The following is a 56,284-nucleotide window of genomic DNA, read 5'->3' as shown; positions in this document are numbered from 1 at the left end:
GCTGCACGGGTCCGGACCACCATAGCCTCGGGTCGAACCGGTAACGGAATCGGCCCGGGTCCCGCCGACCGTTGCGACTACTGTCCTTGATGATCCCGATAATACTGGATCAGCGCCCGCGTGGAAGCGTCGTGGGCCCCTACCGGCGCGCCCGGCGCCAGTTCCGGCAGGATCGCCTTGGCCAGTTGCTTGCCCAACTCCACGCCCCATTGATCGAACGAGTTGATCCCCCAGATCACGCCCTGCACGAAGATCTTGTGCTCGTAGAGGGCGATCAGGGTGCCGAGGCTGCGCGGCGTGAGTTTGCGGAACAGGATAGAGTTGGTGGGCCGGTTGCCGGGAAAGACCTTGTGGGGCAGCAGGCGCGTCAGGGCGCGGCCGGACAGCCCCTGCTCTTCCAGCTCGGCGCGCGCCTCCGCCTCGGTCTTGCCGCGCATCAACGCCTCGGTCTGGGCGAAGAAGTTCGACAGCAGGATGCGATGATGCTCGCCCATGGGGTTGTGTGTCTCCATCGGGGCGATGAAGTCCGCGGTCACCAGTTCGGTGCCTTGGTGGATGAGCTGGTAGAAGGCGTGCTGGCCATTGGTGCCGGGCTCGCCCCACAGGATCGGGCCGGTCTGATAAGCCACCGGGCGTCCCTCGCGGGTGACGCGTTTGCCGTTGCTCTCCATGTCGCCTTGCTGGAAGTAGGCCGGGAAGCGGTGCAGGTATTGATCATAGGGCAACAGGGCGTGGGTCTGGGCCCCGAAGAAATCGCCGTACCAGACGCCCAGCACCCCGAGTATCACCGGCAGATTGCGTTCCAGCGGCGTGGCGCGGAAGTGTTCATCCATCCGGTGCGCGCCGTCCAGCAGCTCTTCGAACCGGTCCATGCCGACGTAGAGCGCGATGGAAAGCCCGATGGCGGACCACAGGGAGTAGCGTCCCCCGACCCAATCCCAGAATTCGAACATGTTCTCGGGGTCGATGCCGAACGCGCTCACCGCCTCCCGGTTGGTCGACACCGCCACGAAATGGCGCGCGATGCCGGCCTCGTCCCCGGTGTGCTCCAGAAACCAGCGCCGCGCGCTATGGGCGTTGATCAAGGTCTCCTGGGTGGTGAAGGTCTTGGAGGCCACCACGAACAGCGTGGTCTCCGCGCGCAGCCCCTTCAGGGTCTCCGCCAAATGGGTGCCGTCCACGTTGGAGACGAAGTGCGCGGTAATGGGCCCCCCATAGGGCCGCAGCGCCTCGGTCACCATCAACGGGCCGAGGTCGGAGCCGCCGATACCGATGTTGACCACGTCGGTGATGGCCGCGCCGGTACAGCCGCGCCACTGGGCCGCGCGCACCGCCTCGGTGAAACGGCGCATGTGGGCGAGCACCGCGTTGACCTCGGGCATGACGTCGGCACCGTCCACGCGGATCGGTCGGTTGGAACGGTTGCGCAGCGCCACGTGCAGCACCGCGCGGCCCTCGGTGGTGTTGATCTTCTCGCCGGTGAACATCCGTTCGATCCAGCGCGGCAGCTCCCGCTCGCGGGCCAGGGCCAGCAGCAGCTCCACGGTCTCGCCAGTGATGCGATTCTTGGAGTAATCGAGCAAGAAATCCTCGAAGCGCACGGAGAAACGCTCGAAACGGCGCGGGTCTTCGTGGAACAAATCGCGCATGTGGACCTTCGCGATCTCCCGGAAATGGGTCTTGAGGGCCTTCCAAGCATCACAACGCGTCAGTGAGGTCATGAGTCGTCCTGATAGCTGTATGTAACCAGCGCCGCCACGCCAGATGGCGCGCGGCCCCGCATCGGTCCGCGGCAACCCATCGGGTCCGTGATCCGCGTGCCGGTACCCTACGGTGCCTCTTCTTCATCCAGCAGGTTCCGCCACTGCTGGTCGTCCCGCTCGAACAGCCGGTTCGCCTCCTGGGCGCCCCAACTACCCGCTGGATAGGGGTGAATGAAATCGCGCTCTACCGACCACACCTTGAGGATCGGATCCACCACCCGCCACGCCCACGCCACTTCATCGTAGCGCAGAAACAGCGAGTGGTCGCCGTCGATGACATCCAGCAGCAGGGCTTCGTAGGCGTCCAGGTCGGTCAGATTGATCCCGCAGGAGGAGGCATCCATACGGGTAGTCTGCGCGCGCATTTCCAGGCCAGGTTCCTTGACCTGAAGTTCCAGGCGCAGACACTCGCTGGGCTGAATATTCATCAGCAGCCAGTTGGGCCGGATCTGGTCGATCTGGGTCTCCCGGAACAACTGCTGGGGTGGATGCTTGAACCGAATGGAGATCAGCGAGTTGTCCTTCGCCAAGCGCTTGCCGGTACGCAAATAGAACGGGACGTTGCGCCAGCGCCAGTTATCAATGTAAAGCCGCAGCGCCGCAAAGGTCTCAGTGGTGCTCTGCGCCGCGACCCCCGGCTCCTCCAGATAGCCGGGGACCTTCTTGCCCCCCATCTGCCCACGGGCGTACTGGGCACGGAACGCATGCGCGTGGACCGCGCTCTTGGGGATGGGACGGATCGAGCGCAATACCTTGACCTTCTCGTCGCGCAGCGACTCCGCGTCCAGGCTTGCAGGCGGCTCCATCGCGACCAAGGTCAGCATCTGGAGCAAATGACTCTGTATCATGTCGCGCAGCGCGCCGGCGCCCTCATAGTACTCGGCGCGTCCCTCCACACCACGCGCCTCGGAATGGGTGATCTGAACGTGGTCGATGTAGTTGCGGTTCCAGAGCGGTTCCAACATGAGGTTGGCGAAGCGGAACACGAGCACGTTCTGTATCGTTCCCTTGCCCAGGTAGTGGTCGATGCGATAGATCTGTTCCTCCTGGAAACCCCGGTGCAGGCGCGCGTCGAGCCGCTCCGCGCTCTCCAGGTCATAGCCGAAGGGCTTTTCCACCACCAGGCGCCGCCAACCCGCATCTTCGCCGTTGAGCCCGGCCTGCGCCAAGTTGTCGGCAACCACGCTGAACTCCGCGGGGCGGATCGCCATGTAGAAGACCAGATTCTCGGAGAACTGGGCGGTGTCGTGCAGGGTCTGCTTGAGACCCAGATAGGCCTCCGCGTCCGTGAGGTCGAGCTGAAAATAGTGCAGGCGCTGCTGAAAACGCTCGAACACCGCGCTATCGAGACCGCCCCGGGCCTTACCGGTGAGGGCCTCGCGCACCTCGGCGCGCCATTGTTCCGCGTCCCAGGGGCGACGTCCGATCCCCAGCACCGTCTGGCCCTCGGGAAGCCGGCCCGCCACCTCCAGGTGATAGAGTGCAGGTAACAGCTTAGTGCGGGCCAGATTACCGGTGGCACCGAAGATCACAAACGTGCAAGCGTCGACCATCGACAAATATCCTCCGTGCAGATGCGGCGCGCAGCGCATAATGATGGCCATCGGCCGCACCGGCGCGGTGCCCACGTCCCGGTGCCCGGCGCCCGGAAGCCGCGATCCGCGCCGACCGGCCATGACGTGTCCCGGCGATTGTAGTATAAACATCGGGCGGTGTTCTTCCGAAGTTTATGGGCCGGCGGGCACCGCACCGGTTCCCCCAATGGATTGATGCCACGCCGTGATGAAGATCCTGTTCGCCGCCAGTGAGGCACATCCCCTGATCAAGACCGGCGGATTGGCCGACGTGGCGGGCAGCCTGCCCGGTGCCCTGCGGCGGCTGCATCAGGACGTGCGGCTGATCCTCCCGGCCTACCGTGCGGTCCTGGAACGGCTGCCGGACGCCGCGGTGATCTCCGAATTCACGGTCCCGGGCGCACCGGAACCGGTGCGCCTGCGCCAGGCTACGCTGGCCGAGGACGGGGTGCCGGTCTACCTGGTGGACGTCCCCGCGCTGTTCGACCGTAGCGGTGGCCCGTACCTCGATCCGCAAGGGCGTGAGTGGTACGACAACGCGCTGCGCTTCGCCACGTTCTGCCACGCAGTGGTGGAGGTGGCCCGCAACCAAGCGGGGCTCAGCTGGGCACCCGATGTGGTGCACTGCCACGATTGGCAGACCGGCCTGATCCCACCGCTGCTGATCCGCGCGCCGCGCCGCCCGGCAACGGTGTTCACCATCCACAACCTGGCCTACCAGGGCGTCTTCACTTTGGACGCATTTCAGTATTTGGGATTGCCGCCGGAGTGGTGGTCGATCCACGCCCTGGAGTTCTACGGCGGCTTTTCCTTCATCAAAGGCGGGCTGGTCTACTCCGACCGCCTGACCACCGTGAGCCCGTCCTACGCGCGGGAGATATGCACACCGCAGTTCGGCTGCGGCCTGGAAGGCGTGTTGCAAGGCCGCGCCGAGCACCTGACCGGGATCCTGAACGGCGTGGACTACCGGACCTGGGATCCGTCCCGGGACGGCCTCATCCCACACCGCTACAGCAGCCGCGCGATGCAGGGCAAGCAGCAGAACAAGGTGGCGCTGCAAAAGCAGCTCGGACTCACCGCCGCGCCACGCACCCCACTGCTCGGACACATCGGGCGCATGGTGGAGCAAAAGGGGATTGATCTGATTCTGGACACCCTGCCCGCCCTGATGGCGGAAGACCTCCAACTCGTGATCCTGGGCAACGGCGATCCGCGCTTCGAGAAGGCGTTTCGCACCGCCGCCGCCCACTACCCCGGGCAACTGGCCGTTCACAACGGATACGACGAGGCCCTCGCCCATGGAATCGAGGCCGGCTGCGATCTGTTCCTGATGCCCTCGCGATTCGAGCCCTGCGGACTGAACCAGTTGTACAGTCTGCGCTACGGGACCGTCCCGGTGGTACGCCGCACCGGCGGGCTCGCCGACACCGTGGTGGATGCGGATGACAAGGCCATGAAGACCCGGCGCGCCACTGGATTCGTGTTCGAGGAGTCCAGCGCCGACGCCTTGTACGCCGCCGTCGGACGCGCCCTCGACCACTACCGCAAGGGGACCCAGTGGCCGGAGCTGGTGCGCACCGGCATGCAGCAAGACTTCAGCTGGAAACGCAGCGCGCAACAGTACCTGACCCTGTACCGGGGGATCTGATCCGCCGCACCCCGGCACTCCCTGCACCTTCCCGGTGCGCCGGCGGGTAGACCCCCGCGCCCGGCCCGAATCCCGGCCGGGCGTGAAACTCGCACCGCGGCCGGGAGCGGGTATAATGGGGCCCGCCCATCCGGCACCCAAGACCGGCTCCGGATGCAACTCCCGACCACCCCAACCTAAATACGGTACTCATGGATCGTCCGTCACGGGACAAAGAGTTGCGCTCGCAGGTAAAGTTGTTCGGCAACCTGCTGGGCAATGTCCTGCATACCCACGCGGGCGGCAATGTCCTCGCCGCCGTGGAGGCCCTGCGCAAGGGCTTCATCAGCCTGCGCCAGGAGGCCAACCCGCGCCGGCACACGCGCCTGATGCGTCTGGTCCAACGCCTGAGCCCGGAAATCACCACCCACGTGGTGCGCGCATTCAGCACCTATTTCAGCTTAGTAAACATCGCCGAGGAGGCCTTCCAGCACCGCCAACGCCGCCGTCAGATGCGCGCCGGCGGCCCGCTGTGGACCGGTTCCTTCGACGAGGCCATGCGCTGGTTCCATGCGCAGGGAATCGAACCGGCCCAGCTCCAGCACCTGCTGGACCGGCTCGCCTATATCCCCGTGTTCACCGCGCACCCCACCGAGGCGAAGCGGCGCACCATCCTGGAAGCGCTGCGGCGCATCTTCGTCACCAGCGAGCAGCTCTACACCGCCGATATCGGCAAGGAGGATCGCCAGGAGATCATCCAGCACCTGGAGAGCCAGATTCAGGTGCTCTGGAAGACCGACGAGGTCCGGGTACAACGGCCCCAGGTGCGCGATGAGATCCGCAATGGGCTCTATTATTTCAAGGAGTCCCTGTTCTCGGCAGTACCCATCACCTACCGCTACCTGGAGAAAGGTATCCGCCGGGTCTACGGTGACGAGGCCGCCCAGAAGATCCGCGTCCCGAGCTTTCTGCGTTTCGGATCCTGGATCGGCGGGGACCGCGACGGCAACCCGAACGTCGTCCCGGAGACCACAGAACTCGCGGTCTACCTGCAGGCCCGGGAGGCACTCACTGAGTATCTGCGCCGGGTGAGCGCCCTCAGCCTGCTGCTCACCCACTCGATCCGCATGTGCACGCCCAGTGCGGCGCTGCTCGCCAGCCTGGAGCAGGACGCGACCACCTACACGGAGGCCCTGAAGGACAACCCCACCCGCTTCAGCCACGAACCCTATCGACGCAAGCTGTTTTTCATGCGCTACCGGCTGGAGATCAATCTACGAGCGGTACGTCGCCACTTGGCGGAACGGCCGCTGGAGCAGCCCGAGGTCGGCTACCGATCGGAGCGTGAACTGCTGGAGGACCTCTATCTCCTTCGCGACTCGCTGATCAGCCACGGCGACCGCAATATCGCCGAACAGGAGCTGAAGGACCTGATCCGGCTGGTGGAGACCTTCGGCTTCTCTCTCACCCAGCTCGACCTGCGGGAGGAGTCCTCGCGCCACACCCGCGCCGTGGCGGATATCTGCCGCCAATTCCCGGGCGGCCCCGACTACGAGGGCCAGGACGAGGACGGTCGGCTCGCGGTGCTCGAGGATCTGATCGGGCGGCCCGGAACGCTGACCGTGGACCGCGGCGCGTTGCGCCCGGAGACACGCACCGCGCTGGAGGTGTGCGACGTGGTAGCGCGCGTGCGCGCGGCCCTCAGCGCCGATGCGTTCGGCACCTACATCGTCTCCATGACCCACCACGCCAGCCACGTGCTGGAGGTCATGCTGCTGGCACGGATCGCGGGGCTCGTCGGCCTGAACGAACAGGGTTGGTACTGCCACCTGCGGGTCACGCCCCTGTTCGAGACCATCGAGGACCTGACCCACATCGAGGAGGTGCTCTCGACCCTCCTGGATCACCCCACTTACGCCGCCCTGCTGCACGCCTCCGGCAACCTGCAGGAGGTGATGCTGGGCTACTCGGATTCGTGCAAGGACGGCGGCATCCTGGCTTCCGGGTGGAGCCTGTACGAGGCGCAAAAGAAGATTCTCGCGCTCACCGAGAGCCGCGGCGTGCGCTGCCGGCTGTTCCACGGCCGCGGGGGCACCATCGGCCGCGGCGGCGGCCCAACCCATGAATCGATCCTCGCCCAGCCTCCGGGTACCGTGCACGGGGGGATCAAGTTCACCGAACAGGGCGAGGTGTTGTCCTACAAATACAGCAACGTGGAGACCGCGGTCTACGAACTCACCATGGGGTGCAGCGGCCTCATGAAGGCCAGCTACTGCCTGATCCAGACCCCGCGCGCGGACAACGAAGCCCACAGCACCCATATGACGGAGCTGGCACGCCTCGGGGAAGAGGCATACCGAGGGCTTACCGACGCGACCCCGGGATTCATGGACTACTTCTACGAAGCGACGCCAGTCAGCGAGATCGGGCTGCTCAACATCGGCTCCCGTCCCAGCCATCGGGCCCATGCCGTGCGCTCCAAGGAGTCCATCCGCGCCATCCCCTGGGTGTTCGGCTGGGCCCAGTCGCGGCATACGCTGCCGGCTTGGTATGGGATCGGCAGCGCGCTCGCGCGCTGGCGCGGCGACGACCCGCAGCGCTTGGCGACCCTGCGCGCCATGTACCAGGAATGGCCGTTCTTCCGCGCCTTGCTGAGCAACACCCAGATGTCCCTTTTCAAGGCGGAGATGACCATCGCCGGCGAGTACACACGCTTGAGCGCCGATCCGGCGCGTGCCGGGGAAATTTATCAGAAGATCCGCGCCGAATTTCAGCGCACCGTGCTGGAGGTGCTGGAGGTGACCCAGCTCAATGGGCTACTGGAGGAGAACCCACCGCTGGCCGTGTCCCTCACGCGCCGCAATCCCTACCTCGACCCCCTCAACCACATTCAGCTCACGGTACTGGAGCGGTATCGCGACGAATCCCTCACGGATGCCGAACGGGACATGTGGCGCGACCCCCTGCTGCGCACCATCAACGCCATTGCCGCGGGTATGCGCAATACCGGCTGACCTCGGCGCGTGGCATACCACCGCTGCGGCCTGGACAAGCCGCCACCCACGGCGCTACCGTAACGCTCGACCGCTCTCGGCGGATCAGACGGGTGCCCGGCGTGGCCCACCTCAGCCTTTCCCGGATCGCGGCACGGAGCCGGTACAACGTGAGGGAACGACGATGAAGATGCAGGAGTTGCGGGCCATAGCCCAGGTGTGGGGACTTTCCGCGCCCGGCGCGGACCGGATCACCCTGGTACGGGCAATCCAGCGCGCGGAAGGAAATTTCGACTGCTTCGCCACCGCCCACGACGGAGTCTGCGACCAGTTGCAGTGCCTGTGGCGGGCGGACTGCTTCCGCCAAGCGGCGCGGGATTCTGCGGCCGCCTGACCGCGGCGTGGTGCGGGGGACGCCGGCGCGAAACCCTGGCTAGGCCACCTGGACGGGAACGGTGTTGCCCACCCGCGTGATGCGATTTTCGTGGTCCAGGTACACCAGCACCGGGCGGTGGACGGTAGCCTCCTGCTGGGACAGGGACACATAGGCGCAGATGATTACCCGGTGTCCGGGACGCGCCTTATGGGCGGCGGCGCCGTTCACGGAGATGATCCCCGAGCCGTCCTCAGCCCGAATGGCGTAGGTAGTGAACCGCTCGCCGTTGTCCATATTGTAGATATGGATCTGTTCGTACTCGCGGATCCCGGCCACCTCCAGCAACCGCCCATCGACGGCACAGGACCCCTCATACTCCAATTCCGCGTGGGTCACCCGCGCGTGGTGCAGCTTGGCCTTGAGCATGGTGAGATTCATGGTCGGGGCTCCTGGGCGGGATTCTGGTTGGGGCGAAGCTCCGGGACTCCGGAGTCTGGGGCCTTTCCACCGCACCGGTAGCGGGCTAGCGTCCTATTATCCGGGATCAGCCAGCCGGGTTCAATGCAAGGCGCAAGCGGAGATTGTCGATCAGGCGAGTCCGGCCCAGCCATGCGGCCGCCAAAATTACCAATTCGGAATCTGCGGCTTGCGGTACCGCCAGATCCCCGGCCCGGCGCACGCTGAGATATTCGGGACGCAGCCCCGCGGTCCTCAACGCCTCCAGGCCCGCCTGTTCCACGGCCCGGAAATCCCGGCTACCCCGCCTCAGGACCTCGGCCTGGCGCCGGAGGATCTGGTACAGGACCGGGGCCCGCTGCCGTTGCGCCGGGTCGAGATAGCGGTTCCGGGAGCTGCGGGCGAGGCCGTCGGGTTCCCGGACCGTCGCTACCCCCACCACCTCCACCGGAAGGCACAGGTCCTGGGTCAGGCGGCGCACCACCACCCACTGCTGGTAATCCTTCTCCCCGAATACCGCTACGTCCGGTTGTACCAAGTTGAATAACTTGGTCACTACCGTGGCCACGCCGGTGAAATGACCGGGGCGGAATGCCCCGCAGAGGATTTCCGACAGCCCTGGAACCGACACCTGAGCATGATGCTCCCAGCCATCGGGATAGACTTCAGTGGGTGCGGGGTGGAACAGGACATCCACGGGATATTGCGTTAATTGACGGGTATCTTCGTCAAATGTGCGGGGATAAGCTTGAAAATCCTCCTCCGGACCGAACTGCGCCGGGTTCACGAAAATGCTCACCACCACCCGGGAGGCGCGCCGGCAAGCCTCCGCCACCAGGGCCAAATGTCCCGCGTGGAGGTTGCCCATGGTAGGAACCAGGGCCACCGGCGCCCCCGCTTGGCGCCACCCGTCCCGCAGGTGCCGCAGCTCGGATACCCCCGTGACGATCTCCATGGGCGGGTGTTTAGCGCCGGGTGTTCATTGGAAGGTATGCGCGGGATCCGGGAACCGGCGGCTCTTCACCGCCTCGACGTAGGCGGCCACCGCACCCTCGATCCCGGGCGCCTCAGCGAGAAAATCTTGGGCGAACCGGGGCCGCTTGCCGGGGGTGAGGCCCAGCAGGTCGTAGAGCACCAGGACCTGCCCGTCGCAGTCCACCCCAGCGCCGATCCCGATCACCGGAATCTGCAGGGCATGGCTGACCTCCGCCGCCAGGGCGGCGGGGATGCACTCCAGCACCAGCATCCCGGCCCCCGCCTCTTCCAAGGCGCGCGCGTCTTCCCGCAGGCGTTGGGCAGCGGCGGGATCCCGCGCCTGGACCCGGTATCCCCCCAGTTTATGCACCGACTGGGGCAACAGGCCCAGGTGGGCACACACCGGCACCCCGCGTTCGGTGAGGTGGCGGACCACCTCCACCTGCGCGCGCCCCCCTTCCAGCTTCACCACCTGCGCGCCGCCCTCCTTCATGAGCCGCGCCGCGCTATCCAGGGCCCGCGCCGGGGTGCCGTAGCTCATGAACGGAAAATCCACTACCCGCAGGGCCCGGGAACTGCCCCGGGCCACCGCCGCGGCGTGGTGGACCATCGCGTCCAGGGTGACCGGCAGGGTGGAGTCGTAACCCTGCACCACCATCCCCAGGGAATCCCCCACCAGCAACACCTCGACCCCGGCGGACTCCAGCGCCGCGGCGAAGCTGGCATCGTAGGCAGTGAGGCAGGCGATCTTCTCCCCGGCGCGTTTCATCTCCGCGAGGGTTCGCAGGGTCACGGGGCCCGGCGCGTGCTTTGCTGTATCGATTTCGCTCATGATGTTGCGATCTCGCCCGGGCCGTGGCGCAAGCGTGGCGCCCCGCTCAGCGGCGCTGAGTCCGTGGGCCGCGTCCCATTACGGTGTGACGGGTACCGGGTTGAAATAATGCCGGCCGCTGCCGAGGGTGCGCACCCGTTCCAGGAGCGTCCGGTAGTCCTCGTCGTTATGCGCGAAGTCGATCTCGGCGGCATTCACGATCAACAGGGGCGTTTGGTCATAGTAGTAGAAGAACCGGGTGTACGCCTCCACAAGCCGGTCCAGGTAACCGCGCTCGATGCCCGCCTCATAGGCGACGCCGCGGCGCGCGATGCGCTCGCGCAGCACCGCCACCGGCGCCTGGAGATAGATCACCAGGTCCGGCGTAGGGACATCCAGGGTCAAATGGGTGTAGAGCTGTTCGTAGAGCCGCAGCTCCTGGGCATCCAGGGTCAACTCCGCGAACAGGCGATCCTTCTGCATCATGAAGTCCGCCACCTGCACCGGCTGGAACATGTCACCCTGGCGCAGGGCCTGGATCTGGCGCGTGCGCTGCAGGAGAAAATGGAGCTGGGTGGGCAAGGCCGCCCGGCGCGGGTCCTGATAGAAACGTTCCAGGAACGGATTGTCCGCCGGGTCCTCCAGCAACAGTTCACAGCCGAGGCTCTCCGCCAGGCGCCGCGCCAGGGTGGTTTTACCCACGCCGATCGGTCCCTCGACCACCACGAAACGGGGAATGGGTTGCGTCATTGCGGTTCCATCACGCGTTCCAAGGTCGAGTAGACGCTCTGCCGGGCCAGCTCCCTCAGCAGCCCATACCCGGGGATCACCAGATCCGGGGCGATCTCCTGAAGAGGATACAGGACGAAGGCACGCTGGTGCAGGCCCGGGTGAGGCAGGGTCAGGCGCACATCCCGGCGGGACTGCGCGCCGAACAACAGCAGGTCGAGGTCCAGGGTACGGGGACCCCAATGTTCAGCGCCGCGCACCCGCCCGTGGGTCTGCTCGATCGCCTGCAGGGCGTCGAGGAGCGCATCGGGGGAAAGACCGGTCTCAACGGCGGCCACCGCGTTGATATAGTCGGGCTGACCGGCCGGCCCCATGGGGGCACTGCGATACAGGCTGGAACGGGTCACACAGCGGGTCCGCGCGATGGCGTCCAATTCCGCGAAGGCACGGCACACCTGGCGCACCGGGTCTTCCAGGTTGCTCCCCAGGCCGATGTAGGCCTGCACCGGCGCGTCAGTCGGCATTGCGGCTACCCGTTCCACGACCGGCTATTCGCCGCCGGGGCCCGCGCCCGCGGGATCCCCGCCGGTCCGGCCTCCGCGACGGCGGGACCGGCGCCGGCGCCGACGGCCCGGCTCTGCCGCCGGCGCCGGTTCCGAGGCGGGAAGTTCCTGAATCTGGGTCCACCACTCCGCCGACTCCCGGATGCCTTCCTCCTCCTCAGCCCGGAGCAACAGGAAGTCGTAGGCCGCGCGGAACCGGGGATGCTGCAACAGCCGCTGGCTGCGTTTGCCGCGGCGCTGCGCGAGACGGGATTGGAGCTGCCAGATCTCGCGCATGGGCAGCGTGATACGCCGGGGCAGGGAGACCTGGGACAACTGCCGCGCCACCACCGCGTCCCCCGCCCGTTGCAGGGCCTCGCCCTCGGAGCCGTCTTCGGTACGCAACGCCACGGCCTGCCGGCGCACCGGCTCCCATAACAGCGCCGCGCACAGGAACACAGGGGTCACCGGTTTGCCCGCCGCGATCCGGGCGTCAGTGTTGGCCAAGGCGCGGGACACGAAGGTCAACGGGAAGCCGCTCTCCTCCCGAGCCAGGCACGCATCGGTCTCCGGGAACAGGTGGGCAAACAGGCCGTAGTGGCGCAACAACTCGAAGGTCTGCAGGGCATAGCCCGCCAGGAACAGCTTCAGCACCTCCTCAAACAGGCGCGCCGGCGGAATATCATCGAGCAGGGCCGCAAGACCGGGAATCGGGTCCGCCGTTCCCGGGTCGATCCGGAATCCCAGCTTGGCAGCGAAGCGCACCGCGCGCAGCATGCGCACCGGATCCTCACGATAGCGCTGCTCCGGGTCACCGATCAGGCGCAATACCCCGGCCCGCAGGTCTTCCATCCCACCCGCGTAGTCCGCCACCGAGAAGCCGTCGATATTGTAATAAAGGGCGTTGACCGTGAAATCGCGGCGCCAGACGTCCTCCTCCAGGGTGCCGTAGACGTTGTCACGCAGGAGACGGCCGTCCTCCTCCACCGCCCGCGGCCCGTCGTCGTCGGGCAACTGTGGGGCGGCCTCAGGGGAACCGCCCCGGAAGGTAGCAACCTCGATGATTTCGCGACCGAAATGCACATGGGCGAGGCGGAAGCGACGACCGATGAGACGGCAGTTCCGGAACAGCTCCCGGACCTGATCGGGACGGGCATCCGTGGCCACGTCGAAGTCTTTGGGTTCGCGACCCAGCAGCAAATCCCGCACGCCGCCGCCCACCAAGTACGCCTGGTAGCCGGCCTGGCTCAGCCGATACAGGACCTTGACGGCGTTGGGACTGATATTGGCCCGCGAAATCACGTGTCCGGCACGCGGGATAATCACGGGGCGAACGTCATTTCCTCCCGCCTTTCCGGGCGTTATCGCAAAATCGCTTGAGCCATCCATATGGCTGCGTATAATACCACCACTTCCCGGGGGCGGGGCAGGTAGACGCCCCCTGGTCGCCCCTGCTCCCATCGTCTAGCGGTCCAGGACGTTGCCCTCTCACGGCAAAAACCGGGGTTCGAGTCCCCGTGGGAGCGCCAGCCTTTCGGACCACACCGAGGGTCCGCCTCGGCGCCGTGGCGCGATTCGTCATGCTGGCGATCGAACACCACCCCCACCCGCCCAAGGCGTACCCGGCCGTGGGGCAAACCCCTTGACTCACATCAACGCCGCCGCGTCGTATCCTATGATGTGATGCCCCACGACGGCCGGAGAACCGCGATCCCCACCCCGGATTAAGCCATGCCGAATTCCACCTCCCGATGGGCATTCTCCGCGGCACCGCACCGCATGATGATGTTCGCGGGCGCCACCCAGATGGTGGTGGCGCTGTTGTTCTGGGGCGCCGAACTGGTGGGCCGCTACACCGCGCTGTGGCACGCCCCGCCCACCGTCATCCCCGCCACCTACGCCCATTTGTTCCTGATGGTGTACGGGCTGTTCCCGTTCTTCTTTCTCGGGTTTCTGATGACCACGTATCCGCGCTGGATGGACGGCGCGACCATCCCGCGGCGCCGCTACGTCCGCAGCTTCGCGCTGCTGGCCAGCGGCATGCTGATGGTGTACGTGGGTTTGTTCGCGTCGCGCGCGCTGCTCGCCGCGGGCGTCGGGGTCTATCTGGCGGGCTGGCTCACGGGAATCTACGCCCTGCTGCGGGTCTATCAGGCGACCCGCGCGCCCGATAAGTTCTACGAGACGCTGATCAATACCGCGCTGGCCGCCGGCGCCCTGGGCATGCTGGCCTACCTGCTGTGGGTCATCAGCGGGAACGGTGCCTACCTGACCTTCGCGCGCTACGCGGGCTTGTGGTGGTTCCTGGTTCCGGTGCTGCTGAGCGTGGCGCACCGCATGATCCCCTTTTTCAGCAATTCCGTGCTGAAACCCTATACCGTATACCAACCGCGCGGCGCCCTGCTGCTCATGCTGGGATGCTGCGTCCTGCACGGCGTCCTGGCCATGGCCGGCCAGGCCCGGTGGCTGTGGTTCGTGGATCTGCCATTGCTGCGCGTCGCCGCCTACCACACTTGGCGCTGGGGGCTGATCCGCAGTTTCCAGGTGCGGCTGCTCGCGCTCCTGCACGTGGCCTTCGCCTGGGCCTCCGTGGCCTTCGCCCTATACACGATCCAGAGCCTGACCCTGTTTCTGAGCGGGAGATCGATCCTCGGCCTCGCGCCGCTGCACGCGCTCGGCATCGGCTTCCTGACGTCCATGATCGTCGCCATGGTGTCCCGGGTGACCCTCGGCCACTCCGGCCGCGCCCTGGCGGCCGATTCGTTCACCTGGGCGTGCTTCTGGGGGGTGGGCATCACCGCGCTGCTGCGTATCGCCGCGGAGATCCCAGCGGTATCGCAGATCGGCGGCGTATCCCTCAACGTGTTCGCCGCGGCCGCCTGGCTGGCCTGCCTCGGCCCGTGGGTCGCGCGCTACGCGCCGATGTACCTGCGCCGGCGGATCGACGGCAAACCCGGCTGATCCGCGGTCGCGGGCAACCGAACGAGGAGGCGGGAGATGGGATCGTTCATCCTGGCGCGCGTGATCCACGTACTGGGCGTGGTGTTCTGGATCGGCGGCGTGGCCATGGTTACAACCGTGTTGCTACCGGCGGTGCGCCGGTTCAAGGACCCGGAGGAGCGGGTTGCGTTCTTCGAGCGGGTCGAGGCGCGTTTCGCACGCCAGGCGCGATGGACTACGCTGATCACCGGCGCAAGCGGCCTGTATATGTTGAACTACCTGCACGGCTGGGCGTGGATCCACCAATGGTCACACTGGTGGGTCGGTGCCATGATCCTGGTCTGGGCGATCTTCACACTGATGCTGTTCGTGCTCGAGCCGCTGGTGTTGCACCGGTTGTTCCGCGCGCGCGCGGCACGCGATCCGGGCGGGACATTCGCTTTCATCCAGCGCATGCACTGGGTGTTGCTGCTCGTGAGCCTGATCGCCGTGGCGGGTGCGGTCGCCGGCAGCCACGGCTGGACGTTCTGAGGCCCGACCGGAAGCGCCCGCGATGCTGCAGCTGATCAAGACCATACACGTGAGCACCGTGATCCTGAGTTATGCCCTGTTCTTCACGCGCGGCGTGTGGATGATCCGGCGATCCGCGCAGTTGCAACGACGCTGGGTGCGGATCGTCCCGCACGTGATCGACACGCTGCTGCTCGCGAGCGGCGTCACGCTTGCGGTGCTCATCCACCAATACCCGCTGGTCGACGGATGGCTGACCGCGAAACTTGCCGGGTTGATCGTCTACATCGGCCTGGGGCTGGTCGCGTTGCGTCTCGGGCGCCGACGCGGCACGCGTATCGGCGCCTGGATCGCGGCCCAGGGGGTGTTCTTCTATATCGTGGCGGTGGCGGTGAGCCGCAATCCGCTGCCCTTCTCCACCCTGCCCTGATCGTGATCCGGTCTGCCAGAGCCTGGCAGCGGAAACGGCATCGGTCCGATCTCCCACGCGTTTCGCCATGCGTCGATGACGCTGGAACCGGTCTCGAAATCGCCGATCGGGCGTTCACGCACGGTGCGGTCCCTGCGGGGCGCGCCGTCGACACCCGGCAAAGGGCCCCGCAGCCGGATTCGCCACCCGGCATGGGCGGCCAGGATGCATCATGAGATGGGTTTCAGTCCAGATAGCCCTGGAGCCGTTCGAGGTCGTGGATCTGAATCATCCTGCCCTGCACGGTGATGACGCCGTCCGCGCTCAGGTTGTGGAGGATGCGGGACAGGGTCTCGGGCTGCACCGAGAGACGGGAGGCGATCACGTTCTTGGCCGCGGGTAGTTCCAGGCGCCCGTCCGCGGACCCGTGCTCGGCCATCTGGCGCACCAGGAAACCCACCAGACGCAGGGTGGCATTCTGCAGGGTAAGGCCGTTGATCTCGTTGATGTGCGCATGCAAACGCATGCTCATATCGGCCATCAGCCGGAAGCAGGTGTCCGACGACTGCCGCAGCAGCGCCAGGAAGGCACGGTTTTCAAACGACCAGAGCTCTGTGGGGGACAGGGCCTGGGCGCTGACCGGGTAGACCTGACGCTCCATGAACACCACGGCCTCGGCGAACGTCTGCCCCGGCTGGATGATCTCGATCACCTTCTCCGCACCGCCGGTGGACAGGCGGTAGAGCTTGATCTGGCCGCTGCGCACCAGGAAGAACCGCTCCGCGGCCTGACCGTGGTCGAACAGCCGTTCCGACTCGGCGAGACGCAGCACGCGCAATCCGCGTTTCACCTGGTCGAGCTGGACGTCATCGAGGCCCGCGAACAGATAGACGCGGCGCAACTCCAGATCCTGACTCTGGTTCTCGACCATGACTGCGCCTATCATACGGCAACCGGGCGCGCGGACCATCCGCCTTGATCCGGGTCATGTGCCCTGGCGACGGCCTCGATTAGACTGGGTCCAATGCATAAGCGCAACCGTTTCTTCATCACCCTGTCGCTGATCTACGGGCTGATCGGCGGACTCATCGGCATCGCCTGGCTGGTGGATCCGGGCCTGATTCCCGGCAACGTGGCGCTGCTGCACGGGCACCTGATGCTGCTGGGGTTCATCGCCATGATGATCTATGGCGTGGGACTGCACGTGCTGCCGCGCTTCGCCGGCCGTCCGTTGTTCTCCGAACGACTCGCCGACTGGCAACTCTATCTGGCCAACCTCGGCTTGTGGCTCATGGCGGCCGGGTGGCTGGTGATGCGCACTGCCCTGCTGGTGGCGGGTGGGGCGTTGTCGTGGCTGGCGATCGGGCTGTTTACCGTGAACATCCTCGCCACCGTGCGCCATTACGGACCAGGAGGCTGACCATGGCCGAGTACCGGGGTTGCGAGTTGCCGGAAGATCTCTACTACGATCTGGACTATGTGTGGGTGCGCCCGGAACCCGACGGGGTCTATACCCTGGGCATCACCGACCCGGCACAGACCATGGCCGGCCGCGTGCAGTACATCTTCTTCAAGAAAGTGGGCACGCGCCGCAAGGCGGGCAAGTCGGTGGCCCGCCTCGAATCGGGCAAGTGGGCGGGCGGCATCCCCACGCCCTTCGACGGCACCGTGGTGCGCATCAACCCGGAGGTGGAAAAAAACCCGGGCTTCGTGAATGTGGCGCCCTACACGGATGCCTGGCTGGTGGTGGTCCAACCCGACGATCCGGCCACCGCCATGGAACGGCTGACCCACGGAGACCAGGCTCAGGAGGCCCTGCGGGCGTGGATCGAACGCTACGAGGTGCAATGCATGCGTTGCGCCGATTGAGCGGCGAACGAACCATGGCGCCGGAGGCCCGGGAATGAAGGTACAACTGCTGGTCTCGGAATGGTGCACCTCCTGCCATCTCGCGGAGAAGGTGTGGCGCGAAGTGTCCGAGGAGCGCGACATCGAGTTCGAGGTGCTGGACATGGGCCAGCCCGAGGCCCGCGAACTGGTCAGCCACCTGCGCCTGAAGAGCGTACCCTCGACGCTGATCGACGGCGTCCTCAAGGCGGTCGGGGTCCAGACCAAGACCCAGGCCCTGGAACTGGTGGGCACCGCACCCCCCAAGGCCGCGAGCCACAAACATCATGTGGGGCTGGGCATGGCGCGCAGCAGCCGGATCGCGGTGCTCTCCTCGGTGATCTACCTGTTCCTGGCCGGCGGTTCTCTGGTGATGAACGGCGGCCTGTTCGCCAGCGGGCCGGCGCGGGTAGCCCCCTTGCATTTGTTCACGCTGGGTTTCCTGGTGTTCATGGTCTACGGACTGGGCGAACACATGCTACCGCGTTTCACCGGCAATGCCATCTGGGTGGGGACCACGGCCTGGGCTCAGATCACCCTCGCCCACCTGGGCGTCCTGGGCCTGGTCCTGGGATTCTGGCTCCGGCTCTCACCGCTGACCGTGGCCGGTGCGGCCTGCGCCTGGAGCGCCCTGCTGCTGTTCACCGTGCGCCTCTGGCCGGTACTCTGGCCCCGCGGCGGCCCGGCGGCGACCCAGGAGACCTTCTGACGCCCGTTCCGCACCCGCGATCACCGCCCGTGTCAAAGTCCCATTGGCTAAACCGCCTCCCGGCCTGAGACGACGCTTCTTCACGTCGCCCACCGCCGAACGGCGTCCACGGCCGGTACATCAAGCTTCGTGGGCGCTGGGACCCGGCCCAGCATTTGCATGCCGGCCGGATGATCCGAAGGCGGCATGGTGTGGTGCAGCGACGCCGCAGCAAGCAGCACACCCAGTGCCAGCACCGCCTCCAAGAGAACCGCGCGCGCCGCATGTGCCGTCCAAACGACTCCGGCTGGGCCGCCAGCGGTACGGCGTAACGTCGGGCGCTTGACGTAGCGGTTATGGGCACCGATTGCCACCATGGCCGCTACGAGCGATATCTTCACCAGCAATATTTGCCCGTACGACGTCCTCCACAGCGCCGCGACACCGCCAAGTCCACGCCATGCGCTGTAGAATCCGCTTGCCACGACCATTGCCAACGCGGCACCCGCCAGCGTCGAGAGGCGTTCGAAGAGGCCCACCGCGAGCTGCGCCGGCGCCACGCAAACGCGCCGCAGCGTCGGAAATACCACGGTCGAGAAAATGAACAGCGGCCCCACCCATGCACCTGCGGCAAGCAGATGCGCCGTGTCCACCCATACCGCCGGGGCGAATGGGCCCGCGTCCCCCGCGTGCCCGGACGCGGCGCGGGTATAGGCAATGACCATGGAAGCGGCGAGCAACCCAAGCGCGCCCGCTACCGCAGCGCGCCCGTTATACACGTATGAGATACCAGCCAACCACGCCGCACCGATGGCGATTATCCGCACCTGCCACAGCAGCCCGAAATGCGTGTGCGCGACGACCAGCGGCAGGAAATGTCCCACGCCGCTCCACCCTGCCCCGCTCATCTCCAGGGTGCGCGTCACCGCCAAAACCACACTGCTTACCGTAAGCAATGCCAGCGCCGACGCGAACCCACGCCGCAGGCCGCGCGCGAACACCTCATGATCCGCGCGCGGCACGACCCACAGCACACACAAAGCCGCGCCAACCGCCATACACAGCGCGATCACGTCGAACCACGTGGCAGCAACGAAGATGGATTCCATCGCGCGGTTATCGGACCACGAAGCGGAAGCGTCCCTCGGTATGGTGGCCGTCGGTGGCCACCACGCTCCAGGAAACGATGTAGGTGCCAGAGGCCAGCGGCGCGAGCTGCGCGGTCAGCTCGCGCGGGTGTCCGGCGGGTACCCGCGCGGGGCCTGTACTCACCTGCCGCTCGTGCGCGTCGGTGACCGTCAGCCGCGAGAACAGCGGCTCGAGTTCCGCATCGAACCAGATCGTGACCGCCGCGGGTGCGTGCGTCAGGCTGGCCCCGACCTGCGGACTCGATCGCACCGGGAACGCATGCGCCCAGGCGCTACCCGTAATCAGCACGCAGCCGAGCACCGACCAACGCCATCGGTAAGGGATTTTCAGTTCCACAGCGCGCGCCCCAGACTGTGCGGCAGCAGGTCGTCAAGATAGAGATTCACACCAAACACAAAGCCCACGCCGGAACCCGAGTCCGCGCTGACCGGAATCTGCGCCTCCAAGCCAATCTGGTAGTAATGTCCGAGCCAGATCACACCCGGGTTCATGTACCCCGTGGTCCGGCCCGAGACGGTCTGCATCGGAAACTCCACGACCGGAACCATATTTGCGAACGGGGCTTTCAGCCCCACGTACTTTACGAAATCCTGAAGATACGGCAGGCTGTATTGGAGGGAGAACGCCCAGTTCAATACGTTCGGCTGCGCGCTCGCGCCCGCACCAGCGATCGGGAAGTCCACAGAAACCGCGCCGGTCACGGCCAGGGGGCGCAAGTAACGCAGCCCCCATGGAAGATCGCCCATGCCCTTGCCGAACGCAAATTCCGGGGAGATCGTCGAGTAGCCCTCAGCAATCGACGCGCTGCCGGTCCCGCCCACACTCGCGCCAAGGCCAACCAAGCCGATCGCCTCGTGCGGACCGTTGACGAAGAGTTGATACTGCGCAGCGAGCGCGAGGTTGTCCCAACCGCGCACCGCTGGTCCGGCGTCGGGGGTCTGCCATTGGTAGTCACCGCCCACCGAAAGGCCGAACCGGCGCGTTAAGGTCTTGGAGTAGTCGACCGAAAGGTCCTTCTGCACAGCGCCTGGGGCACGCACCCGTCCGAAGCCCACGGCGGCCTCATTGGCCACGCCCGGGTCGTCAAAACTCAACGTCGCCGGGAACACCCGCATGCCCGCGATCGCATGCGCGGACCCGACGGCCGGAACAAACATGGCCACCCACCATGCGAACGCGCACGCGGCACGGGGAGGGCGCACAAAGATCGATCGCAAACGCATCGGGGGGCTAGTCTATCGGCGCCGACCCACGGGCGCAAATGCGCCATATTGCCGCATCCCGCGCGGTCGTAGCGTAAGGCTCCACACCGCTCAAGGTATGGGCCACGAGCGCGCATAACTGCGCGCCAAGACGATGGAACCAATCCTCACTGTCGCGGAATAACCCGTACCCGAAATCGGTGCTTTCCGCGCGCGCTATTGTCGACCACAACGGAGCCCAGCGCCGGAGACTGCGATCGCGCTTGATCCCCGTCAAGAAACTCGAAGGCCTGCCGGGGGTAGACTCGAAATCATTGCCGCCACCACACCAATGGCGTTTTGGATCGCCCGCGCAGGGGGATCCCACGGCGGGGGCAGCGCCGCGCCCCAGGGGAAAGTCCCATGAGCCATCCTTTTCAACCGTCCAAGGATACGGGTTTGGTCTACGCCTACGGCCTGCACGGCAACGCCTACCTGAATGTCACCAACCGCTGCACCCTGCGCTGCCGGTTCTGTCCGAAGTTCAACGGCTCCTGGTCGGTACAGGACTACCCGCTACGCATCGTCCGTGAACCCTTACCGCACGACCTCCTGGAGGCGCTTGGTGATCCAGGGGAATTTCAAGAAGTGGTATTCTGTGGGCTGGGCGAACCCACCTTGCGGTTGAACACCCTGATCGAGACCGCGCGCGTGCTGCACGAGCAAGGAGCACGGGTACGGGTCAACACGGACGGGCTCGCGAACCTGGTGCACGGCCGGAATGTAACCCCGGAGCTGGGAGGCTTGGTGGATGCCCTGTCGATCTCCCTGAACGCCCAGGACGAGGATACCTACAACCAGTATTGCCGGCCGAAGCGCGCGCGCGCATACCGGGCGATGCTGGATTTCGTGGCGCGGGCCCGCGACCAAGTCCCGCAGGTGACGGTCACGGCGATCGACGGACTGGCCGGTGTGGACATCGAGGCCTGCGCGCGCATCGCCGACCGCCTGGGGGTGACCTTCCGGCGGCGGATCCTGAATCAGGTGGGCTGATCGCCCGTTGCCCGATCGGGTCCATCCCAACCGCGCCGTGGAGCGCGGACACCGCAATGGGAACCGGCCCACGGGGCAGGCTGAACCACTCCCGCCACGCTGCGATCACGCAGCAGCTGGCACCGGACATGGCGCGCACCCATGCCGCGGCCGCGACAACCCGTGTCCATCCGGAACACAAGCCGACCCCCGCATCGCGGCCCCTTTGCCAAGGGCTCCCGGTCCATGCCAACATAACGGTTCGTGAACGAGACCGCCGCCGACCACCCCGCCCTGCCCGCTCCCGGCCTGTTGCGCCGGTTCGGCGCCATGCTCTACGACAGCCTGCTGCTGGTAGCCGTGCTGATCGTATCGACGGCCCTGGTCCGATGGCGGGCCGGCGACGCCATCGATCCGGGACACGGCGCGTCCCACATTGCTTTCCAACTCTATCTGCTATTGGTGATCTACGGGTTCTTCGGTTGGTTCTGGACCCACGGTGGGCAGACCCTGGGCATGCGTGCGTGGCGCATCCAGGTACGCCGGACCGATGGAGGGTCCGTGACCTGGGGGCGGGCCGCGCTGCGGTTTCTGGGTGCCCTATTCTCCGCCTTGGCCCTCGGCGCCGGCTTCCTGTGGGTCCTGGTGGACCCGAAACAGCGTGCCTGGCACGACCGGATTTCCGGCACCGTTCTGGTCCAGATTTCATAAGCCAGAGCCCACTCCGCGAGCCGGTATTAGCCCCGTAAACTGTGTCTTCCCGTGTAAATTCGTTCTTTTTCCAGTAAACTGTCCAAAATTTAAATTCTGCCGCGGGACACCCGTGGTTTGCGGTGTGCGGTTTCCCGGCCCCGGGTGGAGCAGAAAAGGAGCCCACGATGGATTTCACGGTCAAGAGCGGCAACCCCGAGAAACAACGCAGCGCCTGCGTGGTGGTGGGGGTATTCGAGCGCCGCCGCCTGTCGCCAGCTGCGGAGCAGCTCGACCAGGCCGCCAATGGCTATATCTCGACGCTGCTGCGGCGCGGCGACCTGGACGGCAAGGCCGGGCAGACCCTACTCCTGCACACCCTCCCCAACACCCTGTGCGACCGGGTACTGCTGGTGGGATGCGGGCGCGAGCGGGAGCTTGACGACCGCCAATACCGCAAGGTGGTCACCCGGGCCGTGGCCACTCTTAACGAGACGGGCGCCATGGAGGCGGTCTGCTATCTCACCGAACTCAACGTCCGCGGTCGCGAACGCGACACCTACTGGAAGGTGCGTCAGGCAGTGGAAACCGGCGCAGCCGTGCTCTACCGTTTCGACCGGCTCAAGACCCGGCGCGACACGGAACGCCGCCCCCTGCGCAAACTGGTGCTCAACGTCCCCAGCCGGAGGGATTTACCCCTCGGGGAACAGGCGGTGCGCGAGGGCATGTCCATTGCCTCTGGTGTGCACCTCGCCCGGGACCTGGGCAACCTCCCGCCCAACATCTGCACACCGGACTATCTCGCGAACGAGGCCCGCACGCTCGCCAAGACTTACAAGACAGTGAAGGTGGAGGTCTTGGAGCAGGCCGACATGGAGAAACTCGGCATGGGCGCCCTGCTCTCCGTGGCGCGTGGCAGCCGCCAACCGCCCAAGCTGATCATCATCCACTACGACGGTGGCGCCAAGGCCGGCGACTCCAAGCCGGTAGCGCTGGTAGGCAAGGGCATCACCTTCGACTCCGGCGGCATCTCGATCAAACCGGCGAGCGCCATGGATGAGATGAAGTTCGACATGTGTGGCGCGGCCAGTGTGCTGGGAACGCTGACGGCCTGCGCCGAGCTTCAGCTTCCCATCCGCGTGGTGGGCGTGGTCGCCGCCAGCGAGAACCTCCCGGACGGAAACGCGAGCAAACCCGGGGATATCGTCACCAGCCTGTCGGGCCAAACCATCGAAATCCTCAACACCGATGCCGAGGGACGCCTGGTACTGTGCGACGCACTCACGTACTGCGAACGCTTCGAGCCCGCGGTGGTCATCGATATGGCCACCCTCACCGGCGCGTGTGTGGTGGCCCTCGGCAAACACGCCTCCGGCCTGCTCAGCACCCACGCCCCTCTCGCGCATGATCTGTTGAACGCCGGAAAATACAGCGGTGACCGGGCGTGGGAGCTGCCGCTGTGGGATGATTACCAGGATCAGCTGAAGAGCAATTTCGCCGACATGGCCAACATCGGCGGGCGGGATGCCGGCACCATCACTGCCGCGTGTTTTTTGTCCCGCTACACCCGCAAGTATCACTGGGCCCATCTGGACATCGCCGGCACCGCATGGAAGACCGGCGAACAGAAGGGTGCCACGGGGCGGCCGGTTCCGCTGCTGGTCCAGTACCTGCTGGATCGCTGCGCGGAGCCCGCGGCGCCGCCCCGCAAGACGAGCGCTGGCCGGAAACGATGAACCGGCTGTCGCGACACGTCGCCCGGCCCCCAACCCCGCCGGGGCCGCGATGACCCAGGTGGACTTCTACATCCTCAAGAACGCCGCTGCGGGGACCCGCAATGTGGTGGCGTGCCGGCTCGCGGACAAGGCTTACCAAAGCGGCCACCGCGTCTATCTCCACACCGCCTGCGAGGGGGACTCCGGTGAACTGGATGACCTCCTGTGGACCTTCCAGGCGGGGAGTTTCGTGCCTCACGCACGGTACCCCGCGGAACAAACCCCGGCGCCGCCGGTGCTCATCGGGCACCTCGATGAGCCGGAAGTGGAACCGGACGTCCTTATCAACCTGAGCGGTGTGCTGCCGCGGTTCTTCGCGCGATTCACCCGGGTACTGGAGGTCGTAGCGCCGGACGACGCGGATAGGGAACGGGCGCGGGAACGCTTCCGGTTCTATCGGGAACGGGGGTATCCGCTCGCCTCCCACGACCTCGGTTGAACGAAACCGGAAACAGCTCCGGGAAATCCCGGGACGCGCCGGACCATGGGCCTGCACACCCGACGCATCATCGAGACGGTATGGAAAAGACCTACAACCCCCACGCGATCGAAGAATACTGGTACCGCACCTGGGAGGACCGCGGCTATTTTGCGCCCTCCGGGTCGGGTGCGCCCTACTGCATCGTGCTGCCCCCACCCAACGTCACCGGCAGCCTGCACATGGGACACGCCTTTCAGGACACGATCATGGACGCCCTGATCCGCTATCACCGGATGCGCGGCGCGAACACCTTGTGGCAGGGCGGCACCGACCATGCGGGCATCGCCACCCAGATGGTGGTCGAGCGCCAGCTCCTGGCGCAGGGACACAGTCGCCACGATCTCGGACGCGACGCCTTCGTGCAGCGGGTCTGGGAGTGGAAGGAGACCTCCGGCGGCACGATCAGCCGCCAGTTGCGGCGCATGGGCGCCTCCCTGGACTGGTCCCGGGAACGATTCACCATGGACGAAGGGCCCGCCCGGGCCGTGGAAGAGGTCTTTATCCGTTTATATCGCGAGGGGCTGATCTACCGCGGCCAACGGCTGGTGAACTGGGATCCGGTATTGCACACCGCGGTCTCAGACCTGGAAGTGGCCTCGGAAGAGGAATCCGGACACCTCTGGCATATGCGCTATCCGCTGGCCGACGGATCCGGCCATCTGGTGGTGGCCACCACCCGCCCCGAGACCCTGCTCGGGGACAGCGCGGTGGCGGTACACCCGGAGGATCCGCGCTACCAGCATTGGATCGGCCGATCGGTCCGGCTACCGCTTGCGGAACGAGAGATTCCGGTGATCGCCGACACGTATGTGGATCCGGCATTTGGAACCGGTTGCGTCAAGATCACGCCGGCCCACGATTTCAACGACTATGCGGTTTGGCAACGCCACGAGGCCGAGCTCGCCGGTCAGCCGTCGCGCGGCCTGATCAACATTTTCAAGCCCGATGCCCGAATCAAGGACAGCCCGCTGGATGATTTTTCGTTCGGTCGCCGGGCGCCGCACGCCGACCGCGAATCACTGGCGGACTCGGAGGCTGCGAGCCCACCGGTGGTCGATCTCATACCGGCAGCCTATCGCGGCTTGGACCGCTACGACGCACGCAAATGTATCGTCGCGGACCTCGACGCGGCGGGGCTGCTGGAAAAAGTCGAGGACCATAAGCTCATGGTCCCGCGTGGCGATCGTTCCGGCGCGGTGCTGGAACCGCTGCTCACCGACCAGTGGTTCGTGCAGGTCGCGCCGCTGGCCGCGGAGGCGATCCGTGCCGTGGAGGACGGGCGCATCCGCTTCGTTCCCGAGAACTGGGCCAAGACCTATTTCGAGTGGATGCGCAACATCCAGGATTGGTGCATCAGCCGCCAGATCTGGTGGGGACATCGCATCCCGGCGTGGTACGACGCCGAGGGCCGGGTCTACGTGGGCCACGACGAGACGCAGGTCCGCGCGCAGCACGGGCTCGAGCCCGACGCGCCGCTGACCCGCGACGAGGACGTGCTGGATACCTGGTTCTCCTCGGCCCTGTGGCCGTTCTCAACGCTCGGCTGGCCCGATCGCACCCCGGAACTCGCCGCCTTCTACCCGACCAGCGTATTGGTCACCGGCTTCGACATCATCTTCTTCTGGGTGGCGCGCATGATCATGATGGGCCTGAAATTCATGGGCGACGTGCCGTTCCGCGAGGTCTACATCCACGGTCTGGTGCGCGATGCCCACGGCCAAAAGATGTCCAAGTCCAAGGGCAACGTGCTGGATCCCATCGACCTGATCGACGGGATCGACCTGGGGTCCCTGGTGACCAAACGCACCTCCGGGCTCATGCAACCCCAGATGGCCCGCAAGATCGAACAGGCCACCCGCCGCGAGTTTCCGGACGGGATCCCCGCCTTCGGCACCGACGCCCTGCGCTACACCTTCGCCGCCCTGGCCACCACCGGCCGCGACATCAACTTCGATCTGGGGCGCGTGGAAGGCTACCGGAATTTCTGCAACAAGCTCTGGAACGCGGCGCGCTACGTGCTGATGAACACCGAGGGCCAGGACTGTGGACAACACGGCGGTGCGGTGACGCTGAGCATCGCGGACCGCTGGATTCTGAGCCGTCTGCAGGATACCGCGCGGCAGGTAACCCTGGCACTCGATGCCTACCGCCTGGACCACATGGCCCAGGCGATCTATGAGTTCGTCTGGAACGAATACTGCGACTGGTATCTGGAATTCTCCAAACCGGCGTTGCAGGACAGCATGGGAGACGCCGCCGCGCAACGGGGTACGCGGCGCACCCTGGTACAGGTGCTGGAGGCGGTGCTGCGCCTCGCCCACCCCATCATGCCCTTCATCACGGAGGAGATCTGGCAGCGGGTCGCCCCACTCGCAGGCCGCAGCGGTGAGACGATATCGCGCCAACCCTATCCGCAGGCCGATCCGGATCAGACGGATGCGGACGCATCCCAGGAAACGGCTTGGATAATGGCGCTCGTGCTGGGGGTGCGGCGCATCCGCGGCGAGATGAACATCGCTCCGGGGAAGCCGTTGCCGGCGCTGCTCCAGGACGGCGACGCCACGGACCGACGCCGGATGCAGGACCACTGGCCCTACCTGGAGCCCCTCGCGCGGCTCGCCTCGGTACGTTGGCTCGCACCCGGAGAGGCGGCTCCGGAAGCGGCTGTGGCGTTAGTGGGGGAGCTCAGGGTACTGATCCCCATGGCGGGACTGATCGACCGGGACGCGGAGTTGACGCGTCTGGACAAGGAGACCAGCCGTTTGCGCAAGGATCTGGAACGCGGCGAGCGGAAACTGGAGAACGCGGACTTCCTCCAACGGGCCCCCGCCGCAGTGGTGGAAAAGGAACGCGTCCGAGTGGCGGAACTGCGTTCGGCCCTGATGCGCCTGGACGACCAAACCGCGCGTATCCGTGCCATGGAAGGGCCCGGCGGCTGACATCCAAAGGCACCGAACCCACAGCCACCGGCGGCGGGATCATCCCACCCGTGTAGTGCACCGATCCAGCAACCGCCCCCAATAGGACTGCGGCGCGGCACACCAAACCGCCTGATGCAACCACGTGAGCGATGGCCCGTCCTGAGCAAGCCGGTCGCGCTCCTGCCGGGTCAGTACCCGTGGACCCGCGTTCAGGCAACAGGCCCGCAGCCGGGCCAAGTCGGGGTCGGGGTCGGGGTCGGAGCCGCGGCGGCCACGGGCCAAAGCGGCATGGATGGCGTTCAGATCCGGGTCGATCACTGCTTCCTCGAAGGGGCGCAGCCCGGGCGCCCGGATCGGCAACAGCGGGGGCCCATCGAGCTCCGCCAGCGGATCCGGCGCGACAGTTTCCTGCGCTACGGTCAGCAGGTGCCTACGCCGTAGCCAGTCCCCCAGGGCACCGCGGCTGAGCAACACCGAGGTGGGCGCCGCCAACACCAATGGCAAGGCCACCGGCAGCGACCAGAAAAAATACAGGGGCTTCAGCCAGTACGCAAACGTTGCCCAAGCCGCCGCCACCACTGTGCCGGGGGCATGACTGATCAGCGCCGCGGCCCAGCGCGTCTCCGCGCTGCGGTTCTGCCCCGCCCAACGCGTGGATACGTTGGACAGGGCCTCCAGAACAAAGCGCGTATGCGCCAGCATGCGGATCGGCGCCAATAGCGTGGAGATCAACATCTCGAGCAACACCCCGAGGTGCAACCGGCCGAGTCCCCCGAAGCCGCGATACCGGCCGGCCAGGATGGCATCGGCAACCGCCAACACCTTGGGGAAGAACAGCAGGAACGCGGTACTGCCCGCAAGCCGGATGGCCCATTCCGGGTGCCACTGCGGCCACAGGGGAAACAGTGCATGGGCGGAGGGAAAGTAATTGATGGGCCATAACGTGAGGCGCGTAGTCTCCACCGCCGCAAGCACCAGAAAGGCCAGCCACAACGGCGAGGCCAGATAGGAGAGGATACCGTTCACGAAGGTCATGCGGTGCGCAAAACGGATGTCGCGCCCACACACTAGCAGCCACAGATGTTGCAGGTTTCCCTTGGCCCAGCGCCGGTCGCGCACCAGATCGTCTCCCAGGCTCGGAGGTGATTCCTCATAGCTGCCTTCGAGTCCGGGCTCCAACCAGACCTCGTAGCCGGCGCGACGCATATACGCCGCCTCGACAAAGTCGTGACTCAGGATCGGGCCCCCGAACAGGCCCGCGGCCGGCAGCCGGCGCAGTCCGCAGTAGCGCATGAAAGGTTGCACGCGGACGATGGCATTGTGTCCCCAGTAGGCGGCCTCACCCAGTTGTATGGCCGCCAACCCCACGGTGAACAAGGGGCCGTAGAGGGCGTTGGAAAACTGCTGGACGCGTGCGAACACCGAGCGGGCGTTCACGATCTCCGGACCGGTCTGCAGGATTCCCACCTGCGGCTCCAGCTCCATGAGTTGCACCATCCGCACCAGCGTGTCGCCGCGCACCAGGCTGTCGGCGTCCAGCACCACCATATACTCGTAGTGCCGTCCCCAACGACGCAGGAAGTCGTCGATGTTGCCGGTCTTGTGCCGGGTGTTGACACGGCGGCGGCGATAGTGGATACGCCCAAAGGCATTCAACTCCCGGCACAGCCGGTACCAGGCCGCCTGCTCCGCCAGCCAGACATCCGGATCGCGGCTATCCGACAGGATAAAGAACTCGAAGGACTCGAGTTTCCCGGTCCGGGCCAGTGACTGGTACACTGCGCGCAACCCACCCAGGCTGCGCTCCACGGGCTCATGGTAGATCGGCATGACGATGGCGCAGCGTGCGAGGGGGGCCGCGTCCAATTCGGGTGCCGTGTGCCGCCGTAGCAGCGAGTATCGGTCACCACCCATGCGCCGCACCACGAACCCGAACACCGCGGTCCAGAATCCCGCGGAGATCCAGCCGAACAAGATCCCGAACAGGACCGCAAGGGCCTTTTCCACTGGGCCGTCGCCGTGATACGGCAGGACCGTCAGCATAAAATAACTACCGATTACCATCTGCACCAATACCAGCGTGGTCAACAGCGTGCGCCGGAACCAAGCGGCGCGGGACCAAGCCAGGGGCGCCACGGGGCGCCGGGTGGGACACTCCCGCATGCTCTCCACGATCGAAATCGGCCTCAACCGTAACCGATGCTGCCGCGCCGGACCGGGGGCAGCGGCGGCGGGGCCTGCACGACGGGCAGGGCGAAACGACGCGGCAGGTCGTCCATCACCCGTCGAAGCAGGTCCGTTTCCCCCTGAGACAGCGCCGACTCGACCACCTGCAGGGCTGAACGAACTGCTTCCGGCGTCAGCACGAGTCCACACCAACGCAGGTAAGCGAGCACCCGCCCAAGGGCGAATTCCCCAAGCGTCCGATCCATGGTCAACCGCCTCCCGGTACGATGTCGTTGTGCACTGGCAGGTGGTAGGTCCAGGTCTCGGTCAGGGTTTTCTTGTCCTCCTGGAGGAATGCCCGCAATGAAAGCGGCTGGCCGGGCGCCGGCTTGGCCAGAATGGATAGTCGCCAACGGCGTGTGGGCCGCACGTACTCGACGTAGTGCTCCATCAGTTTGCCCCCGTCGAGCGCGGTGACTTGGCCCACCACCGGTGCGGTGGGTGCCAAGGTCGCCAGCGGGCCGCCGGCGAAATCCACGATCACCCGATAAGCGCCATGCGTGCTTCCACCGCCGATGATGTTGCCGTTGCCCACAAAAGTGGCGGCTGCGTAACCCATGGGTTCCTTGGCCACGCCGTCATCACCGAAGCTCAGGTCGTACGACAAGGTCATCGGCTTCCCGACGTCCGCCTTCTCCGACGGGCTCCAGAATGCCACCATGTTGTCGTTGGTCTCGGCGCTGGCGGGCAGCTCCAGCAGTATGACCTGCCCCTTGCCCCAATCGCCCTGCGGCGCCACCCACGCGCTCGGGCGTTCATCATAACGGGCCCCGGGATCCTGGTAGTCGGAGAAGCCCGTTTCACGCTGCAACAACCCAAAGCCACGCACGTTCTCCGTGTTGAAATAGTACATCTGGAGCTGCTTCGGGTTGAGGAGCGGGCGCCACAACCACTCTCCCGTTCCACCGTTGTGGATCAGCAAGCCGTCAGAGTCGTGGACCTGGGGACGCCATTCGCCGGGGGGGCGCGCGGTGTTTGCGCCATAGAAGAACATGCTGGTCAGCGGCGCGATCCCCGGGAGCTGGATCGGCGCGCGCGGGAACAGAACCACCTTTACCTGCAGCATAGTGGGGCTGCCAGGATACACAGTAAACCGGTAGGCTCCGGTCAGGCTCTTGCCATTCAGCAGTGCGTAAAAAGTCATGGCGTGGGCGTCGGCGCTGGGTCGTACCAGCCAGTATTCAATGAACGACGGGAACTCCTCTCCCGAGGGCAGGCCGGTATCCACCGCCACCCCACGCGCGGACAACCCAAAGGCGTTGCCCTTGCCGACCCCCCGGAAATAGCTGGCCCCCGCGAACACCAGGAACTGGTTCTGGACCTTCGGTCCGTTCAATGGATAGGTCAGCTTGAAACCGGCGTACCCGAGATCGGCCGGGATCCGCTTTTCGAGTTCCTGGCTGGAAAAGTCGAAGTCGTCCTTCTGAAACGGGATTCGATGGACGCCGGTCCCATCGACCACGTTGATGCGCACTACGTTCGTATAGTACAGCCCGGGTGGCACCAACATTACCTGGAAACGCGCGTGGGCCGTCCGCCACAGGCTTCGGTCGGGATTGAAGCGGATTCCCTGATATTCGTCGAAACTCAACTCTCTAAGAAATTTTGGGATCGGCGTAGGGGCTTGGTAGGACCGCGCGGCCAATGCCTTGGCCTTGGCAACGACATCCCGAAGGTCAAAGGCGTGTGCCGGGACACACGGCCCGACCAGTATGACCAGCAACGCGATCGCTCGGATTGCACCATCCCGCAGTGGCTTAAACCGCGGCGTACGGCGAACGCGCCGCGCAAAAAAAATCATGGAAGATTCGCTCACAGCTTACTCCGCAATGATCAGATCCCGTCGTTCCACTGGCTACGCGCACGCGCTCCACGGCCGGACACCGGGTGATCCGGCCTCGACCGTCAGGTGCCCGCGAACCTAAGCACCAGCTCCACCACGCCGAAGATGGTCAATACGAACAGTGCGACCACGATCAGGCCGATGATGATGTACTGGGATGGGGTGCCACTATTGAAATCGCGTTTCCGGTTGCGCTCGCTCTGTACGCCGAACATCGCCGCGAGCACGCTCTGGAGGACCTGAAGGAGGCTGACCCTCTCGGGCCTTGGATTCGACATCGTCGGACCTCGTCGGCTTGGGGCGTAGTAGCCCTATAGAACGGGGTGCATTCTACCCCAACGGGCCGCGGCCGGCCCAGTCGCGGCGCCGGCCAGCGCTCAAAGCCGCGCCGCCTCCAGTCTCCCCGCCTCCTCGTCCACAAACCAGAGGGCCAACCCGCCCGCCAGGAAGAGCGAGACCAGCGACAGGATCGAGAGCCGTGGACTGCCGGTGGCCCACCCCACCCAACCCATGAGCAGGGGGCCCAGCACCGCGGCAAATTTGCCCAGCATATTGTAGAACCCAAAGAACTCCGCGGCCTTGTCGGGCGGGATGAGGCGCGCATAGAGGGAGCGGCTGAGCGACTGGATCCCCCCCTGGACCAAGCCTATCGCCACCGCAATTCCATAGAAATCCGTGGTATCCCGCATCCTTGCTGCCCAGACCAGGACCAACATATAGACGCCGATGGCGACGAAGATGGAGGCGCGTGGCCCCCAACGCTGGCCCAGGCGCCCGAAAACAATGGCCGCGGGGAAACCCACGAACTGGGTGACCAACAGGGCCAGGAGCAGGTCCCCGGCGTGGAAACCGAGCTCCAGACCGTAGTTCACGGCCATCCGCACTACCGTATCCACCCCGTCGATATACAGCCAGTAGGCCACCAGGAACTGGCCCACGAAGCGCAGGCGCCGCACGTGCCGGAGCGTCTCCGCCAGCTGTTTCAACCCGCGACGCACGGAGTGGCCGGCACCACGCATCGGTCGCGTCCGATGCTCACGGACATTGCGCAGCAGGGGCACCGAGAATACCGCCCACCACACGGCAACCAGGGGAAAGGCGATCCGTACCGCCTGTGCGGCGTCCGTCAGCCCAAACCAAGCGGGGCGCTGAACCATCACGACATTGAGCGCGAGCAGCAGCCCTCCTCCCAGATACCCCAATGCGTACCCGAGGGCGGAAACCCGGTGGTAGTGATCCGGCGTGGCAACCTCCACCAGCAGGGCATCGTAGAAGACATTGGCACCGGAATAACCGATCACCGCCAGCGCGTACACCACTGCCGCCAGCACCCATGCTCCGTGCGCCACGAGATAGAGCCCGGCGCTCATGACGATACCCAGCGTCGCAAAGAACGCCAGGAAGCGCTTGCGCGCGCCTCCGGCGTCGGCAATCGCGCCCAGTACCGGGGCCAGCAGCAGGATCACCACACTGGCGCCAGCATTCGCGACCCCGAGTCGGAACGTGCCCACCGTGGCGCTGGCGCCGGCACTCCAGTATTCCTTGAAGAATACCGGGAAAAACCCGGCCATCACCGTGGTCGCGAATACCGAATTGGCCCAGTCGTAGAGGGCCCAGGACAGGACGGTCCGGTCGGCGATTCTCATGTCGGGCCCGTGGGCCTCCGATCGACACACCGAGCCCGGTGGCGTGCTGCCGATATCATGCGCCTACTGCGAGCGGCGCACCGACGATCAGGCGAGATCGCCGCTCGTGTCCGACCCCTTTTAGCGTATGATCTGGAGACGGACCTCGGGTACACTGTCCCGGAATCCTGCCGACCCCGGATTCGCGCCCGCCATGTCCGTGCTCCGTTGCCACCGGCCCCGCAGCCATGCATAAGACCCTGATCCCCGCCTTCGTCCTGTTGGGCGCCTTCATCCTCGGCCTCGCGCTGCGCACCATCCATCAAATCCGAACCCGGGTGCCCAGCGACCACGGGAAATGGGGCATGCTCGAGGGAACGGTCGTGCTCTTCATCGTAGGCTACATCCTCTATGCCTACGCGTATACGTTCGGCGTCTACCGCGCCAACGAGTTTCTTACCACCGTCATCTTCGTGGCCGGCGCGTTCTTCGTCCTGGTGATCAGCCGGATCAGCCATCAGACCATCCAGTCGTTGCAGCAACTCGCCACCCTCCAACGGGAGGCAATCACCGACCCCCTGATGGACATCTACAATCGGCGCTATCTGGACCGGAAACTCGAAGAGGAGGTGACCCGCGCCAACCGGTATGGGACCGCACTGTCCGTGTTGTTACTGGATATCGACCACTTCAAGCGGGTCAACGATACCCTGGGTCACGATGCCGGCGACCGCGTGCTGCGCGGGCTGGGCGAACTCCTGAAACGCTCAGTGCGGCGCTCGGATGTGCTGGGTCGATTCGGCGGGGAGGAATTGCTGTTGATCCTGCCTCAGACCGGCGCCGCCAAGGCCCTGCAGCTGGCGGAGAAACTGCGCTGGGAAATCGAGCAAGCAGACCTGTTGCCGGCGGAGGAGAGCCCCGACCGGGCGCCGGCGCGCTGTACCGTCAGCATCGGCGTCGCCGCGTTCGGGGCCCGCGCCGCCACCCCGGAACACCTGCTGCAACGCGTAGATATGGCCCTCTATCGCGCCAAGGCGGAGGGGCGCAACCGGGTGTGTGACTGAATCCCGATGCCCTAGGGGACAATGCGAAGCAGCTTGCGCGCGAACGTAGTGACGGCAGGTCCAGGCATGCGACCACTCCGGGGAGCGGTGGGTCACGCGAAAACCCTGTGGAAGCCCCGCGGTAAAACCAGTGCACGTCCTTGTGACTCACCGCCCGCCTAGCGCCTTCAAGTGGGTCCGCGACAGGTTCTACCTGTTCTTCTGAATTTTCTTATTATCGGCCATTGTTATCGTTGTCCGCCAGCGGCTTTTAAGTTCTTAGTCGATCTGCCGGCGTGTGACCGCTCCATTGTGCGTTATGGTGAAATGCGGAACTCCAATCATTTTTATTGGCAGGTCTACACGTTTCCCCGAACCCCTGGGGCGCCGCGCGCCTGACTTGCTATGCTCCTCCTGTTCCGCTCGACATTACCCCTTACAACATCCGTACCAACTAAAATTTTTATTCGCATATTCAGGCATCTAAATCCAATATGTCGCGCAAGAAACCGATTTCGCCCGGTAACGTGTAAAATTTCCCGACGGCTTGGTCCGTCCAAGATGCGCCACATCAGGAAAAGTTATTCACACATACAACAATTTAGCGGGTAGCCTACGAGCGGAATCTGCTGTAAGACATTTTGACGGCGCGGGAAACTACGTTTCCGTATTCTGTCGCGACGCCAATTTCTTTGCATGTTTTACAATAGGTTGCGAGGAATGCTATTTGTAAAGTTTTCCGACGTGGCAAGCCCGGCCAGGGCGGCACACGTAGGAATGGCAATTACAGAATGGAGGGGCAAACTCGTATCAATGGTGGTTTTAGGGCCTAGCGCAACCGGTATGCGAGTATCAGCGCGTCTTCGCGGCCCCGGGCGGCCGGATAGTAGGCGCGCCGCAACCCCACTTGGTTGAACCCCAGTCCCGTGTACAGGACCAGCGCCGCGTGGTTGGTGGGACGCACCTCCAGCAGGGCGGTGTCGGCGTGGTGACGCCGGGCCAGATCCAGAAGGTGGGACAGCATGCGCCGACCGATGCCACGTTGGCGGGATTCCGGACGGACGCAGAGGTTGAGCACATGGGCCTCGCCGTAGCCCACGGACATGACACCGTAGGCCAGCACTTCCCCTGCCTCCTCATAGAGCCAACAGCAGTACCCCACCCGCAGGCAATCGCGAAAGATCCCCTCGCTCCAGGGGAAGTCGTAGGCGCCCGACTCGATATCCATCACCGCCGCAAGATCGTTCTCGCGCATGGGGCGGAATCGGGCGAGGTTGTCGTTGAGTATGGCGCTCATGACCCAGTTCCAATATCAGCCACCGATGCGGAGGACGCCAAACGGGATGGCGCCTAGCGCCGGGGGCGTTGGGACCACCGCTCGAGACGCGCAAACATTATACCATCCAGGAACGCGGCCACGCCGTGCCTCAGACCCGCACCGGGTCCCCGCGCGCGCACACGTTCCGGGCGTACAACAGGTCCACCCACGCCTTGCGCTTCTCCCCGGGGGAACGTAACAGGTATGCGGGATGGTAGGTCACCACCACCGGGATGTCGGTGACCCCGTAGCGGTGGGTCTGGCCGCGCAACCGCGCCAGGCTGGTGGTAGTCCCAAGCAGATGATGAGCGGCGATGCGCCCCAGCGCCAGGATGACCCTGGGACGAACCAGTTCCACCTGGCGCCGCAGATAGGGTTCGCAACAGGCGGCCTCCTCCGGGCGTGGATCCCGATTCTCGGGGGGGCGGCACTTCAGGATGTTGGCGATATAAACTTGGCGGCGCTCCAGGCCTATGGCGGCCAGCATCGCGTTCAGCAGCTTCCCGGCGCGCCCGACGAAGGGCTCCCCCTGGCGATCCTCCTCCGCCCCGGGCGCCTCACCCACCACCATCCAGGTGGCCTCCCGGTCCCCTACACCGAAAACCGTACGGCTACGGGTCTGGTGCAGACCGCAGAGGGTACACGCCGCCACCCGGGCCTCCAGGGCGTCCCAGCCCAACCCCCCTGGACCGGTCTCGATACCGGCCGGGAAGGTCCCCTGCCGCGACGCCGGGCCCTCCGAAGGCGATGGCGGCGCCACGCCGGATCCTGTTTCTCCGGCGTTCCCCTGCCGTGGCACCCAGCACGGAATTCCGAGGGCATCCAGATACCGGGCGCGCCGCTCCGGGGTCATGCGGACGGACCCCCGGAGCGGGTCGGCCGCGGGGGTACGGATACGCCCGCGGCCCAAACCACCCGCCGTGGCACGCCCTCACACATCGGCCACCTGCGGATGGGTCCGGGCCTGGGGTCGGATCACCTTGTTCAGGGCGTTCAGGTACGCCTTCGCGGATGCGATCACGATATCCGTGTCCGCCCCCTGCCCATTGACCACCCGTCCCCCCATGCCGAGGCGCACCGTGACCTCCCCCTGGGAATCGGTCCCGGTGGTGATGTTGTTGACCGAGTACAGCAGCAACTCGGTACCGCTGTGGACGATCTCCTCAATCGCCTTGAAGGCCGCGTCCACCGGGCCACCACCACTGGCCTGCCCCTGCCGCTCCGCGCCGTCCACCAACAGCGTCACCTGGGCATTGGGCGTCTCGCCGGTCTCACTGCAGACCCGCAGATAGGCGAGTCGGACGTGCTCGTTCTCGGCCTCCAGGCTCGCCTCGGTCACCAGGGCCTGCAGATCGTCGTCGTAGATCTCGTGCTTCTTGTCGGCAAGCTCCTTGAACCTGACGAACGCCTGATTGAGCGTCTCTTCCGACGCGAAGTCGATGCCCAGTTCCTTCAGGCGGGTGCGGAAGGCATTGCGCCCCGAATGCTTGCCCAGCACGATCCGGTTCATGCTCCAGCCCACGTCCTGGGCGCGCATGATCTCGTAGGTCTCGCGGCTCTTGAGCACCCCGTCCTGGTGGATGCCGGACTCGTGCGCAAAGGCGTTGGCCCCGACGATCGCCTTGTTGGGCTGGATCGGGAACCCGGTGATCCCTGACACCAGCCGTGAGGTCGGCACGATCTGGGTGGTCTCCAGATCCACGTCGCAGGGGAAGATGTCCTGGCGCGTGCGCACCGACATCACGATCTCTTCCAGCGCGGCGTTTCCGGCGCGCTCGCCCAAACCGTTGATGGTGCATTCCACCTGCCGGGCGCCATTGAGCACCGCGGACAGGGAATTGGCCACCGCAAGGCCGAGATCATTGTGGCAATGCACGGAAAACACCGCCTGGCCGGCGTTCGGGACCCGCTCGATGAGGGTGCGGATCAACGCCCCGAACTGCTCAGGCACGTTGTAACCCACGGTATCGGGTATATTCACGGTGCCCGCACCGGCGCCGATCACCGCCTCCAGGATCCGGCACAGGAAATCGATGTCCGAACGCCCGGCGTCCTCCGGCGAAAACTCCACGTCGTCGGTATAACGCCGCGCACGCTTGACCGCGGCGACCGCCTGCTCCAGGACCTGATCCGGCTCCATCCGCAACTTCATCTTCATGTGGATCGGGGAGGTGGCGATGAAGGTATGGATGCGCGCGCGCGCCGCGTCCTTGAGCGCCTCCCCCGCGCGGTCGATGTCCCGGTCCACCGCGCGCGCGAGCCCGCACACGGTGCTGTCCTTCACCGCGCGGGCCACCGCCTCCACGGACTCGAAATCACCCTGGCTGGCGACCGGAAAACCGGCCTCGATGACGTCCACCCGCATGCGCTCCAGCGCCTTGGCGATGCGGACCTTCTCCTCGCGCGTCATGGAGGCCCCGGGACTCTGCTCCCCGTCCCGAAGCGTGGTATCAAATATGATGAGTTTGTCTCGGTTGCCCATCGTGGAACTCCCAATGCGTGCCCATGAGTCTACCCGCGACCTCCGGGAACAGAAACCCGGTCTCCGGCCGCGGCCGGAACAGTCCTGATTCGATGGAGTGGCGAATCCTTCGCCGGGAATGGGGAGTATGCTGCCTTACGGCAGCAGTCGCAGGGACAGCAGGAGCACCCGCCCCGCGGACACGCACGACAAAGCCGGACCGCGCCGGGCGGCGTGGACCTGGGCAGAGCGTTGTGGAAACCGGTATCGGTACATGGGCCGTGTCTGACAAAACCAAAGTGGATACGCCCCGAATATAACCGCTTTCGCGGCCCTTGCCAAGTCCACGCACGCGGGATCGCGCGCGGCGGCTCAGTCCCGTGGGCCGGACTCGCGCCCGGATCCCCCTCCGGTTCCGCCGCCCGCCCGGCGCTGGGCCCGATGGCGGCGTAGTTGGTAGAGCGTATGCAGGGGACCGGAAGCTGCGTATACGAGGACCGAGAAGAACAGGACCTTCGGTGGATCGATGGACGCGAGCACGAAGGCCATCACCACCAGCAGGATCGCGACGAAAGGGACACGGCGGACAAAGTCCACTTCCTTGAAGCTGTAGTAGCGGATGTTGCTGACCATCAGCATGCCGGTCCCCACCGTGAGGATAAAGGCGGGGAGAATCAGATCCGATCCCCGCAATCCGATCTCGTCGCCGACCCATACGAGCCCCACTACCACCGCCGCGGCCGCAGGACTCGGCAGGCCCTGGAAATAACGCTTGTCCAGGGTCCCAACCTGGGTGTTGAACCGCGCCAGACGCAGCGCAGCGCCGGCGGTGTAGATAAACGCCGCCAGCCACCCGAGCTTGGCCCACAACCAGCCATGAGTGGCGAGACTGGACAGCGACCACTCGTACATCACCAGCGCCGGCGCGAGTCCGAAGGAGACCATGTCCGACAGACTGTCGTATTCGACACCGAACGCAGTCTGCGTATTGGTAAGCCGCGCCACCCGGCCATCCAGGCTATCCAGGATCATCGCCACATACACGGCCACCGCGGCGGCCGCATAGCGCCCGCCGATAGCCGCGACGATGGCATAGAACCCGGCGAACAGGCCGGCCGTGGTAAACAGGTTGGGCAGCAGGTATATGCCCCTGCGTCGCTTGACCTCGGTGGGTTCGGGCTCCATCACGTTCCCCTGGGCGATTGCCCGGTATGGGTCCATGGTACCAGTGGCACGCCCCCGGACCAGCCGGCGCGCCGCGACCACCGAGCGGGGGACGGGCGCGCAGTCACTTGTGGACGAGGGTCGCGAGGATGCTGGTGCCCGATGTCACTTGGGCCCCGGCCTGGACGGCAACCCGAGCACTGACAGCGATAAACAGGTCCACCCGGGAACCGAAAGAGATGTGGCCGCAACGTTGGCCGTGCCCAATCTGCTCGCCGTACTGGACATAACAGCGTGGTCGCCCCCAGCTCGGGCCGCCCACCCCAACGCGAAGAAATGCTGCGCCAAGCCGGCGGCACCAAAGATATAGGGCAATCCCGCGTGCGCCATCGGATCCCCCCGGACACCGGGGCGGAATGGCGGTGCGCCCCGGCATCCACATTGACCGGACTCGCGCGACGCCGGCGCGGCGCACTCAATTCCGGGTCTTGTCGACGATCCGGCCGGCCTTGATCCAGGGCATCATCTCCCGCAGGCGTTCGCCCACGATCTCAATAGGGTGCTCGCGACTGAGCCGGCGCATCGCCTTCAGGGTCGGCGCGCCAGCCTGATTCTCCAGGATGAACTCCCGGGCGAACTGCCCCCCCTGGATCTCGCCGAGGATCCGCTTCATCTCCGCGCGGGTCTGTTCAGTGATGATACGTGGCCCGCGAGTCAGGTCCCCGTACTCAGCGGTGTTGGAGATGGAATAGCGCATGTTCGCAATTCCGCCCTCGTACATCAGATCCACGATCAATTTGAGTTCGTGCAGGCACTCGAAATAGGCCATCTCCGGCGCGTAACCCGCTTCCACCAGGGTCTCGAAACCCGCCTGTACCAGCGCGGTAGCACCTCCGCACAACACCGCCTGTTCACCGAACAGATCCGTCTCGGTCTCCTCGCGGAAACTGGTCTCGATGATACCCGCACGCCCGGCGCCGATCGCCACCGCGTAGGACAACGCGACCTCCTTGGCCATGCCGGAAGCATCTTGTTGCACCGCGATCAACGACGGCACCCCGGCACCCTTCTCGTAGGTGGACCGCACCAGATGGCCGGGCCCCTTGGGGGCGATCATGATCACGTCCAGGTCAGCGCGCGGCTCGATCTGCTGGAAATGGATATTGAACCCATGTGCGAACGCAAGCGCGGCGCCGGACTTGATATTGGTCGCCACCACCTCCCGGTACAAACGCGCCTGATGTTCGTCCGGTGCCAGCAGCATGACGAGATCGGCGCCCCTGACCGCCTCGTCCACCGGGCTGACTTTTAGTTTCGCCTGCTTCGCCTTGGCCACCGAGCCCGAGTCCGGGCGCAGTCCCACGACCACCGCGACGCCGCTGTCCTGCAGGTTGTTGGCATGGGCGTGCCCCTGGGACCCGTAACCAATGATGGCCACTTTCTTTTTCTTGATGATGGAAAGGTCGGCGTCTTTGTCGTAATAGATGTTCATCACGGTCTTTGGCTCCAACTGGTCAGTGCAATCGGTGGAAAACGGAACGATCCCCGTATCCGGTTCGAGGTTCCGGGCGGCGGACCGCGGACGACCGGTACCGGGTCACCAGCGGCGGCTCACACCTGCAGCGCCTTGGCGCCGCGGGAAACACCCGAGACGCCGGAACGCACCACCTCCAGAATAAGGGAACGCTGTACGGTTCCCAGAAATGCGTCGAGCTTGGCCCCCACCCCGGTCAACTCGACGGTATACGTGAGATCGGTGACATCGATGATCCGGCCGCGGAAGATGTCCACCACCCGCTTGATCTCCGCGCGTATCTCGCTGGTCTCCGCGCTGACCTTTACCAGCAGCATCTCACGCTCGATATGGGGGCCATCGGTCAAATCGATCAACCGGACCGTATCTACCAGCTTATTGAGCTGCTTGATGATCTGCTCAATGATGTCGTCGCTTCCACTGGTGACCAGCGTCATCCGCGACAGCGACGGGTCCTCGGTGGGGGCCACGGTGAGCGACTCGATGTTGTAGCCACGCGCCGAGAACAGCCCAGCCACCCGGGACAGCGCCCCCGCTTCGTTCTCCAGCATGATGGAAATGATGTGGCGCATGGTCTATACCAGGATCATCTCGTTCTGTCCCGCACCCGCGGGGATCATCGGGTAGACGTTCTCCGTCTGATCGGTGATGAAGTCGAGAAACACCGCTTTGTCCTTCACCTTCAATGCCTCCTGCAAAGCGCCTTCGACGTCTTCGGGCCGATCGATGCACATACCCATGTGCCCGTAGCTCTCGGCCAGCATCACGAAATCCGGCAGCGCATCCATATACGACATCGCGTAGCGCCCCTGATAGAAAAACTCCTGCCACTGCCTCACCATGCCCATGTAGCGGTTGTTGAGATTCACGACCTTGATGGGTAAACCATACTGCCGGCAGGTGGACAGCTCCTGAATACACATCTGGATACTGGCCTCCCCGGTGACGCAGGCGACGGTCGCGTCGGGATACGCCAGTTGCACGCCCATCGCCGCGGGCAGGCCAAAACCCATGGTACCGAGGCCGCCGGAGTTGATCCAGCGCCGCGGCTTGTCGAACTTGTAGAACTGGGCGGCCCACATCTGGTGCTGACCGACGTCGGAGGTGACGAAGGCATCGCCCTTGGTGAGTTTGTACAGGCACTCCAGCACGTGCTGGGGTTTGATCACCTTGCTCTGGCGGTCGTATTTGAGGCAATCCATCTCCCGCCATTCGTCGATCTGCGCCCACCACTCTTTGAGGGCCTCCGCATCCGGCTTGCGGCCGCCCTCCTTGACCATCTTGATCATGTCCTTCAGCACGTGATCCACCGAACCGACGATCGGAACATCCACCTTGACGTTCTTGGAGATCGAGGCCGGATCGATATCCACGTGGATGATCTTGGCGTGGGGACAGAACTTGTCGATATTGCCGGTGACCCGGTCGTCAAAGCGGGCGCCGATGGCAATGAGCACGTCGCAACTGTGCATCGCCATGTTCGCCTCATAGGTCCCGTGCATGCCGAGCATGCCCACGAACTGACGGTCGGTGGCCGGATAGGCCCCCAATCCCATGAGGGTGTTGGTGATCGGGAAGCCGAGCAGACGGGTAAAGTCTGTGAGGGGCTTGGATGCCTCGCCGAGGATGACCCCCCCGCCGGTGTACAGCATCGGGCGCTGGGCGGACAACATCAGGTCCACCGCCTTGCGGATCTGCCCGGGATGGCCCTTGACCACCGGATTGTAGGACCGCATGGCGATCTTCTTCGGGTAGGCAAACTCCGTCTTGTGGGCAGTGACATCCTTGGGGATGTCGACCACCACGGGTCCGGGACGGCCGGTGGTAGCGATGTAGAACGCCTTCTTGATCGTGACCGCCAGATCCGCCACATCCTTGACCAGGAAATTGTGCTTCACGCACGGGCGGGTAATGCCCACCGAGTCGACTTCCTGGAACGCGTCATTGCCGATCAGGCTCGTGGGGACCTGCCCGGAGAACACCACCAGGGGAATGGAGTCCATATACGCGGTGGCGATCCCAGTCACCGCGTTGGTCACGCCGGGGCCGGAAGTGACCAGCACGACGCCCGGTCTGCCGGTGGCGCGCGCGTAGCCGTCGGCGGCATGGGCCGCGCCCTGCTCGTGGCGCACCAGGATATGTTTCACCGCTTCCTGTCGGAACAACGCGTCGTAGATGTGGAGCACCGCGCCGCCGGGGTACCCGAACACATACTCGACACCCTCTTCCTCCAAGCAACGGACGAAGATCTCGGCACCGGTCAACTCCACAGTCGGATTCTCCTCAACGCGCCCAGGGCCACCGCGCCCCTATCCACAGCACACGCGGCCGAAACAGGAAAAGCTACTGAATTTCAGTAGATAGGTCAATAGAGAGAGCTGGCTTGCAGGGGCCCCGCGTGGACTACCCGCGGGACGCCACCCGGTCCGGTCCACCCGGCGGCGGAGGTCCCGTGAGCACCTTCAAGTATTCGCGCGCGCGCTGCACCACGGCCGGCGGCAGGCCGCCGTGTTCGGCGATGGTCAGCCCCAGAGACACGCCCGGCTCGCCGATCTTGAGGTGGTAGGTGGGGCGCAGCGTCGCACGGTCAAACAGCATACAGGCATTGCACAGCGGAGGATGCCGCGCGGCGTGGTCCTTGAGCGCGGCGAGGTGGGTATTGACGATCCCCTGCACCCCGCGGCCCGCCAGTTCGTCCAGCACCGCCATCGCGAGGGCGGCGCCTTCCTCCGGGTCGGTGCCGGTACCCAGTTCATCCAGCAGCACCAGGGTATGCGCGTCGGCGGCCTCCAGGATGCGCTTGAGCACCGCGACGTGGCCGGCAAAGGTGGAGAGCTGATGGTACACGCTCTGGCGGTCCCCCACATCCACCATCACCTGCTGGTAGGCACCGATCGCGCAATCGCCTTCCGCCGGAATGTGCAGGCCACAGTGGGCCATAGTCACCAGCAGGCCGAGGGTCTTCAGGGCAACGGTCTTGCCGCCGGTATTGGGCCCGGTCAGCATCAATATGCTGCGCGCGGGGTCCAGACGCAGGGTCAGGGGCACCAGGGACTCAAGGCTGCCGTCGGCGAACTGCTGCATCAGCAGTGGATGGTAGGCCGCGCGCAGATCCACCATGCATTCCGCAGCGAGCCGCGGGGCATGCGCGTTCATATCGGCACTCAGGCGGCCTGCGGCGAGTGCCAGGTCCACCCAGGTCAGCGCCGCGATCAGCCGTTCCAGAGGCTCCGCCTGCTCACGCACCTCGCCACTGACCTCGCGCAGCACACGGTGTTGCTCCGCCCCCACCTTGCCGGCGAGGACTTCCAGCCGGTTGTTCACCCCTACCGCTTCCAGGGGCTCCATGAGGACATCCCGGCCCCCGGCGGCGCTACCGCGCCGCACGCCCTTCAGCGATCCCGCCGCTTCGGCACGCACCTTGATCAGCGCCCGGTCGTGCTGCCATACCACCCGATCAGGTTCTGGCACAAGGCCGGCCAGATCTTTACGCGCCACGCGCGCGCGGACGATGGACTCGGCCTCGCGACGCAGCTCCTGTTGTTCGGTGTGCAGGGTAACCAATGCTGGGCTGGCGTCGTCCCGCAGGCGACCGGACTCGTGCACCGTGCGACCGAGCCGCGCGACTAGTTCCCCGGGCGGCTCCAGGTCGGCGCTCGTGCCGGGGTACAGGGCGGGGCACTGGTGCACCCACGGCACCAGGGCCGCCGCCGCTTGCAGGACCTGAAGGATGTGTTGCAGGGCATTGGGATTCAGGGCCGCGCCGCGGGCACCGGCCTGGCGTAGCGCCGCGCGGATATCCGGCAACGCCGCCAGCACCGGGGCCTGCCCAGCGTCCAGCGTGTGCCGCGCCGCGCTGACGGCGTCCTGCATACGCCGCGCTACCGCGAGATCCGGCGCCGGTTCGAGCGCCCGGGCCGCGTCCGCGCCGTAGGGCGTGGCGGTACGCTGCTCCAGGAGACGCTGGATCGCATCGAAATCCAGGGCTTTCAGGTCACTGCGCATGCGACGTCCGGGGTTCGGGAGACAGGCGTGAAATGGTAACAAAGCCACAGTTGCGGGATCCAGTTGGCGCTATAGTCCCCCCCAGATCACTTGTCAGCGTGCGCGGCACCGCACCATAATGGGCGCGGCGCCAGCGGGCGGCAACACGGTTTTCCATTAATTCGGCTTCCACGAGCGGAGAACGATATGCGCGAGAATACCGGGCTCAGCAGGGTAGCGACCGTTGTGGGTCTCCTGGCCGCAGCGTTGTTCGCTCCGCACGCATCCGCGGCGATCTACAAATGGACCGATCCCAGCGGGGTCATTCATTATTCCCAGACCCCCCCGCCGGAAGGCCAGGCAAAACACTTCGAAGAACTGGCCCCCAGCGGCCTCACCGCACCCCCGCCGGACCCCGGAACTGCGGCGGATACCCAGACTCAGGGTAAGGCCCAGAAGACGGCCGCAAAGACAAAGGCAAAAGAAAAGCCAAAGGGTAAGGAAAAACCCCCGGAAGACCCGGCAGCGCGCGCCGCGCACTGCAAGAAGGCCCAGGAGACCCTCACCCTGCTGGAGACCCACCCCCGGGTCAACCTCCATGAGGCCGGCGGGAAAGTCACCCATCTAACGGAAGAACAGCGCCAGGCGCGGATAGACTCCCTGCGTAAGGATGTGGCCAAGGAGTGCCAGGGCCCCTGAGGCCACGGCACTAGGGAGCCGGTGCGATGCCTTATCTGAAGGTGCAGACCAATGTGGCGGTGGCGCGCGCGCTCCGCACGGCGTTCGTCGAGGCCGCGTCCAGCCAAGTAGCAGCGGCGTTGGGCAAACCGGAGCGTTACGTGATGGTGGCACTGGAACCAGAGACCACCATGGCGTTCGCCGGCACCGACGCACCCCTGGCCTACCTGGAACTCAAGAGCATCGGGCTCCCGCAATCCGCCACCCGTGGCCTCTCCGAGATGCTGTGCGCGCTGGTGCACTCGCAACTGGACATCGACCCCCAACGGGTCTACATCGAGTTCATCGACGCCCCCCGCACCATGTGGGGCTGGAACGGCGACACGTTCTGACCCGGGGCGCCTGTACGTAGCGGCGCCCGGACGGCTACAATCGGCGCTTCCTTCCTGGAACCCGAACAGGCCGTCGAGATCATGCGCGTATCCCAGTTCCCCCTCCACACCGTCCGCGAGGTCCCCGCCGACGCCGAAGTGATAAGCCACCAACTCATGCTGCGTGCCGGCATGATCCGCAAACTCGCGGCCGGGATCTACGCCTGGCTACCCCTGGGGCTGCGGGTGCTACGCAAGGCCGAGGCGGTGGTGCGCGAGGAAATGGACCGCGCTGGCGCCCTGGAATTGTCCATGCCGGCGGTCCAACCTGCGGAACTCTGGCAGGAATCCGGGCGCTGGAAACAATACGGTCCGGAACTGCTGCGTCTGCGCGATCGCCATGACCGCGAGTTCTGTTTCGGTCCCACCCATGAGGAAGTGATCACCGAGCTGGTACGGCGCGAGGTCCGCAGTTACAAGCAACTGCCGGTGAACTATTACCAGATTCAGACCAAGTTCCGGGACGAGGTCCGGCCGCGCTTCGGGGTGATGCGCGCGCGGGAATTTCTGATGAAGGACGCCTACTCGTTCCACCTGGACGCGGCGTCCCTGAACGAGACGTATAGCCGGATGTATGAGGCCTACACCCGGATCTTCACCCGCCTGGGCCTGCGATTCCGGGCGGTGCGCGCCGCCACCGGCAGCATCGGCGGGAACCTGTCCCACGAATTCCACGTACTGGCGGATTCCGGCGAGGACGCCATCGCCCTCTCCAGCGCCAGCGACTACGCGGCCAACGTGGAATTGGCCGAGGCGGTGGCGCCCGCCGGTCCCCGGCCGGCGCCCACCTGCACCCGGGAAACGGTGGACACCCCCGGACAACACACCATCGAGGCGGTCTGCGCATTCCTCAAGGTGCCCGCCGCGCGGTGTGTAAAGACCCTCCTGGTGCAGGGCCACGACGGCGGACTGGTGGCCCTGGTGCTGCGCGGCGATCATCAGCTCAACGTGACCAAGGCGGAACGCCTGGAGGCGGTGCACGCACCCCTCACCTTCGCCAGCGATGCCCAGATCCGGGCCGCGGTGGGCTGCGGGCCCGGTTCCCTGGGCCCCCTGGGGCTCGCCATGCCGGTGATCGTCGACCGCAGCGCCGCACACTTGGCGGACTTCGTGTGCGGCGCCAACGTGGAGGACTGCCACCTGACCGGGGTGAACTGGGGGCGGGATCTGCCCGAACCCCAGGCCGCGGATCTGCGCAATGTGGTGGAGGGCGACCCGAGCCCCGAGGACGACGGGGTGCTGTCCATCGCCCGCGGCATCGAGGTGGGCCATGTATTCCAACTCGGCACCAAGTACAGCCAGGCCATGAATGCCACGGTGTTGGACGAGTCCGGCCGCGCAGTGGTCATGACCATGGGTTGCTACGGCATCGGGGTGTCGCGGGTAGTGGCCGCCGCCATCGAGCAGAACCATGACGAAAACGGGATCTTTTGGCCACCGCCGCTGGCGCCGTTCCAGGTGGCCGTGGCGCCGGTTCATATGCACAAATCGGCGCGACTGCGGGACGCCGCCGAGGGCCTGTACGCCGAGCTGCGAGCGGCCGGTATCGAGGTACTGTTCGACGACCGCGCGGTGCGCCCCGGGGTGATGTTCGCGGACCTGGAGCTGATCGGGATCCCCCAGCGGGTGGTGATGAGCGACCGCGGGCTGGACGCCGGTACCGTGGAGTACAAGGGGCGGCGCGACGCCGCGAGCCGCGACCTGCCCCGGGAAGGTATCCTGGCCTTCCTCAAGGCGCGCCCGGACACGGTCGAATAAGAGGGGGAGTGGCCGACGCCGCCGCAGCGTCCCGGCGCGGGACCGGCGGCCACCGCGACCGGGCCGCGCGAGGACGCAATCGATGATGGGGCGAAGCCTGGCACTGCTGATCCTGCTGCTGTCCGTGATAGCGGCCCCGTGCCAGGGCGCTACCACCGGCGCCCAGCGCCCCGACCCGGAACTCCTGGCCCAGCTGCGCAAAGCGATCCGGGATCCCCATGGCTTCCGGGACCGCTTCGCCGCGGAGGTATGGCTGCTGGACATGTCCGGGCGGTTGCGCAACAAGGTGCCGGACCCCACCGAACGGCTGACGATACTCAAGGCGGTACACTACGAAGCGACCCGGGCCGGGCTCTACCCGGAACTGGTACTGGCCCTGATACAGGTGGAGAGTAACTTCGACCGCTATGCAATTTCCAACGCGGGTGCGCTGGGCCTGATGCAGGTCATGCCGTTCTGGTTGAAGGAGATCGGGCGTCCCAACGACAGCCTGTTCGACATCCAGACCAATCTACGTCTGGGCTGCACCATCCTCGCCTACTATCTGAAGCGCGAACACGGCGACCTGCGCGCGGCACTCGCCCGCTACAACGGCAGCGCGGGTCAGCGTCAGTATCCGGACCGGGTTTTATATCTGCTCAGTCAGCGCTGGTACATGCAGTGACGCCGGCGCGGTCCGGGACTACTCCACCCGGAACCCCGGGATGAGAGGCAGGTCCACGGGTTCGCAGTCCACCGCGTCCACCCGTGCCGCCGGCGGACCCACCTGCAGCCAGTCGCGTAGCACGTTCACGTCCTGCTCCCGACCGCAGGCCACCACCTCCACCCGCCCATCGGGGAGGTTGCGCGCATACCCACTGACCCCCAGAGTCACCGCCTGCTGACGGGCAGAGGCACGGAAGAACACCCCCTGCACCCGTCCGGAGACTACACAGCGCACGCAGGTGATCACGGCAATGCCAGCTTCGCGGCCTGCGCCGCCGGCAGCCCGCCAACCGCGGGCACCGTGGAAGAAATAGCGGTCCGGATCCTGGTCCGTGTCCGCGTGAGCGGTAACCCACGAAAACCGTAGTGGTGGCTACGGTTTGAGTGAAGAGCAAGCCTGCGGAGCCGAAGACCAGCCAGAACCGCGATAGGCCGCCTTCGTTCACACTCTTTCTTCCCACCAGCAGCGGATTCCAGGCTCATCCCAACCCCTTGGCCCGGTCCCCCGCCGCCCGGTGAGAAATGCGGGCTAGCGCTCCTGCATGACGGGACGCGCGGCCATCTATTTCAATGGCCGACCGGCCGCGTGGCGGCAGAGCGCTCCATGCTCTGGATGAACTCCTCCAACACCTTCTCGGTCAGCGGCCCCGTATGGTGTCCGACCACTATGCCCTTGGGATCGACGATATAAGTGGTCGGCAACCCCCACACCGGCCCCAGGCTGGTCATCGGCGTGGGCTCGGTGTACAGCACGGGATAATGGATCCCGTGGGCCACGACGAACTGCTTCAGGCGCCGTTGCGAGATACGTTCAAAATTGACACCCAGCACTACCGCATCATTCCGGTTCTGAACGCTGAAGCGCTCCAGTTCCGGCAGCTCCTCCAGGCATGGCGGGCACCAAGTAGCCCAATAGTTCACGATCACCCACTTCCCGCGGTAATCCGACAGCTTATGGGTTAGCCCGTCCACGCCGGGAAGGGTAAAATCCACCGGGGCCGGCGCTGGTGCTGTGGCTGGTACCGCCGGCAGCGCCGGCACCAGCCACAGCAGGCCGACCAATGCCAGGGTCCCGCGGACCCAGACCTGAGCTGACATGACCGACCCTCGCATAAACCGGCTCCCACCCCTGCTGTTGCGATCCGCGTGGCCTTGCGAACCCGGCCGTCGCGCCCCCGTACCATACCGGAGAACCCGATGAGCGCAAATAGCGAATTCCGTACTGAGAAAGACAGCCTCGGGGAGCTGAAAGTTCCTGCCTCCGTTTGGTATGGCATCCAAACTGCCCGGGCACTGCGCAATTTCCCCATCAGCGGCCGGGGACCGGACCGCGACTTCGTGCTCGCGCATGTGCGGGTCAAACGCGCCGCCGCTCAGGTCAACCACGCAGCCGGATGGCTGGAGCCGAAACTGGCGCAGGCGATTATCGACGCCTGCGATCGGATCCTGAATGGGGAACTCCTGGACCAGTTCGTGGTGGATCGGTTTCAGGCCGGTGCCGGCACTAGTCACAACATGAACAGCAACGAGGTGATCGCCAATCTTGCCAACGTGAGCTTGGGCGGGAACCGGGGCGGCTACCACCCCGTGCATCCCAACGACCACGTCAACATGGGGCAGAGCACCAATGACACCATCCCCACCGCGCTGCGCTTGGCGGCGCTGACGAAGCTGCCGCACCTGCGCGCCGCGGTTCAGGAAATGGCGGATGCCTATGCCAGGATCGCGGCGCGCGAGCAGGACACGGTCAAGAGCGGGCGCACCCACCTTCAAGATGCGGTTCCCACCACCATCGGGCGGGAGTTCCATGGCTATGCGTGGACCTTGCGCCGCTGCAGCCGCGCCCTGGACGAGATCCGGCCGGCGCTGTGCGAGATCGGGTTGGGAGGCAGCGCCGCGGGCACCGGGCTCAACACAGCGCCGGGTTACCCGCAGGCCGTGGCAGCAGAGCTCGCTCGCCTGACCGGCGAGCCGATCCGCTCCGCCACGGACCTCGCAGCTCAGATGCAGTCCATGCATGACCTGCAGCGCCTGTCCTCGGCGCTGCGGGATCTCGCGCTGGAACTATCCCGAATCAGCAATGACATGCGCCTACTCGCATCGGGCCCGCGCACCGGACTCGGGGAGATCCGCCTGCCGCCGGTGCAGCCCGGTTCCAGCATCATGCCCGGCAAGGTGAACCCGGTGATGTTCGAGATGCTGAATATGGTGTGCTTCCAGGTCATCGGTCAGGACGCCGCGGTCAGCGCCATGACTCAGGCCGGGCAGTTGGAGCTGAACGTCATGATGCCAGCCCTCGGTTCCGCCCTGTTCGACGCCATGGACTGGCTGACCCACGCAGTCCGGGCCGCCACCGAACGCAACCTTTCCGGGCTCGAGGTGGACCGGGAACGCTGCAAGGCGTTTCTACACGCGAGCGTGGGGCTCGCCACCCTGCTCAATACCCGGATCGGCTACGCGGCGGCGGCGGAACTGGCCAAGGCGTCCGAGCACAGCGGCCGGCCGATACGGGAGCTGGTGGCGGAACGGGGCCTGATGGCGGCCGACGAATTCGACCAATTGGTATTGCGCGCGGCGCGCGATGGACGCGTCGAAGACTAGCGCGTCTTGCGTGCTGGCGTTGGTCCCGAGGACCACGCAGGCTCCCGGGACCGCGGCCGCGGGACGTTCACGGCCTCAGTCCCCGAGGCGCGCTCCGATGACCAGTTCCTGCCCCACCACCAAATGGTTGGGATCTGCGATGCGGGACTTATTGGCATCGTAGACGGCGCGCCAGTAGTCAGGCGCGCCGTAGAAACGCGCGGCAATGATGGCCAGGGTATCGCCGGGACGGACCCGGTACATCTGGTGGTTGCGAAGCACGTCGCGTTCGAGGGCAGCGGCCTGCACGTATGCGGGTTTGCCCGCGTGACGGCGGACCAGGGCGTCCACGGACTTCAGGCGGGCGCGCTGCGCGGCGTTCAGGTCCTGGGTCCGTTCCAGACGATCGGCGATAAAACGGGCCTTTCCTTGGAAGAACTGACTATAGGCGAGCTGGGCCTCCGCGGTGGCCAGCTCCGCCTGCTTCCGGGCCTCCGGGTACTGCCGGTTGCGCAACGCCGTCTCGGCCTGCTTCAACAATCCGTCGGTCGGGGTCCACAATTGGGCCGCACGCCCGGTCTCTTGAACCGCCATCCGCGCCGCCTGCACGGCGGCCCGGGCCTGGACCGCACTACCCGCGTCCAACTCCTGGGCCAGGGCCGATCGCGCCGCCAGCCCCGCGCCGGAGACCAACGCCAGGGCGAATGCGAATGGAAAGACCCGTGGCCGGTTACGCCGATACCAAGTGTAGTGTTTCACGCCGCGTCCTTCCTGATTGGATGGGCCGGTGGGCACGCTCCGCCAGTCCCGATACCGCACCGGCTCGCATCGTGAGAATTCAGCGTTCCTGAGGCGATCCGGTGAGCGCCGCCTTACGCGCCGCGGTGGCGACCACCCGCGCCGCCACCGCATCACGACGCGCGGCCCGGTAGGCACCGGACTCCAGCTCCTGCTGGGCTTGGTCCAACAAGCGCTGGGCCGACTCCACGCCCTCCGGGGCCGTGCGAGCCGCGCCCGCTGCACGCGCGGCCTGGATCGCCTGCCGCGCATCGCTCATCTCTTGGACCGGGACGCTGGCGCAACCTCCGATCCCAAGTAAGACGATGCACATCACGATTCTATTCAGCACGCCCTGTGCCTCCGCGGACATCGCGCCCGGCCAGACTCGAAGGAAACACGCGCCACTGGTACGCCGGCGCGCGGACGTGATCGGTCCGCCGACAGGGTCCCAGCGCCGGGCTGGACTGGCTGGCCATCGAGCATGACAGTCAATTATTTATGTAATTCAAACGCTAACATCCATCGCACAAGGCGTCAAGGTAACCTCAGCGGATGAAACCCGGCGCACCCGGCGCTACAATGCGCGACAGTTAGGGGAACCATTCCGGAGCCGGTCGCCATGCCCATAGTGATCTATCACAACCCGAAGTGTTCCAAATCCCGCCAGACCCTGCAGCTGCTGCGGGATCGGGGCATCGAACCGCAGATCGTGGAATACTTGGACACCCCGCCCAGCCCCAAGGAGCTGGAGCGGATCCTGGCATTGCTGGGACTGGAGCCCCGTGAGCTGATGCGGCGTCGGGAACCCGAATACGCCGCGGCAAACCTGGACGATCCGGGTCTCACCCGGGACACCCTGATTCGGGCCATGATCCAGCGCCCGCGATTGATCGAACGCCCCATCGTCGTCGCCAACGGCAAGGCCGCCCTGGGCCGCCCTCCCGAGAACGTACTGGAGATCCTGTAAGATGCCCGACGTCCTGGTCCTGTACTACAGCCGTTACGGCGCCACTGCGGAGATGGCCCAGCGTATCGCCCGCGGCGTAGAGGAGGTGCCGGACATGCAGGCACGCATCCGCACGGTGCCCGCCGTCTCCCCGGTCAGCGCGGCGGTGGAGGACGAGATCCCGGCCGCGGGACCGCCCTACGCCCGCCATGAGGACCTCACCGAATGCGCCGCCCTGGCCCTGGGGAGCCCCACCCGTTTCGGCAATATGGCGGCACCATTGAAGCATTTTCTCGACACCACCGGCAGCCTGTGGCTGTCCGGCGCGCTCTCCGGAAAACCGGCAGCGGTATTTACCTCCACGTCGAGCCTGCACGGCGGACAGGAGGCCACCCTGCTGAGCATGATGTTGCCACTATTGCATCACGGCATGCTGGTGCTGGGCATCCCCTATAGCGAGACCGACCTGCTGTCCACCACCACCGGCGGGACCCCCTACGGCCCCAGCCATCTAGCGGGCACCGACAGCAAGCGGCCGCTCAGCGAGGAGGAACGGCGCCTGTGCCGCGCGCTGGGACGACGCCTCGCGCTGACCGCCCACGCCCTGGCGCGCTGAATGCGCCTGCAATCGTGACGCGCTACACGAGGTCCGCGCGCAGCGGACCCGTGCCGTGAACGCGCGGCGCAGGCGCGGCGGCGTTGGCGCCGCCGGACTAGAGCCCGTCTCAAAATCGCGGATCGGGCGGCACGACGCGAACCCCGCGAGAAGCGCTGTTTACCCGCAGCAAATAAGCACCGCGGCAGGATCCGCAACGCCGCATGCGCGGCCGCGATGCATTTGAGATGGGTGCTCGTAGTGTTCCGCGTTTGAAGACCCTACAACCTTCTGCTCAGCCGGACAGCACGGACCGAATGAACGGCAGAGTAAGGCGACGTTGCGCCGCCAGGGCGGCGGTATCCAGTCGATCCAGAATGCCGCACAACACTTTCAAATCGCGCGGACAATGGGTCAACAAGTAGTGGGCGGCATCGTCGGCCAGCGTCAGGCCCCGAGTAGCGGCGCGGCATTGCAATACTTGGCGCTTCTCCGCCTCGTCCAACTCCTGCAACCCGAAGGTCAGCCCGCCCGCCAGTCGTGAGGCCAGATCCGGCAACAGCCCCATCCCCTGGGCCCGCGCGGCGCCCGCCACGGCCCAACGGGCGCCGGTATCCTGGAGCCGATGGTAGAGATCCACTAGCGCCAGTTCCCACTCCCGGTCGCCGGCAACGCAGTGCGCATCATCCAGGCACACCACATCCAGCTGCTCGAGTCCTTCCAGGACCGCAGGCACAAAACGGCCGCGGTCCGCCAACGGCACATAGGCCGCGCGACCGCCAACGGCGGCCGCGCAAACCGCTTGGAGCAGATGGGTCTTGCCCAGGCCGGGTCCACCCCATAGAAAGATCCCGGTCTCTGCGACGCGTCCCAGGGCAACGGCACGCAGCGCGTCCACCAGCGCCTCGTTGGGGCCCGCCACGAAGGCCTCGAAGGTGGCGGCTTCCCGCCGGCCTAGGTCCAGGGGAATCTGACTCGTCACGTCCATTTCCGCGGCGCGGGTACGCGGACCGAGGCCGGCGTCAACCACGCCCGCGCACGGCGGATGCCGCATGCAGGACGCCACCGGCCCTCGGTCGTGGATTCAACGCCGTGCCTCCTGCCACCCACGTCGCCCCCACACCCAGAGGTAGTCCGCCCAACTGGCCACCGTGGTCACCAGCACCATGGCCATGAAGGTCTCAATCCACCCGCCGGCGAGGGGGTACACACCGCGGTCGAACAGCACCGCCAGCACCAAGACGATCTGAGCGGTGGTGTTCCACTTGCTCACCGGACTGGGGGCCGGGTCGAAGGGTCCGAACCGAAAATGGTAGGCGACCGCGCCGGCCACAATAGTGAGATCCCGGGCGACCACCAGCGCCACCAGCCAGCGTGGCACGACCTCCAGCCAGCCGAGCACCCCGTAGGCACAAACCAGCAACAGCTTGTCCGCCAAGGGATCCAGCAGGGCGCCGATCCGGCTGGTCCAGCCGTAACGCTTGGCCAGAGCGCCGTCGAGGGCATCCGAGAGGCCCGCCAGGGCGAACAGGGTCAGGGCGGCCCGGTCCCACTGCCGGAACAGCAGCACGCCCATGGGCGCTACCAGCAGGATCCGGGACAGCGTGATCAGGTTGGGAAGATCCCGACCCTTCATGACACCAATCGGTAGCGCAAGGTGATGGTGGCGCCGCCGTCCGGGATCGCCGGGGACGCGGTGCCGGGCGCCCCGGGTACAACGGCGCGGCCCTGGCCCGGCCCTTGAGGTCCGGATAGTGGCTGAGACTCAGATGGAATTTGGTTTTGGTTTTGAGACTCCAGGGTGCGGCCCAGGGAAATCGCCTGGGTCAGAGACTGGACATCGCCCTGAACCTCCACTCGGAAGATCGCCTGCGACGGGCGCACCTCGACCGGCTGCACATGCAATACCGGCCCAAGATGGCGCAGGTAGCTCAACACCCGGGCATAGGCGGAGAGCGATCCGACCGGGCCGATGGACACCCGGACCAGCGTCCGCGCCCGATCGCCGGCGGGCACCGCGAAACGCGCCGCCAGGCGATCTGCAATGCCGTTGACCCCGGTCTCTATCAGCGCATCCTCGGTGGCGGCACCGGACACCCATCCGACGGTGTGATCCCCGAGGTAAAGGGTCCAACGCGCCTGCCAATCGCCGCTCGGCCGATGGACGACGCGGCCGACCAGAATCGCATGGGTATCGTAACGCGCGGATGCCTTGCGGATCGGGGGCCCAAAATCCCCCCACAGATCACCGAAACTCAGGCGCCCCTCATCCTCCAGATCCATGAGGGGCAGCAGCACCGGGATCCCGCGCGCGCCCGCGGCCTTCATCAGCGACTGCTCCACGGGCGACTGCGCGTCCGCGCCCACAATGGCACGCTGCATGCCGTCCTCCACCGCGAGCCACACCAGGGTAGTGGGGCGGGCACTACCCCACACCGGTAGATGCGCCGCCTGCAGGGCCTGATGCACCGCGCCGGGATCGAAACGCACCCAGAGGCTGGGGGTCGGGCTGGGGGTCGGGCCGGGGGTCGGGCCGGTGCCCTGCTCCAGGTAGCGGTACTCCAGCACGAAGCGGGCGGGGTCCTGCAGGGCGGGGATGAGCCCCGGGTCGGACGCCGCCGTAGCGTTGCCGGAGACCCGTTCGAACACCTCCGCGAGGCCGGCGCGGAATGCCGCCAGACGCTCGGTAACACCCTGCCCGGTCACCGGCTCCTCCACGGCGTAGAGGCCCCTGACCATACGCGCCTGCGCCGACGCGGCGATCAGCAACAGCCCCAGGATCGCCGACGCGGCGACCGCTCTGGGCCACTGTGTTCCCCGTTGCCGATTCCGGGTCTGCGCCACTGCTCACTCCCCACCATCGCTCCGACCCCGGGGTTTCCCGAAGGCGCCAGAATGGCGCTAAAATAGCACAGTTCCTGCGCCGGAACCGAGCCGCCCGCGGGCGCCACAGCGCGCCGTTTACAGGCCCCATCCCGGCCCGCTAGCATAGGGCCCCCACTGCAGGAGCGTATTGTGTCCAACGACGCGGACCGCACGGCGGCCCCCCCTTCCTCCGAGCCCGATTCCACCCCGTTGAGCTACCGGGCCGCCGGCGTGGACAT

At 65.9% G+C, this 56,284-nt stretch carries 55 protein-coding genes and 1 tRNA gene (1 of these 56 running past the window's edge); 24 read left to right on the top strand and 32 right to left on the bottom strand.

Annotated elements, in window-relative coordinates:
* Window positions 1-77: 77 nt before the first annotated feature.
* Both B7Z66_04035 and B7Z66_04030 read right to left on the bottom strand, forming a co-directional pair.
* The gene (locus B7Z66_04035; protein OYV77568.1) at window positions 78-1,721 is read right to left on the bottom strand and encodes a glucose-6-phosphate isomerase; all 1,644 of its coding nucleotides are present in this window, start codon (window positions 1,719-1,721) and stop codon (window positions 78-80) included.
* Between the two features lie 107 nt (window positions 1,722-1,828).
* Complete coding sequence (locus B7Z66_04030; GenBank protein OYV77646.1) at window positions 1,829-3,316, bottom strand: glucose-6-phosphate dehydrogenase; 1,488 nt, start codon at window positions 3,314-3,316, stop codon at window positions 1,829-1,831.
* Window positions 3,317-3,545: 229 nt separating this feature from the next.
* Between B7Z66_04030 and B7Z66_04025 the strand changes: the two genes are divergently transcribed.
* The 3 genes from B7Z66_04025 (at window position 3,546) to B7Z66_04015 (ending at window position 8,351) form a co-directional block, all read left to right on the top strand.
* Window positions 3,546-4,985: a starch synthase gene (locus tag B7Z66_04025; protein OYV77567.1), complete on the top strand. Its 1,440-nt coding sequence runs from the start codon at window positions 3,546-3,548 to the stop codon at window positions 4,983-4,985.
* 191 nt (window positions 4,986-5,176) lie between these two features.
* Complete coding sequence (locus B7Z66_04020) at window positions 5,177-7,978, top strand: phosphoenolpyruvate carboxylase (protein OYV77566.1); 2,802 nt, start codon at window positions 5,177-5,179, stop codon at window positions 7,976-7,978.
* Window positions 7,979-8,141: 163 nt separating this feature from the next.
* Window positions 8,142-8,351, top strand: coding sequence for a hypothetical protein (locus tag B7Z66_04015; GenBank protein OYV77565.1), 210 nt, complete (start codon window positions 8,142-8,144; stop codon window positions 8,349-8,351).
* A gap of 39 nt (window positions 8,352-8,390) precedes the next feature.
* Here B7Z66_04015 and B7Z66_04010 read toward each other — a convergent pair whose 3' ends face one another.
* From B7Z66_04010 to B7Z66_03985, 6 genes are all read right to left on the bottom strand, one after another.
* Window positions 8,391-8,771, bottom strand: a complete 381-nt coding sequence (locus B7Z66_04010; GenBank protein OYV77564.1) for an aspartate 1-decarboxylase — start codon at window positions 8,769-8,771, stop codon at window positions 8,391-8,393.
* A 106-nt stretch (window positions 8,772-8,877) separates the two neighbouring features.
* Window positions 8,878-9,744 (bottom strand): pantoate--beta-alanine ligase, encoded by an 867-nt coding sequence (locus tag B7Z66_04005; GenBank protein OYV77563.1) that lies wholly within the window; start codon window positions 9,742-9,744, stop codon window positions 8,878-8,880.
* A 24-nt stretch (window positions 9,745-9,768) separates the two neighbouring features.
* The gene (locus B7Z66_04000; GenBank protein ID OYV77562.1) at window positions 9,769-10,596 is read right to left on the bottom strand and encodes a 3-methyl-2-oxobutanoate hydroxymethyltransferase; all 828 of its coding nucleotides are present in this window, start codon (window positions 10,594-10,596) and stop codon (window positions 9,769-9,771) included.
* 78 nt (window positions 10,597-10,674) lie between these two features.
* Window positions 10,675-11,325 carry a deoxynucleoside kinase gene (locus B7Z66_03995; protein ID OYV77561.1) on the bottom strand — a complete coding sequence of 217 codons (651 nt, stop codon included), beginning with the start codon at window positions 11,323-11,325 and terminating at the stop codon, window positions 10,675-10,677.
* Window positions 11,322-11,828, bottom strand: coding sequence for a 2-amino-4-hydroxy-6-hydroxymethyldihydropteridine diphosphokinase (locus tag B7Z66_03990; protein OYV77560.1), 507 nt, complete (start codon window positions 11,826-11,828; stop codon window positions 11,322-11,324). Before B7Z66_03990 ends, B7Z66_03995 begins: the two co-directional genes overlap by 4 nt.
* A 24-nt stretch (window positions 11,829-11,852) precedes the next feature.
* Complete coding sequence (locus B7Z66_03985; GenBank protein ID OYV77559.1) at window positions 11,853-13,235, bottom strand: poly(A) polymerase; 1,383 nt, start codon at window positions 13,233-13,235, stop codon at window positions 11,853-11,855.
* Window positions 13,236-13,299: 64 nt separating this feature from the next.
* Here B7Z66_03985 and B7Z66_03980 point away from each other — a divergent pair.
* The 4 genes from B7Z66_03980 (at window position 13,300) to B7Z66_03965 (ending at window position 15,726) form a co-directional block, all read left to right on the top strand.
* A tRNA-Glu gene (locus B7Z66_03980) sits at window positions 13,300-13,375 on the top strand.
* A 202-nt stretch (window positions 13,376-13,577) separates the two neighbouring features.
* Entirely contained in the window at window positions 13,578-14,807 is a 1,230-nt protein-coding gene (locus B7Z66_03975; GenBank protein OYV77558.1) for an NnrS family protein, read from the top strand.
* Between the two features lie 36 nt (window positions 14,808-14,843).
* Entirely contained in the window at window positions 14,844-15,317 is a 474-nt protein-coding gene (locus tag B7Z66_03970; GenBank protein OYV77557.1) for a hypothetical protein, read from the top strand.
* A 22-nt stretch (window positions 15,318-15,339) separates the two neighbouring features.
* Window positions 15,340-15,726: a regulator SirB gene (locus B7Z66_03965; GenBank protein ID OYV77556.1), complete on the top strand. Its 387-nt coding sequence runs from the start codon at window positions 15,340-15,342 to the stop codon at window positions 15,724-15,726.
* Between the two features lie 223 nt (window positions 15,727-15,949).
* Here the strand turns inward: B7Z66_03965 and B7Z66_03960 are convergent, their stop codons facing one another.
* On the bottom strand, window positions 15,950-16,636 hold the full coding sequence (locus B7Z66_03960; GenBank protein ID OYV77645.1) for a hypothetical protein: 687 nt from the start codon (window positions 16,634-16,636) through the stop codon (window positions 15,950-15,952).
* A gap of 93 nt (window positions 16,637-16,729) precedes the next feature.
* Here B7Z66_03960 and B7Z66_03955 point away from each other — a divergent pair, with 93 nt between their 5' ends.
* Genes B7Z66_03955 through B7Z66_03945 form a run of 3 tightly spaced genes read left to right on the top strand, consistent with a single transcriptional unit; the run spans window position 16,730 to window position 18,301 of the window.
* Entirely contained in the window at window positions 16,730-17,125 is a 396-nt protein-coding gene (locus B7Z66_03955) for a hypothetical protein (protein OYV77555.1), read from the top strand.
* Window positions 17,126-17,127: 2 nt separating this feature from the next.
* Window positions 17,128-17,574 (top strand): glycine cleavage system protein H, encoded by a 447-nt coding sequence (locus B7Z66_03950; GenBank protein ID OYV77554.1) that lies wholly within the window; start codon window positions 17,128-17,130, stop codon window positions 17,572-17,574.
* A gap of 34 nt (window positions 17,575-17,608) precedes the next feature.
* Entirely contained in the window at window positions 17,609-18,301 is a 693-nt protein-coding gene (locus B7Z66_03945) for a hypothetical protein (protein OYV77553.1), read from the top strand.
* An 80-nt stretch (window positions 18,302-18,381) separates the two neighbouring features.
* Here B7Z66_03945 and B7Z66_03940 read toward each other — a convergent pair whose 3' ends face one another.
* From B7Z66_03940 to B7Z66_03930, 3 genes are read right to left on the bottom strand one after another with little or no spacing between them, the layout of a single operon-like run.
* Window positions 18,382-19,389, bottom strand: coding sequence for a hypothetical protein (locus B7Z66_03940; protein OYV77552.1), 1,008 nt, complete (start codon window positions 19,387-19,389; stop codon window positions 18,382-18,384).
* Window positions 19,390-19,396: 7 nt separating this feature from the next.
* Entirely contained in the window at window positions 19,397-19,765 is a 369-nt protein-coding gene (locus tag B7Z66_03935; GenBank protein OYV77551.1) for a hypothetical protein, read from the bottom strand.
* On the bottom strand, window positions 19,756-20,586 hold the full coding sequence (locus B7Z66_03930) for a hypothetical protein (GenBank protein ID OYV77550.1): 831 nt from the start codon (window positions 20,584-20,586) through the stop codon (window positions 19,756-19,758). The genes B7Z66_03935 and B7Z66_03930 overlap by 10 nt, the downstream gene beginning before the upstream one ends.
* Before the next feature lie 447 nt (window positions 20,587-21,033).
* Here B7Z66_03930 and B7Z66_03925 point away from each other — a divergent pair, with 447 nt between their 5' ends.
* From B7Z66_03925 to B7Z66_03905, 5 genes are all read left to right on the top strand, one after another.
* A complete protein-coding gene (locus B7Z66_03925; protein ID OYV77549.1) occupies window positions 21,034-21,663 on the top strand; it encodes a radical SAM protein in 630 nt (209 codons plus the stop codon).
* 309 nt (window positions 21,664-21,972) lie between these two features.
* A complete protein-coding gene (locus B7Z66_03920) occupies window positions 21,973-22,353 on the top strand; it encodes a hypothetical protein (GenBank protein ID OYV77644.1) in 381 nt (126 codons plus the stop codon).
* Between the two features lie 167 nt (window positions 22,354-22,520).
* Window positions 22,521-24,068 (top strand): leucyl aminopeptidase, encoded by a 1,548-nt coding sequence (locus B7Z66_03915; GenBank protein ID OYV77548.1) that lies wholly within the window; start codon window positions 22,521-22,523, stop codon window positions 24,066-24,068.
* Between the two features lie 49 nt (window positions 24,069-24,117).
* Window positions 24,118-24,546 carry a hypothetical protein gene (locus B7Z66_03910; GenBank protein OYV77547.1) on the top strand — a complete coding sequence of 143 codons (429 nt, stop codon included), beginning with the start codon at window positions 24,118-24,120 and terminating at the stop codon, window positions 24,544-24,546.
* Window positions 24,547-24,626: 80 nt separating this feature from the next.
* Window positions 24,627-27,527: a valine--tRNA ligase gene (locus B7Z66_03905; protein ID OYV77546.1), complete on the top strand. Its 2,901-nt coding sequence runs from the start codon at window positions 24,627-24,629 to the stop codon at window positions 27,525-27,527.
* Between the two features lie 39 nt (window positions 27,528-27,566).
* Here the strand turns inward: B7Z66_03905 and B7Z66_03900 are convergent, their stop codons facing one another.
* The 5 genes from B7Z66_03900 to B7Z66_03880 form a co-directional block, all read right to left on the bottom strand.
* Entirely contained in the window at window positions 27,567-29,672 is a 2,106-nt protein-coding gene (locus tag B7Z66_03900; protein OYV77545.1) for a glucan biosynthesis glucosyltransferase H, read from the bottom strand.
* Window positions 29,673-29,695: 23 nt separating this feature from the next.
* On the bottom strand, window positions 29,696-29,941 hold the full coding sequence (locus tag B7Z66_03895; GenBank protein ID OYV77544.1) for a hypothetical protein: 246 nt from the start codon (window positions 29,939-29,941) through the stop codon (window positions 29,696-29,698).
* 2 nt (window positions 29,942-29,943) lie between these two features.
* Window positions 29,944-31,536 carry a glucan biosynthesis protein G gene (locus B7Z66_03890; protein OYV77543.1) on the bottom strand — a complete coding sequence of 531 codons (1,593 nt, stop codon included), beginning with the start codon at window positions 31,534-31,536 and terminating at the stop codon, window positions 29,944-29,946.
* Between the two features lie 104 nt (window positions 31,537-31,640).
* Entirely contained in the window at window positions 31,641-31,856 is a 216-nt protein-coding gene (locus B7Z66_03885; protein OYV77542.1) for a hypothetical protein, read from the bottom strand.
* A 99-nt stretch (window positions 31,857-31,955) separates the two neighbouring features.
* The gene (locus tag B7Z66_03880; protein ID OYV77541.1) at window positions 31,956-33,224 is read right to left on the bottom strand and encodes an MFS transporter; all 1,269 of its coding nucleotides are present in this window, start codon (window positions 33,222-33,224) and stop codon (window positions 31,956-31,958) included.
* 227 nt (window positions 33,225-33,451) lie between these two features.
* Between B7Z66_03880 and B7Z66_03875 the strand changes: the two genes are divergently transcribed.
* A complete protein-coding gene (locus tag B7Z66_03875) occupies window positions 33,452-34,267 on the top strand; it encodes a hypothetical protein (GenBank protein ID OYV77540.1) in 816 nt (271 codons plus the stop codon).
* 808 nt (window positions 34,268-35,075) lie between these two features.
* Here B7Z66_03875 and B7Z66_03870 read toward each other — a convergent pair.
* The 8 genes from B7Z66_03870 to B7Z66_03835 form a co-directional block, all read right to left on the bottom strand.
* Window positions 35,076-35,543, bottom strand: a complete 468-nt coding sequence (locus B7Z66_03870) for a ribosomal-protein-alanine N-acetyltransferase (protein ID OYV77539.1) — start codon at window positions 35,541-35,543, stop codon at window positions 35,076-35,078.
* Between the two features lie 130 nt (window positions 35,544-35,673).
* Window positions 35,674-36,417 (bottom strand): uracil-DNA glycosylase, encoded by a 744-nt coding sequence (locus tag B7Z66_03865; GenBank protein ID OYV77643.1) that lies wholly within the window; start codon window positions 36,415-36,417, stop codon window positions 35,674-35,676.
* Window positions 36,418-36,495: 78 nt separating this feature from the next.
* Complete coding sequence (locus tag B7Z66_03860) at window positions 36,496-38,046, bottom strand: 2-isopropylmalate synthase (protein ID OYV77538.1); 1,551 nt, start codon at window positions 38,044-38,046, stop codon at window positions 36,496-36,498.
* Between the two features lie 351 nt (window positions 38,047-38,397).
* Window positions 38,398-39,210: a CDP-diacylglycerol--serine O-phosphatidyltransferase gene (locus B7Z66_03855; GenBank protein ID OYV77642.1), complete on the bottom strand. Its 813-nt coding sequence runs from the start codon at window positions 39,208-39,210 to the stop codon at window positions 38,398-38,400.
* 454 nt (window positions 39,211-39,664) lie between these two features.
* Window positions 39,665-40,681 (bottom strand): ketol-acid reductoisomerase, encoded by a 1,017-nt coding sequence (locus B7Z66_03850; protein OYV77537.1) that lies wholly within the window; start codon window positions 40,679-40,681, stop codon window positions 39,665-39,667.
* A 119-nt stretch (window positions 40,682-40,800) separates the two neighbouring features.
* Window positions 40,801-41,295: an acetolactate synthase small subunit gene (locus B7Z66_03845; protein OYV77536.1), complete on the bottom strand. Its 495-nt coding sequence runs from the start codon at window positions 41,293-41,295 to the stop codon at window positions 40,801-40,803.
* Between the two features lie 3 nt (window positions 41,296-41,298).
* Entirely contained in the window at window positions 41,299-42,993 is a 1,695-nt protein-coding gene (locus B7Z66_03840; protein ID OYV77535.1) for an acetolactate synthase, large subunit, biosynthetic type, read from the bottom strand.
* 133 nt (window positions 42,994-43,126) lie between these two features.
* A complete protein-coding gene (locus tag B7Z66_03835; protein OYV77534.1) occupies window positions 43,127-44,728 on the bottom strand; it encodes a DNA mismatch repair protein MutS in 1,602 nt (533 codons plus the stop codon).
* A 186-nt stretch (window positions 44,729-44,914) separates the two neighbouring features.
* Between B7Z66_03835 and B7Z66_03830 the strand changes: the two genes are divergently transcribed.
* From B7Z66_03830 to B7Z66_03815, 4 genes are all read left to right on the top strand, one after another.
* Window positions 44,915-45,406, top strand: coding sequence for a hypothetical protein (locus B7Z66_03830; protein ID OYV77533.1), 492 nt, complete (start codon window positions 44,915-44,917; stop codon window positions 45,404-45,406).
* 26 nt (window positions 45,407-45,432) lie between these two features.
* The gene (locus B7Z66_03825) at window positions 45,433-45,777 is read left to right on the top strand and encodes a hypothetical protein (protein ID OYV77532.1); all 345 of its coding nucleotides are present in this window, start codon (window positions 45,433-45,435) and stop codon (window positions 45,775-45,777) included.
* Window positions 45,778-45,858: 81 nt separating this feature from the next.
* On the top strand, window positions 45,859-47,574 hold the full coding sequence (locus B7Z66_03820) for a proline--tRNA ligase (protein ID OYV77531.1): 1,716 nt from the start codon (window positions 45,859-45,861) through the stop codon (window positions 47,572-47,574).
* An 82-nt stretch (window positions 47,575-47,656) separates the two neighbouring features.
* The gene (locus B7Z66_03815; GenBank protein ID OYV77530.1) at window positions 47,657-48,238 is read left to right on the top strand and encodes a transglycosylase; all 582 of its coding nucleotides are present in this window, start codon (window positions 47,657-47,659) and stop codon (window positions 48,236-48,238) included.
* 18 nt (window positions 48,239-48,256) lie between these two features.
* Here the strand turns inward: B7Z66_03815 and B7Z66_03810 are convergent, their stop codons facing one another.
* Together B7Z66_03810 and B7Z66_03805 are read right to left on the bottom strand one after the other, a co-directional pair.
* Window positions 48,257-48,523 carry an acylphosphatase gene (locus B7Z66_03810; GenBank protein ID OYV77641.1) on the bottom strand — a complete coding sequence of 89 codons (267 nt, stop codon included), beginning with the start codon at window positions 48,521-48,523 and terminating at the stop codon, window positions 48,257-48,259.
* A gap of 323 nt (window positions 48,524-48,846) precedes the next feature.
* Window positions 48,847-49,392, bottom strand: a complete 546-nt coding sequence (locus B7Z66_03805; protein OYV77529.1) for a hypothetical protein — start codon at window positions 49,390-49,392, stop codon at window positions 48,847-48,849.
* 84 nt (window positions 49,393-49,476) lie between these two features.
* Here B7Z66_03805 and aspA point away from each other — a divergent pair, with 84 nt between their 5' ends.
* A complete protein-coding gene (gene aspA / locus B7Z66_03800; protein ID OYV77528.1) occupies window positions 49,477-50,880 on the top strand; it encodes an aspartate ammonia-lyase in 1,404 nt (467 codons plus the stop codon).
* A gap of 75 nt (window positions 50,881-50,955) precedes the next feature.
* Here the strand turns inward: aspA and B7Z66_03795 are convergent, their stop codons facing one another.
* Together B7Z66_03795 and B7Z66_03790 are read right to left on the bottom strand one after the other, a co-directional pair.
* A complete protein-coding gene (locus tag B7Z66_03795) occupies window positions 50,956-51,678 on the bottom strand; it encodes a hypothetical protein (GenBank protein ID OYV77527.1) in 723 nt (240 codons plus the stop codon).
* 19 nt (window positions 51,679-51,697) lie between these two features.
* The gene (locus B7Z66_03790; protein OYV77640.1) at window positions 51,698-51,970 is read right to left on the bottom strand and encodes a hypothetical protein; all 273 of its coding nucleotides are present in this window, start codon (window positions 51,968-51,970) and stop codon (window positions 51,698-51,700) included.
* A 270-nt stretch (window positions 51,971-52,240) separates the two neighbouring features.
* Between B7Z66_03790 and B7Z66_03785 the strand changes: the two genes are divergently transcribed.
* Entirely contained in the window at window positions 52,241-52,606 is a 366-nt protein-coding gene (locus B7Z66_03785) for an arsenate reductase (glutaredoxin) (GenBank protein OYV77526.1), read from the top strand.
* 1 nt (window position 52,607) lies between these two features.
* Entirely contained in the window at window positions 52,608-53,201 is a 594-nt protein-coding gene (locus B7Z66_03780) for an NAD(P)H:quinone oxidoreductase, type IV (GenBank protein ID OYV77525.1), read from the top strand.
* 274 nt (window positions 53,202-53,475) lie between these two features.
* Here the strand turns inward: B7Z66_03780 and B7Z66_03775 are convergent, their stop codons facing one another.
* From B7Z66_03775 to B7Z66_03765, 3 genes are read right to left on the bottom strand one after another with little or no spacing between them, the layout of a single operon-like run.
* Window positions 53,476-54,234, bottom strand: a complete 759-nt coding sequence (locus tag B7Z66_03775) for a DnaA regulatory inactivator Hda (protein OYV77524.1) — start codon at window positions 54,232-54,234, stop codon at window positions 53,476-53,478.
* A 30-nt stretch (window positions 54,235-54,264) separates the two neighbouring features.
* Window positions 54,265-54,816, bottom strand: coding sequence for a hypothetical protein (locus B7Z66_03770; GenBank protein ID OYV77523.1), 552 nt, complete (start codon window positions 54,814-54,816; stop codon window positions 54,265-54,267).
* Window positions 54,813-56,024, bottom strand: coding sequence for a hypothetical protein (locus B7Z66_03765; protein OYV77522.1), 1,212 nt, complete (start codon window positions 56,022-56,024; stop codon window positions 54,813-54,815). The genes B7Z66_03770 and B7Z66_03765 overlap by 4 nt, the downstream gene beginning before the upstream one ends.
* 171 nt (window positions 56,025-56,195) lie before the next feature.
* Here B7Z66_03765 and B7Z66_03760 point away from each other — a divergent pair, with 171 nt between their 5' ends.
* Window positions 56,196-56,284, top strand: partial view of a phosphoribosylformylglycinamidine cyclo-ligase gene (locus B7Z66_03760; GenBank protein ID OYV77521.1) — the beginning only. It continues 994 nt past the right edge of the window; the window shows 89 of its 1,083 coding nt (coding positions 1-89); its start codon is at window positions 56,196-56,198; its stop codon lies beyond the right edge, outside the window.

It is taken from the genome of Chromatiales bacterium 21-64-14 (assembly GCA_002255365.1).
GTDB lineage: Bacteria > Pseudomonadota > Gammaproteobacteria > 21-64-14 > 21-64-14 > 21-64-14.
Note: the sequence above shows the minus strand (reverse complement) of the source record. Positions and strands in the feature narration are given on the sequence as shown.

Coding starts and splice junctions, on each gene's coding strand:
- B7Z66_04035 (OYV77568.1), bottom strand. CDS start 1,721: ATGACCTCACTGACGCGTTGTGATGCTTGGAAGGCCCTCAAGACCCAT.
- B7Z66_04030 (OYV77646.1), bottom strand. CDS start 3,316: ATGGTCGACGCTTGCACGTTTGTGATCTTCGGTGCCACCGGTAATCTG.
- B7Z66_04025 (OYV77567.1), top strand. CDS start 3,546: ATGAAGATCCTGTTCGCCGCCAGTGAGGCACATCCCCTGATCAAGACC.
- B7Z66_04020 (OYV77566.1), top strand. CDS start 5,177: ATGGATCGTCCGTCACGGGACAAAGAGTTGCGCTCGCAGGTAAAGTTG.
- B7Z66_04015 (OYV77565.1), top strand. CDS start 8,142: ATGAAGATGCAGGAGTTGCGGGCCATAGCCCAGGTGTGGGGACTTTCC.
- B7Z66_04010 (OYV77564.1), bottom strand. CDS start 8,771: ATGAATCTCACCATGCTCAAGGCCAAGCTGCACCACGCGCGGGTGACC.
- B7Z66_04005 (OYV77563.1), bottom strand. CDS start 9,744: ATGGAGATCGTCACGGGGGTATCCGAGCTGCGGCACCTGCGGGACGGG.
- B7Z66_04000 (OYV77562.1), bottom strand. CDS start 10,596: ATGAGCGAAATCGATACAGCAAAGCACGCGCCGGGCCCCGTGACCCTG.
- B7Z66_03995 (OYV77561.1), bottom strand. CDS start 11,325: ATGACGCAACCCATTCCCCGTTTCGTGGTGGTCGAGGGACCGATCGGC.
- B7Z66_03990 (OYV77560.1), bottom strand. CDS start 11,828: ATGCCGACTGACGCGCCGGTGCAGGCCTACATCGGCCTGGGGAGCAAC.
- B7Z66_03985 (OYV77559.1), bottom strand. CDS start 13,235: ATGGATGGCTCAAGCGATTTTGCGATAACGCCCGGAAAGGCGGGAGGA.
- B7Z66_03975 (OYV77558.1), top strand. CDS start 13,578: ATGCCGAATTCCACCTCCCGATGGGCATTCTCCGCGGCACCGCACCGC.
- B7Z66_03970 (OYV77557.1), top strand. CDS start 14,844: ATGGGATCGTTCATCCTGGCGCGCGTGATCCACGTACTGGGCGTGGTG.
- B7Z66_03965 (OYV77556.1), top strand. CDS start 15,340: ATGCTGCAGCTGATCAAGACCATACACGTGAGCACCGTGATCCTGAGT.
- B7Z66_03960 (OYV77645.1), bottom strand. CDS start 16,636: ATGGTCGAGAACCAGAGTCAGGATCTGGAGTTGCGCCGCGTCTATCTG.
- B7Z66_03955 (OYV77555.1), top strand. CDS start 16,730: ATGCATAAGCGCAACCGTTTCTTCATCACCCTGTCGCTGATCTACGGG.
- B7Z66_03950 (OYV77554.1), top strand. CDS start 17,128: ATGGCCGAGTACCGGGGTTGCGAGTTGCCGGAAGATCTCTACTACGAT.
- B7Z66_03945 (OYV77553.1), top strand. CDS start 17,609: ATGAAGGTACAACTGCTGGTCTCGGAATGGTGCACCTCCTGCCATCTC.
- B7Z66_03940 (OYV77552.1), bottom strand. CDS start 19,389: ATGGAATCCATCTTCGTTGCTGCCACGTGGTTCGACGTGATCGCGCTG.
- B7Z66_03930 (OYV77550.1), bottom strand. CDS start 20,586: ATGTTTGTTCCGGCCGTCGGGTCCGCGCATGCGATCGCGGGCATGCGG.
- B7Z66_03925 (OYV77549.1), top strand. CDS start 21,034: ATGAGCCATCCTTTTCAACCGTCCAAGGATACGGGTTTGGTCTACGCC.
- B7Z66_03920 (OYV77644.1), top strand. CDS start 21,973: ATGCTCTACGACAGCCTGCTGCTGGTAGCCGTGCTGATCGTATCGACG.
- B7Z66_03915 (OYV77548.1), top strand. CDS start 22,521: ATGGATTTCACGGTCAAGAGCGGCAACCCCGAGAAACAACGCAGCGCC.
- B7Z66_03910 (OYV77547.1), top strand. CDS start 24,118: ATGACCCAGGTGGACTTCTACATCCTCAAGAACGCCGCTGCGGGGACC.
- B7Z66_03905 (OYV77546.1), top strand. CDS start 24,627: ATGGAAAAGACCTACAACCCCCACGCGATCGAAGAATACTGGTACCGC.
- B7Z66_03900 (OYV77545.1), bottom strand. CDS start 29,672: ATGCGGGAGTGTCCCACCCGGCGCCCCGTGGCGCCCCTGGCTTGGTCC.
- B7Z66_03895 (OYV77544.1), bottom strand. CDS start 29,941: ATGGATCGGACGCTTGGGGAATTCGCCCTTGGGCGGGTGCTCGCTTAC.
- B7Z66_03890 (OYV77543.1), bottom strand. CDS start 31,536: ATGATTTTTTTTGCGCGGCGCGTTCGCCGTACGCCGCGGTTTAAGCCA.
- B7Z66_03885 (OYV77542.1), bottom strand. CDS start 31,856: ATGTCGAATCCAAGGCCCGAGAGGGTCAGCCTCCTTCAGGTCCTCCAG.
- B7Z66_03880 (OYV77541.1), bottom strand. CDS start 33,224: ATGAGAATCGCCGACCGGACCGTCCTGTCCTGGGCCCTCTACGACTGG.
- B7Z66_03875 (OYV77540.1), top strand. CDS start 33,452: ATGCATAAGACCCTGATCCCCGCCTTCGTCCTGTTGGGCGCCTTCATC.
- B7Z66_03870 (OYV77539.1), bottom strand. CDS start 35,543: ATGAGCGCCATACTCAACGACAACCTCGCCCGATTCCGCCCCATGCGC.
- B7Z66_03865 (OYV77643.1), bottom strand. CDS start 36,417: ATGACCCCGGAGCGGCGCGCCCGGTATCTGGATGCCCTCGGAATTCCG.
- B7Z66_03860 (OYV77538.1), bottom strand. CDS start 38,046: ATGGGCAACCGAGACAAACTCATCATATTTGATACCACGCTTCGGGAC.
- B7Z66_03855 (OYV77642.1), bottom strand. CDS start 39,210: ATGGAGCCCGAACCCACCGAGGTCAAGCGACGCAGGGGCATATACCTG.
- B7Z66_03850 (OYV77537.1), bottom strand. CDS start 40,681: ATGAACATCTATTACGACAAAGACGCCGACCTTTCCATCATCAAGAAA.
- B7Z66_03845 (OYV77536.1), bottom strand. CDS start 41,295: ATGCGCCACATCATTTCCATCATGCTGGAGAACGAAGCGGGGGCGCTG.
- B7Z66_03835 (OYV77534.1), bottom strand. CDS start 44,728: ATGCGCAGTGACCTGAAAGCCCTGGATTTCGATGCGATCCAGCGTCTC.
- B7Z66_03830 (OYV77533.1), top strand. CDS start 44,915: ATGCGCGAGAATACCGGGCTCAGCAGGGTAGCGACCGTTGTGGGTCTC.
- B7Z66_03825 (OYV77532.1), top strand. CDS start 45,433: ATGCCTTATCTGAAGGTGCAGACCAATGTGGCGGTGGCGCGCGCGCTC.
- B7Z66_03820 (OYV77531.1), top strand. CDS start 45,859: ATGCGCGTATCCCAGTTCCCCCTCCACACCGTCCGCGAGGTCCCCGCC.
- B7Z66_03815 (OYV77530.1), top strand. CDS start 47,657: ATGATGGGGCGAAGCCTGGCACTGCTGATCCTGCTGCTGTCCGTGATA.
- B7Z66_03805 (OYV77529.1), bottom strand. CDS start 49,392: ATGCGAGGGTCGGTCATGTCAGCTCAGGTCTGGGTCCGCGGGACCCTG.
- aspA (OYV77528.1), top strand. CDS start 49,477: ATGAGCGCAAATAGCGAATTCCGTACTGAGAAAGACAGCCTCGGGGAG.
- B7Z66_03790 (OYV77640.1), bottom strand. CDS start 51,970: ATGTGCATCGTCTTACTTGGGATCGGAGGTTGCGCCAGCGTCCCGGTC.
- B7Z66_03780 (OYV77525.1), top strand. CDS start 52,608: ATGCCCGACGTCCTGGTCCTGTACTACAGCCGTTACGGCGCCACTGCG.
- B7Z66_03775 (OYV77524.1), bottom strand. CDS start 54,234: ATGCGGCATCCGCCGTGCGCGGGCGTGGTTGACGCCGGCCTCGGTCCG.
- B7Z66_03770 (OYV77523.1), bottom strand. CDS start 54,816: ATGAAGGGTCGGGATCTTCCCAACCTGATCACGCTGTCCCGGATCCTG.